The following is a 54,084-nucleotide window of genomic DNA, read 5'->3' on the forward strand; positions in this document are numbered from 1 at the left end:
TTCCTCTACAACGGCGTGCGGCCGCGCAACGTCATGCCGGTGCACGGCACCTGGCGGATGCTGCGCGCCAACGCCAAGCTGGCGGCCAGCACCGGGGTGCCGGAGGAGTCGATCCTGTTGGCCGAGAACGGCGTCAGCGTCGACCTGGTCGCCGGCACGGCGTCGATCGCCGGGGCGGTGCCGGTCGGCAAGATGTTCGTCGACGGGCTGATCAGCGGCGACGTCGGCGACATAACGCTGGGGGAGCGGCTCATCCTGTCGTCGGGCTTCGTCGCGGTGACCGTCGTCGTCCAGCGCGGCACCGGGCGCCCCGTGGCCGCGCCGCACTTGCATTCGCGCGGCTTCTCCGAAGACCCCAAGGCCCTGGAGCCCGCCGGGCGCCGGGTCGAGGCGGAGCTGGAACTGCTTGCCGCGGATAACATCACCGATCCGGGCCGCATCGCCCAGGCCGTGCGCCGCACCGTTGGCAAGTGGGTGGGCGAGGTGTACCGCCGGCAGCCGATGATCGTGCCGACGGTCATCGAGGTCTGAGACACCGGTCTAGAGCTTCTCCGCGTAGGCCGACCATTCCAGTTGCGACGCCTTCAATTTGCGACCCGTGGGTTCCACGTAACGCTCGAGGAGTTCGTCGGGGCCGGCCTGCTCCAGCAAACGCCAACCGTATTCCGCGACGAACTCGCCGACCGCCTCGGGCTGTAAGCCGAAGTGCCACAACTGCCTCCGCTGGCGGACGCTGCGATAGAGCGTGCGAGTACCGTACAGATTCGTGCCGTCGATGAAATCCCGCCGGACGTAGGTGAACACCAAACGGCTGCCCGGCGCGGCCGCGCGCAAACCCTCCAGCGTCCGGCGGACGGTGGCTTCGGTCAGGTATTGGGTGACCCCCTCGCAGATGAAGAAGGCCCGGTAATCGGTGCGATAGCCGTGCTCGGCCAGGGCGGTCAGCAAGTCGTCGCGCTCCAGATCCAACGCCACCTGCCGCACCGACATCGGCGGCCCACCGAGCACCCGCCGAACCGTCTTCACCTTCCTGGCGACGTTGACCGGCAGGTCGACCTCGAAGACGGGGATGCGGACTTGGCGCGTCAGCAGGTATGCGCGGGTGTCCAATCCGGCGCCGAGGATGACGACCGCGTCGACGCCCTCGAGCGCCTCGGCCAGCTTGTCGCCGATGAAACGCTTGCGGCAGGCCAGGTTCGCCCACAGGCCGCGGCCGGTCCACTCCGATCCGCGGATCATCAAGCGCCGCACCGGGGCCGCCCGGGTGGCCGCGACAAGCCAGCGCAGTGGCGCCGGCAGAAAGAGTTCCGCGAGGTCGTCGTCCACCAGGCGGCGACCCGGTGGCTCGTTCTGTTCGACGGCGGCCAACACCATCGGGCCGAAAGCGGTCTGCGCGGCGGGATTTCGTGCCATTCGACTACTTGTTCAGGAAGCCCGCATCGACCGGCAACGTCACGCCGGTGATGTAGCGGGCCTGGTCGCTCACCAGCCACGCCACCGCGTTGGCGACGTCCTCGACGTCCAGCACCTCCACCGGCATGGCATTGCCCATGGCGCCCGGTGTGTCGGTCGCGGCGGCCATCTTGGCCAGCCATTCCCGGGTGAATTCGTTGTTGATCATCGGGGTCTCCACACCGGACGGGTGGATCGAGTTGACCCGAATGTACTGTGTGGCAAGCAGATTCGCATATACCCGCATCAGCCCCACCACGCCGTGCTTGGCGGCGGCATAGCCGACGGAACCGGCGTCCGGGCTGCCCACGCCGGCCAGTCCGGCGCTCGAGCTGATCAGCACGATCGAGCCCCCGGTGCCCTGCTTGACCATGGTCGGGATGGACACCTTGATGGTGTTGTAGACGCCGGTGAGGTTGACGTCGATGACGTCGCGCCAGCCGTCGTCGCCGGACTGCATCGGTGCGATTCCGGCGTTGGCCACGACAATGTCGAGCCGGCCGAACTCGTCCAGGCCCGCCTGCAGCGCGGCCGACAGCGAGGCCCTGTCGCGGACGTCGCCACGGGCGGCCACGATCCGGGCGCCGGTGTCCTCGACCAGCTTGACGGTTTGCGCCAGGTCGTCCTCGGTGGCCAGGGGATAGGGCACGCTGGCGATCTGGTCGCACAGGTCGACCGCGATGATGCTCGCGCCGTCGGCGGCGAGCCGCACCGCGTGCGCGCGTCCCTGGCCGCGCGCCGCGCCGGTGATGAAGGCGATCTTGCCTTCGAGGGGCCGCGTCATCAGGCCCGGAGCTGACCCTTGTCCGGGTCGCCGGCGGGAACCGGCTGCAGCATCTTGATGTCCGGCGCCCCGGCGAGGTGGTCGCCGGCCGCGGTGAACATCTTGGTGACGGCGGGAGCGGTGCTGTGGGCCTTGAGCGCCTCGGGATCGGCCCACTGCTCGACGAAGACAAAGGTCTCGCCCGATTGGTGAAGCGAGTACAACTGGCAGCCGGGTTCGTTGTGCACTTCCTCCACAGCCTGCGTGAGGATGTCGCGGACCGCGTCGACCGATTCGGGTTTGACGGTCATGGTGGCAACGACGACGACGGGCATGCTGGGGCCTCCTGGGGCTACGGGGTGGGTGACGCGCATGACTTCTGTTATCTAAATCACCGGTTGTCACCCTACTCACGCGGCCTGGTGGCCAACCCGTCAGATGGCTCACATGACCAAACCGTTACCAGTGTGGCGGGTGGTGCAGATGATGGCGGTGCGACTACCCTTGCCGACATGGCTAACAAGACCGCCGCCCGCTCCAAAGCCAGAACGAGCAGGTCAAAGGCCCCTTCGCGAAGTGGGTCGGGTCGCGCGCGGCCGGCGGCGCCCCGTAAGCGGCCGAGCAGGCCCGCCAAACGTCGCAACCACTCGCTGCTGGTGACAGCCGGGCTGACCGGCGGCCGCGCCCTGCGCGCCACCTGGCTGATGGCGGCACGCAGCACCGGCGGCGCGGCCCGGTCGATCGGCCGGGCCCGCGACATCGACCCGGGGCACCGCCGCGACGGGATCGCGCTGATGCTGCTCGGCCTTTCCGTCGTGGTCGCCGCGAGCTCGTGGTTCAACGCCGCCCGGCCGGTGGGCGCGTGGGTCGACACGCTGTTGCGCACCTTCATCGGGGCGGGCGTCCTGGCGCTTCCGGTCGTCACCGCGGCGGTGGCGGTGGCGCTGATGCGCACCCAGCCCAACCCCGATGCGCGACCCAGGCTGATCCTGGGCGCCACCCTGATCGCGCTTTCCGTGCTCGGGCTGCGGCACCTGTGGTCCGGCTCGCCGGAAGACCCGGAAGCGCGGCGCCGCGCGGCGGGTTTCATCGGCTTCGCCATCGGCGGTCCGCTGTCCGACGGGCTGACCGCGTGGATCGCGGCGCCGCTGTTGTTCATCGGCTTCATGTTCGGCCTGCTGTTGCTGACCGGGACCACCATCCGGGAGGTGCCCGACGCCGTCCGCGCCATGTTCGGCGCCCGGCTGCTCGGCGATGACGAGTACTACGACGACTATGACGACGACGCGGATTCCGGTGCGGTCCAAGACTTTTCCGACGACTTCTACGACGAGGGTTCGCTCGAACCCGAAGACGGGCCGCCGGCCTGGGCGACTGCGGCCCCGGCCCTGCGCGACAACGAGGACGACATTCCCACCACGCCGGAGCCGGCCATCGGGAAGAGCCGCCGCCGCGACAAGAAGAAGACCGAGGTGCTCGACCGCGTCGTCGAGGGGCCCTACACCCTGCCGTCGATGAGCCTGCTGGTGGCGGGTGACCCGCCGAAGAAGCGCAGCGCCGCCAACAACGTCATGGCCGACGCCATCGGCGAGGTGCTCACCCAGTTCAAGGTCGACGCGGCCGTCACCGGCTGCACCCGCGGACCGACCGTCACCCGCTACGAAGTCGAGCTCGGGCCGGGCGTGAAGGTGGAGAAGATCACCGCGCTGCAGAAGAACATCGCCTACGCGGTGGCCACCGAGAGCGTCCGCATGCTGGCCCCGATCCCCGGCAAGTCCGCCGTGGGCATCGAGGTGCCCAACACCGACCGCGAAATGGTGCGGCTGGCCGACGTGCTGACCGCGCCGTCGACCCGTCGCGACCACCACCCGCTGGTGATCGCCCTCGGCAAGGACATCGAGGGCGACTTCATCTCGGCCAACCTGGCCAAGATGCCGCACCTGCTGGTCGCGGGCTCCACCGGCTCCGGTAAGTCCAGCTTCGTCAACTCCATGCTGGTGTCGCTGCTGACCCGGGCCACGCCCGAAGAGGTCAGGATGATCCTGATCGATCCGAAGATGGTGGAGCTGACCCCGTACGAGGGAATTCCGCACCTGATCACCCCGATCATCACCCAGCCCAAGAAGGCCGCCGCCGCGCTGGCGTGGCTGGTCGAGGAGATGGAGCAGCGCTACCAGGACATGCAGGCGTCGCGGGTGCGCCACATCGACGACTTCAACGAAAAGGTGCGGTTGGGGGCCATCACCGCGCCGCTGGGCAGCCAGCGCGAATACCGGCCGTACCCGTACGTCGTGGCGATCGTCGACGAGCTGGCGGACCTGATGATGACCGCGCCGCGCGACGTCGAGGACGCGATCGTGCGGATCACCCAGAAAGCCCGGGCCGCCGGCATCCATCTGGTGCTGGCCACCCAGCGCCCGTCGGTCGACGTGGTCACCGGGCTGATCAAGACCAACGTGCCGTCGCGGCTGGCGTTCGCCACGTCGTCGCTCACCGACAGCCGGGTGATCCTCGACCAGGCCGGTGCCGAGAAGCTGATCGGCATGGGCGACGGTCTGTTCCTGCCGATGGGCGCGAGCAAGCCGCTGCGGTTGCAGGGCGCCTACATCACCGACGAGGAGATCCACGCCGTCGTCAACGCGTGCAAGGACCAGGCCGAGCCCGAATACACCGAGGGCGTCACCACGGCCAAGCCGACGGGCGAGCGCACCGACGTCGACCCCGACATCGGCGACGACATGGACGTGTTCCTGCAGGCGGTCGAGCTGGTGGTCTCCAGCCAGTTCGGCTCCACCTCGATGCTGCAGCGCAAGCTGCGCGTCGGCTTCGCCAAGGCCGGCCGGCTGATGGACCTGATGGAGACCCGCGGCATCGTCGGGCCCAGCGAGGGATCCAAGGCGCGCGAGGTACTGGTCAAGCCCGACGAGCTGGCCGGAACGCTGGCGTTGATCCGGGGCGGCAGCGACGCCGACGGCGGCGGCCCCGACGCCGACTGAGCGTCGGGTCGCGGGGCTAGAGCACCAGCAGCATCCGGGAGTTGCCCAGGATGTTGGGCTTGACGTAGCTCAGGTCCAGGAACTCGGCGACACCGATGTCGTAGGAGCGGCACATCTCCTCGAAGACCTCGGCGGTGACCGGCGTGCCCTCGATCTCGGTGAAGCCGTGCTTGCCGAAGAACTCGGTCTCGAACGTCAGCACGAACAGCCGCTTCAGCTGCAGCTCGCGCGCGACCTCCAGCAACCGGTCGACGATCGCGTGGCCGATGCCGTGACCCGTCATCGCCGGGTCGACGGCGACGGTGCGGATCTCACCCAGGTCGGACCACATCACGTGCAGCGCGCCGCAACCGACCACGTCATCGCCGCATTCGGCCACCCAGAACTCCTGGACGGCCTCGTACAGCGTCACCAGGTTCTTCTCCAGCAGGATCTTCCCCGCGTAGGTGTCGACGAGTTGTTTGATCGCGGGGACGTCGGACGTTCGCGCGCGGCGAACCACCGCTCGGCAGTCCTGCGGACTTTCAGTCACGGCTAACAGTATCGGCATCGGGGACGGGTGCGCTGGTCAACAGTTATTCTGTTGCCGTGTCGGGGCAGCCGCAAACGGGACCGTTGATGGGACCGCCGGGCCGCGCCCATATCGCAAACCTCGCCAACACGCTGACGCTGTTGCGGCTGGTGTTGGTTCCGATCTTCCTGCTCGCGCTGTTCGCCAAGGACGGTCACGAGATCGCTTTCCGGATCGTGGCTTTCGTGATTTTCGCGGTTGCCGCGATCACGGATCGGCTGGACGGCCTGCTGGCCCGCAACTACGGCATGGCGACCGAATTCGGGGCGTTCGTCGATCCGATCGCGGACAAGACGCTGGTCGGGTCGGCGCTGATCGGTCTGTCGATGCTCGGGGAGCTCCCGTGGTGGGTCACGGTCGTGATCCTGGTCCGCGAGTTCGGGGTCACGGTGCTGCGGCTGGCGGTCATTCGCCGTGGGGTCATCCCGGCCAGTTGGGGCGGCAAGGTCAAGACCGTGGTCCAGGCGGTGGCGATCGGGCTGTTCATCCTGCCGCTGGCCGGGCCGTTCCGGGTGACGGCGGCGGTGGTGATGGGTGTGGCCATCGTGCTGACGATCGTCACCGGCATCGACTACGTGGTGTCGACCGTTCGGGAAGTGCGCCGGACGACCGACTGATTTTCCTCCTCGCCGAACGGGAACCAAGACCCCCCCGCCCGCGTTTCACGTAGTGAGCATCTGCCGGACGCGGTCGATTTCGTGCCGAGCGGGGCTGACTGGACGAAGGAGGGCAGGAATGCCGTCATTAGTGCGCGAGGTCATCGGCGACGTGCTGCGCGAGGCCCGGGTGACGCAGGGCCGGACGCTGCGCGAGGTGTCCGATTCGGCGCGGGTGAGCCTCGGGTATCTGTCCGAGGTGGAGCGCGGGCGCAAGGAGCCCTCCAGCGAGCTGCTCAACGCGATCTGCGAGGCGTTGCGGGTCCCGCTGTCGTCGGTGCTCACCGACGCCGGCGAGCGGATGGCCGGCCAGGAACGGGCGGCCCGCAGTGCGCCCGTGGACGGGGCGCGCGGTCCCAGCATCGACGCCGGCACGAAGGTCGTCATCCCGCCGGTGGCGTCCCTGGCGATCGCCTGAGCCCAGTCCGGCGCGGCGATCCAGCGCCAGGGGTAGGGCGATCGGCCCCGACCCACTAAATTGAGCGACAAGCGACGGCCCATCCAGGGACCATCCGGCCAAAAAGCGAAGGTGGAGCTCACTCATGGCCAATCCGTTCGTCAAAGCGTGGAAGTACCTGATGGCGCTGTTCAACGCGAAGATCGACGAGCACGCCGACCCCAAGGTGCAGATCCAGCAGGCCATCGAGGAAGCGCAACGCACGCATCAGGCGCTGACGCAGCAGGCGGCGCAGGTGATCGGCAACCAGCGCCAGCTGGAGATGCGGCTGAACCGGCAACTCGCCGACATTGAAAAGCTGCAAGTCAACGTGCGTCAGGCCCTGACGCTCGCCGACCAGGCCACCGCGGCCGGTGACGCCGCCAAGGCCGCCGAGTACAACAACGCCGCCGAGGCGTTCGCGGCCCAGCTGGTCACCGCCGAGCAGAGCGTCGAGGACCTCAAGACGCTGCACGATCAGGCGCTGAGCGCGGCCTCGCAGGCCAAGAAGGCGGTCGAGCAGAACGCGATGGTGCTGCAACAGAAGATCGCCGAGCGCACCAAGCTGCTCAGCCAGCTCGAGCAGGCCAAGATGCAGGAACAGGTGAGCGCCTCGCTGCGGTCGATGAGCGAGATCGCCGCCCCGGGCAACGTGCCGAGCCTCGACGAGGTGCGCGACAAGATCGAACGTCGCTACGCCAACGCGATCGGCTCCGCCGAGCTCGCACAGGGTTCGGTGCAGGGCCGCATGCTCGAGGTCGAGCAGGCCGGGGTGCAGATGGCCGGTCACTCCCGGCTGGAGCAGATCCGCGCGTCGATGCGCGGCGAAGCGCTGCCGACCGGCGGGACACCCGCCGCCGGGGCCACCCCGGAGGCGAAGCCCGCGTCCGCCGAGACTGGCGCGGTCACCGAGAAGCCGTTTGGCCAGTAACGCGGGTGTCGTGGCGGTGAGCGAGACGCGGCGCGGGTTCTGGCGCACGTTGCTGGGGCACGGGTTGGCCACCGCCGCCGACCTTTCCGATCTGGTGGCCCAGAAGATCAGCGCCGCAGCGGATCCGCGTGCGCGGCTGCTGCGGCGGCAGCGTCGCGCGCTGCGGTGGGGCCTGATCTTCGCCGCCGGCTGCGTGTTCTGGGCGTTGGTGACGATGCTGCTGGCGGCCTGGGGATGGTTCGCGTTGCTACTGGAGATCACCGGCGCCGTCGCGGTCATCATGGCCATCCCGGCGACGCTGTTGTTGTTCCGCTACCGGTGGCTGCGCTCCGAGCCGCTGCCCACGCCCCGCCCGGCGAACGCGCGCCGGCTGCCGCCACCCGGGTCGGCGGCGCGGCCCGCCATGTACGCGCTGGGCGCCTCCGAACGCGGATTCCTCTCGCTGCTGAACGTGATCGAACGCGGCGCGATGTTGCCGACCGCCGAGATCCGTGACCTGACGGCGGCGGCCAACAAAACCTCGGCGGCCATGGCGGCCACCGCCGCGGAGGTGGTGTCGATGGAGCGGGCGGCGCAGTCCAGCGAATCATCGCGGGCATATCTGGTGCCCACCATCAACGCGTTCACCGCGCAGTTGAGCGCCGGCGTCCGTCAATACAACGAGATGGTCACCGCCGCAGCACAATTGGTGTCTTCGGCCAACGGCGATCAGTTGGCCGCCTCGCAGCGCTACCGCGCCGAGCTCGCCGGGGCAACCGACCGGCTGGTCGGCTGGGCGCAGGCGTTCGACGAACTCGGCGGCTTGCGCGGCGCCAGCTAGCGGGCTAGAACGTCGCTTTCAGCGACGGCAGCACCACGGCGGCCAGGCCGCGAAGGGTGGCCTTGAACATGTCGAAGAAGTCAAAGTAGTCGCGCCACAACGTGATTCGCCCGTCGTGGACTTCGAACACGCCGCACACCCAGAACTGAAGCCGCAACGGGCCGAAGATCAGGGCGTCGGTGCGCTCGGTGAGCACCGCCCCGCCGTCGGCGGCGATGCGGTGGATCTTCACCTCGAAGGCGGCGCGGCCGTCCATCCGGCGAAACAGCTTCATCGCCGTGGCGCGGCCGTGAATCGTCGGCAGCCCGACATTTTCGTAGACGAGGTTGTCGTCCAATGCCGCGTCGGCGGCCTCGTAATCCGCATCCTGCAGGGCGTTCAGAAAGCTCTCGACCGTGCGGGTGTTCGCAACGGTTGTCCCAGTCAGCTCGGTCATGGGTGCCAGCGTAGGCGAGCGTTTCGGTGGCGCGCTGTGGCAGGGTAAGCCCGATGCGCGTCGCCGTGGTCGCCGGGCCGGATCCCGGGCACTCGTTTCCCGCGATTGCGCTGTGCCAACGCTTCGCCCACGCCGGCGACGAGCCCACGCTGTTCACCGGCGCCGAGTGGGTGGACACGGCCCGCGCCGCGGGCATCGACGCCGCCCCGCTGGACGGGCTGGCCGCCACCGACGACGACACCGACGCCGGGGCCCGAATCCATCGGCGCGCGGCGCGGATGGCCGTCCTCAACGTGCCGGCGCTGCGCGACCTGGCGCCCGACCTGGTGGTGTCCGACGTCATCACCGCCGGGGGCGGCATGGCCGCCGAGCTGTTGGGCATCCCGTGGATCGAGCTCAACCCGCATCCGCTCTACCTGCCGTCGAAGGGACTGCCGCCGATAGGGAGCGGCCTGGCGCCGGGCACCGGCCTTGGCGGCCGGCTCCGCGACGCCACGATGCGGGCGCTCACCGCGCGGTCCTGGCGCGCGGGCCTGCGGCAGCGCGCGACCGTGCGGGTCGAGATCGGACTGCCGGCCCGCGATCCCGGGCCGCTGCGGCGGCTGATCGCCACCCTGCCCGCCCTCGAGGTGCCTCGGCCGGACTGGCCGACGGAAGCCGTGCTGGTGGGGCCGCTGCACTTCGAACCGACCGACCGGGTGCTGGAAATCCCGGCGGGCTCCGGACCCGTGCTGGTGGTCGCGCCGTCGACCGCGATGACCGGCACCCAGGGGGTGGCGGAGGTCGCGCTGGCTCACCTGCGGCCGGGGGAGACGCTGCCGGCCGGGTCGCGGCTGGTGGTCTCGCGGCTGGGGGGAGCGGATCTGCAGGTGCCGCCGTGGGCGGTGGTCGGGCTCGGCAGCCAGGCCGAGTTGTTGCGCCACGCCGACCTGGTGATCTGCGGCGGTGGCCACGGCATGGTGGCCAAAACGCTGCTGGCGGGGGTGCCGCTGGTCGCGGTGCCCGGCGGCGGGGATCAGTGGGAGATGGCGAACCGGGTGGTCCGGCAGGGCAGCGGGCGGCTGATCCGGCCGTTGACCGCCGAGGCGCTGGTTGCTGCGGTGAACGAGGTGCTGTCGTCGCCCCGTTATCGGGAGGCCGCCCGAGCCGCGGCCGCTAGCATCGTCGGCGTGGCCGATCCGGTCCGGGTGTGCCACGAAGCGCTCGCTCCGACGGGATGATCGGGCGGGTTCGCGAAGGGAGGGCGCCGGCAATGAGGACGATCGCCGCGGGCGGCCTGCTGCTTGCCTTGATCTTCGGCTCGGGCGTCGCGCGTGCCGACAGCGGCGACGAGCAGCAGGCATGCCAGTTGATGGACGACCCGGCGGCCGCTGAGCAGGGCTATGCGCCGGCCGAATACGCCTTCATGCAGTTGCGCTCCCGAATGTCGGCGCAGCGGGCGCGGACGACCATGTCCGAGGCCGTCCAGGACTTCTGCCCCAACCACCTGATCGACCTGCCGGCCAGTTGGCGGTAATGCGGCCGGTGTCCGATCGCTGCCCGGTGGGTATCTTGCTGGCGTGCGGCTAACGGAATTCAACGAGCGCGTCGTCCTGCGATTCGGTGCGGCATACGGCTCTTCGGTGCTGGCGGACCATGTGCTGAGCGGTTTCGACGGCCGTACCGCCGCGCAGGCGATCGAGGACGGGGCCGAGCCCCGCGACGTGTGGCGGGCCCTGTGCGTCGACTTCGACGTGCCGCGCGACCAGTGGTGACGGGGAGCTTATTCGTAGGGCGGGTATTCGTTCTGCCGCAGTAGAGCCGCGCGGCTAACTTCGCTTCGACGGTGGCGCCTCGAACACGCAATCGCCGCAGACGGACCCACCGGGGAGGCGATAAAAGAGGCAGCAACTGCGACGCTTGAACCCCAGGCGTGGGCCGGTGACGCCCGATCCGGCCAGCGCGCCGGTGCCCAGCAGCGCATGGGTCATCTCGGCGATCCGCGGGCCGAGGTCGGGCCGCGCCGCGAGCAGGGCCGGGGCGGCGCCGGTCAGCGCGGAGGCGACGTTGCCCGCCAGCAGGGCGGGCGCCAGTTTGACCCGCAGCCCCGCGGCGAGCGGCTCCATGTGCTCTTGCACCACCACCCGGTACAGCACGTCCGGTGAGTCGGCGGGGATCCCGACGGGCGCGGGCAGCCGCAGTTGGGCCCCGTCGTCGGCGCGTTGCAAGTCGCGCCCAGGTCGGGGACGACACCGTGAGCCAGCGCGCATGCGAGCACGGGCGACCACAGGCGGGTGGCATGGCCCAGGTGAACCAGCGAGGCGGCGACGCGCAGGTCCGTCGTGTGATACCGCCTGGCGGTGGCGTCGATCAGGTCGGTGAAGCCGTCGGCGTAGGACCGCCCGACCGGGTGCCATCCCGCAGCATCACCCACGGGCAACGCGAAAAACCCCTTGTAGCAGGATATTTCGGCCAGCTCAGCAGAGATGTCCATGTATGTGCGACCAGCCTCTTATGGGGAGATCCGCCCCGGTTGTGGTGAGGAAGCGCCGACGGTGACTCGCGGGTGGGGACATCCCCTCCCGGTCACAGTGGCGGGACCGCGCCGGATTCGCACCGGTTTCCTCAGGCTCATGCCCCGTCAGCGCCTTTCGGTAGCAGATGTTGCCATACGCGCGGTGGGCTCGGCGTGTCCACTTGAATCGAACAGGTGTTCGGCTACTGTGGGGAACGTTCGATGAGTCAACTTGTCGGTGGCCTTCTCTAGTGTCACGGCCAACCGACCGACACCGGTCACCGAACACACCGAACCATAGGAGAGGCACCATGACGCAAGCCCCCGACCGCGAGAAGGCTCTCGAACTGGCGATGGCCCAGATCGAAAAGAGCTATGGCAAAGGCTCGGTGATGCGTCTCGGCGACGAGATGCGTCAGCCGATCTCGGTCATCCCGACCGGATCCATCGCACTGGACGTGGCCCTGGGCATCGGCGGCCTGCCCCGCGGCCGGGTCGTGGAGATCTACGGCCCGGAGTCCTCGGGTAAGACCACCGTCGCCCTGCACGCCGTGGCCAACGCCCAGGCCGCCGGCGGCGTCGCGGCGTTCATCGACGCCGAGCACGCCCTGGACCCGGACTACGCCAAGAAGCTGGGCGTGGACACCGATTCCCTGCTGGTCAGCCAGCCCGACACGGGGGAGCAGGCCCTCGAGATCGCCGACATGCTGATCCGCTCCGGCGCGCTGGACATCCTGGTCATCGACTCGGTGGCGGCGCTGGTGCCGCGCGCGGAGCTCGAGGGCGAGATGGGGGACAGCCACGTCGGTCTGCAGGCCCGGCTGATGAGCCAGGCGCTGCGGAAAATGACTGGCGCGCTGAACAATTCGGGAACCACCGCGATCTTCATCAACCAGCTGCGGGAAAAGATCGGGGTGATGTTCGGCAGCCCGGAAACCACCACGGGCGGTAAGGCTTTGAAGTTCTACGCGTCGGTGCGCATGGACGTGCGCCGGATCGAGACGCTCAAGGACGGCACCAACGCGGTCGGTAACCGCACCCGGGTCAAGGTCGTCAAGAACAAGGTGTCGCCCCCGTTCAAGCAGGCGGAATTCGACATCCTCTACGGCAGGGGAATCAGCCGCGAGGGTTCGCTGATCGATATGGGCGTGGAGCAGGGCTTCATCCGCAAGTCCGGTTCCTGGTTCACCTACGAGGGTGAGCAGCTCGGTCAGGGCAAGGAGAATGCCCGCACCTTCCTGATGGAAAACGGCGAGGTGGCCAACGAGATCGAGAAGAAGATCAAGGAGAAGCTCGGCATTGGCGCGGTCGTGACCGATGACGACGTCCTGCCCGCCCCCGTCGATTTCTGAGCCCTCTCGCGAGGAGCAGGCGCGGACGCTGTGCCTGCGCCTGCTCACCGCGAGGGCGCGCACCCGGGCCGAGCTGCACGGCCAGCTGGCGAAACGCGGATACCCCGAGGACATCAGCGCTGCCGTGCTCGACCGGCTCGCCGCCGTCGGCCTGGTCGACGACAGCGACTTCGCCGAGCAGTGGGTGCAGTCCCGCCGGGCGAAGAGCAGGCGGGCCCTGGCCGTGGAACTGCGCACCAAGGGTGTCGACAGGGACGTGATCGCCACCGCGCTGTCCGGGATCGACGCCGGTGCCGAGCGGGACCGGGCCGAGCAGCTGGTGCGGGCCAAGCTGCGTCGGGAAACGCTGGACGGCGATGACGCGCGAGTGACCCGCCGGCTGGTCGGCATGTTGGCGCGCCGTGGCTACAGCCAGAACCTGGCGTGCGAGGTCGTCCTCGCCGAACTGGCCGCCGAACGGGAGCGCCGCCGGGTCTAGGCCGGTGACGTGCGGTTTCTCGCCCGCCGACCGGTCGCCGTACCATGGCCCCGTGACTTCGATGGTGGCCCGAGATGTTTCGGGGGCGCGTACCTACCAGGTGCGCACCTACGGCTGCCAGATGAACGTCCACGATTCCGAGCGGTTGGCGGGTCTGCTGGAAGCGGCCGGCTACGAGCGCGCGGTCGAGGGTGCCGACGCCGACGTGGTCGTCTTCAACACCTGCGCGGTCCGCGAGAACGCCGACAACAAGCTGTACGGCAACCTCAGCCACCTGGCGCCGCGCAAGCGCGGCAACCCCGAGATGCAGATCGCGGTCGGGGGTTGCCTGGCCCAAAAAGACCGGGATGCGTTGCTGCGCAAGGCGCCCTGGGTCGACGTCGTCTTCGGCACGCACAACCTCGGATCGCTGCCCACGCTGCTGGAACGGGCGCGGCACAACAAGGTCGCCCAGGTGGAGATCGCCGAGTCGCTGCAGGAGTTTCCGTCGTCGCTGCCGAGTGCGCGCGAATCTGCTTACGCCGCTTGGGTTTCCGTTTCCGTCGGGTGTAACAACAGCTGCACCTTCTGCATCGTGCCCTCGCTGCGGGGTAAGGAGGTCGACCGCAGCCCGGCCGACATCCTGGCCGAGGTCAGGGCACTGGTGGACGACGGGGTGCTCGAAGTCACGCTGCTGGGCCAGAACGTCAACGCCTATGGGGTGTCGTTCGCCGACCCGGCGCTGCCCCGCGATCGCGGCGCCTTCGCGCGCCTCCTGCGGGCCTGCGGGGACATCGACGGTCTGGAGCGGGTGCGGTTCACCTCCCCGCATCCGGCCGAATTCACCGACGACGTCATCGACGCCATGGCGGAAACGCCCAATGTCTGCCCCGCCCTGCACATGCCGCTGCAGTCGGGCTCCGACCGGGTGCTGCGCGCGATGCGGCGCTCGTACCGTGCCGAGCGCTACCTCGGCATCATCGACCGCGTGCGGGCGGCCATGCCGCACGCCGCCATCACCACCGACCTGATCGTCGGGTTTCCCGGTGAGACCGAAGAGGACTTCGCGGCCACCCTGGACGTGGTGCGGCAGGCCCGGTTCGCGGCCGCGTTCACCTTCCAGTACTCCAAGCGGCCCGGCACCCCGGCCGCCGAGCTCGCCGGGCAGCTTCCGAAAGCCGTTGTGCAGGAACGCTATGAGCGTCTGGTCGAGCTGCAGGAGCAGATCTCGCTGGAGGGCAATCGCGCGCTGGTCGGCCAGACCGTCGAGCTGCTGGTCGCCGCCGGCGAGGGACGCAAGGACAACCGCACGGCGCGGATGACCGGCCGCGCCCGCGACGGCCGCCTGGTGCACTTCAGCGCCGACGACGGAATCCGACCGGGGGATTTCGTCACCGCGGTGGTCACCCAGGCCGCGCCGCACCACCTCATCGCCGACGCCGGCGTCCTCAGCCATCGCCGCACCCGCGCTGGGGACGCGCACGCCGCCGGGCAGCGCCCGGATGGCATCGGGCTCGGCATGCCCGCCGTCGGACCGCCCGCCGGCCCAATCGAACCCCTTGGATGTGCCCGATGAACGAAGAACACCCCGACCTCGACGCCCTGCGCACCGAAATCGAGGCCGCCGAGCGCCGCGTGGCGCGCGGATTCGACCCGGGCCCACGAGGTTTCGTCGTGGCCATCCTGGTCTTCGTGCTGCTGGGATCGTTCATCCTGCCGCACACCGGCGCGGTGCGCGGCTGGGACGTGTTGTTCAGCAGCCACGGGGCCGGCGCGGCCGCGGTGTCGCTGCCGTCGCGGGTGTTCGCCTGGCTGACGCTGGTGTTCGGCGTCGGCTTCTCGATGCTGGCGTTGGTCACGCGGCGCTGGGCGCTGGCCTGGATCGCGCTGGCGGGTTCGGCGCTCGCCGGCGCGGCGGGAATGTTGGCCATCTGGTCGCGCCAGACGGTGGCCGCGGGGCATCCGGGCCCGGGGGTGGGGCTGATCGCTGCCTGGATCGTCGTCCTCACGCTGACCTACCAGTGGGCCCGGGTGGTGTGGTCGCGCACCATCGTGCAACTCGCGGCCGAGGAGCAGCGGCGCCGCGTCGCGGCGCAGCAGCAGTCGATGACGCTGCTCGACAGCCTCGACGACGGGCCCGACGCCCCGAACCGCCGGGGCGGGCCGAACGGCGCGGCCCCAAAGGATCCCGAAACCTAGGCCTTGCGGGTCAGCGCCTCGGCGGCCGCCTGCGCCCACTGCCGCCACTGCTCGGCGTTGGCCCTGGCCTCTTCGGCCTCTTTGGTGCGGCCCGCCGCCGCGGCCTTCTGGGCCTGCTGCTCGTATTGTTCGGCGCGGGTGCGGAACTGCTCGGCGCGGGCCTGCGCCTGCGGATCCGACCAATCGGCCTCGCCCGCATCGCGCACCTTCTTCTCGATCGCACGCAGTCGGCGCTCCAATTCGGCGGACCGCTCCCGCGGCACCTTGCCGATCGCGTCCCACTTCTCGGCGATCGCCCGCAGCGCGGCCCTGGCCGTGTCGTGGTTGCTCGTGTCGATCTTCTCCGCCTCGGCCAGCAGCGCCTCCTTGGCGGTGGCGTTGGCCCGCAGCTCCGCGTCCTTCTCCGCCGTCGCCGCGTTGCGGGCCGCGAAGAAGATGTCCTGGGCCGCCTTGAACCGCCGCCACAGGGCGTCGTCGACGTCGCGGGCCGCTCGGCCCGCCGCCTTCCACTCCGTGAGCAGTTTGCGGAACTCCGCGCTGGTGGCGGTCCAGTCCGTCGAATCGGACAACTCCTCGGCCCGCTCGCACAGCCGTTCCTTGGCCTGCCGGACTCCCACTCGTTCCCGGTCCAGCTCGGCGAAATGCGATCCCCGCCGCCGGTTGAAGGCCTCCCGGGCCGCCGAATAGCGCTTCCACAGCGCGTCGTCGACCTTGCGGTCCAGGCCGTTGATGGTCTTCCACTCGTCGAGGATGGCGCGCAGCCGGTCGCCGGCCGCCTTCCACTGGGTCGAGTTGGCGCCCAACTCCTCGGCCTCGGCGGCCAGCGCCTCCTTGCGCGCGGTCTGAGCGGCGCGATGCTCGTCGCGGCGGGAGCGCTCCTCGGCGACGGTGCTCTCGACCTGGTCGATGAGGCTGGTCAGCCGGCGGGCGAGCGCGTCGATGTCGCCCAGCACGGACGCCGTCGGCAACGTTTCGGCCAGTTCGGTGGCGTGGGCTTTGATCTTGCGCGGGTCACCGGTTCCGGCCGCCAGCCGCTCCTCCATGAGGGTGATCTCGGTGCTCAGGTCGTCGAAGCGGCGGCCGAAGTGGGCGAAGGCGGCTTCTCGGTCGCCGGCCTGCCAGGAGCCGACGATGCGCTCGCCGGCGGCGGTGATCAGCCAGACGGTGCCGTCATCGTCGACCCGCCCGAACTGATGCGGATCGCTGCGCGGGGGCGCCGGTATGGGTATGGGATGGGTGGTGGGCCGCGGCCCCGGACTGAGCGGCCGGGGCCCGGGACGTGGTCCCGGACGTGGCACCGGGCGCGAAACCGGTTGGGCCACCAGGTCAGCCGGGTCTCCGCCGTGTGGTTCGTCGGCCGTCATGCGCTCGTCACCTACCCTTCGCGCGGTCGGTATTCCGCGCACCTGCCGCGCGTAGCGGCACCATCTACTGCAGCCGCGGGCCGGCCGTCTCGGCTCTCCCAACAGCTGCTTAACAGTATTCAAGCAGCTTGGCGGCCCATGCGCCGCCACCCTGATCTTCTCGTTCGAGATGCATCCGCCCGGACCCAGCGGTATGACAGTTGTCCGTACCCCGACTCGGACGGAGAACCCATGGCCAAGGCGGACATCGCCGCGTTGCTCGCGTTGGCGTCCGCGCTCTGCGTGGCGATCGGCGACGTACTGCAGCAGCGCGCGACGCACCGGATCACCGACACGTCGGTCGGACAGCTCGAACTCTTCCGCAGGCTACTGGGCAACCGGCGCTGGCGGTGGGGCGCCCTGATGCTGGTGGTCAGCATCGTGCTGCAGGCGGCCGCGCTTGGCCAGGGCTCGGTATTGCTGGTGCAGGCGTTGCTGGTCCTGTCCCTGCTGTTCGCGTTGCCCATCAGCGCCAGGCTGGCCAACCGCACCGTCACCGCGCGCGAGTGGGCCTGGGCCGTCGTGCTCACCGCCGCGGTGACCGTGATCGTCACGGTCGGCAACCCGCAGGCGGGCCGGTCGACCGCGTCGCTGCGGACCTGGGCCATCGTGGCGGCGGTGCTGGTTCCGTTGCTGGTCGGATGCGTGGTGGCCGCTCGGATTTGGGGCGGCGCCCTGGCCGCGGCGCTGCTCGCATTCGTCTCCGGTTCGCTCTGGGCCTTCTTCGCGGTGCTCGCCAAAGGCGTCGTCCATCGGGTCGGCGACGGCGGGTGGGCGGTGGTCCGGACGCCCGAGCTGTACGCCTGGCTGCTGGTTGCCCTGGCGGGATTCGCCTGGGAGCAATCGGCCTTTCGGGCCGGCTCGCTGACCGCGTCCATGCCGACGCTGGAAGTGTCCCAACCGGTCGTGTCGGCCGTGCTGGGCGTCGTCGTCCTCGGCGAGACCCTCGGCACCGGCCGCGCCGGAATGCTGGCGCTGGCGGTGGCGGCGCTGGTGATGACGGCGGCCACCGTCGAGCTCGCTCGCGTCGACGCCTCCACGACGCGCGACCGGGTAGCGGCGCGGCTCGCGGGCGCAGCCGCGCAACCGGCGTTGTAACCGAATCGCGGCGGTACCCACAGCACCTACTTATGTTGATGACGTATCAACAGTGGATGAACGGGTCAGAGAGCAGTGACGTGCTCTACGTCATACAGTCGTTGCTGAACTGATCGCGAATTTTTGGTGTATTTCCCCGCACCCCAGGGAAAGCTGGTCGGGGCAAGTCGTGAGGTGAGGGGTCGCTCATGTCGAAGGTTGATGTCGCCGCGCTGATAGCGCTGTGTGCGGCGTTGGCGTCCGCGGTCGGCGATGTGATCCGTCAGCGCTCGGCGCAGGAGATCACGGACAAGCAGGTCGGCCATCTCGAGCTGTTCCGCATGTCGCTGCGGGACACCCGGTGGTGGTTGGGCGGCCTGGCCGCGATCGTCAACTACAGCCTGCAGGCCGGGGCCCTGGCGTGGGGTTCGGTGGTGTTGGTGACCGCGCTGCAGGTGACCGCGTTGCTTTTCGCCCTGCCGATCTACGCCCGGCTGACCAAACGCCGGGTGACCCGCTGGGAGTGGGTGTGGGCGGTGACATTGGCCGGCGCCCTGGCGGTGGTCATCATCATCGGTGACCCGGCCTCCGGCCATCAGCGCGCGTCGGTTCAGACGTGGGCAATCGTCGCCGCGGTGATGGTGCCGCTGCTGATCGGGTGCGTGGTGGCGGCGCGGGTCTGGTCGGGCAGCCCGATGGCGGCCGCGCTGCTCGCGGTGGTGGCGGGGTCGGCCCTGGCGTTGTTCGCAGTGCTCACCAAGGGCATCGTCGAGGTGGGCGAGGACGGCCCGTTGGCCGTGCTGACAGCCCCCGAGTTCGTCCCCTGGCTACTGCTGGCGCTGACCGGGATGATCTTCCAGCAGTCGGCGTTCCGCGCCGGCGCGCTGACGGCCTCGATGCCGACGATGACCGTCGCGAAGCCCGTCGTGGCCGGGTTGCTCGGCATCTTCGTGCTCGGCGAAACACTGCACGCCGACGGGCCCAAGGCCTTCGTGCTGATCGCGGCGGTGGCGGTGGTGATCGTGGCAACGGTCGCGCTGGCCCGCGGCGAGGCCGCGACGATGGTCGCGGAGGTTGGGCACGACGACGGAAGCCTCACGCCGGGCGCGTGGTCATCCGAGGACGGCGACGCCGGCCCTTTTAACACCGGCCCCGTAGTCGCGGCGGCCGAGGCCTGAACACACGCTCCGGCGAACCGTTAGTTTGGTGGCGTGCTCAGCGGCATTGCCATCGTTCCCTCGGCTCCGCTGTTGGTGCCCGAGCTCGCCGGAGCGGCCGCCGCGGAGGTGGCCGAGCTGACGGCCGCGGTGCTGGCGGCGGCCGCCTTATTGCCCGCGCGCTGGACCGTCATCGGGACCGCCGGGTGTGACGAGGTTTTCGGCCCCGACACGGCCGGCTCCTTCGCGGGTTTCGGCGCCGACGTGCGGGTCGGGCTTTCCCCGCAAGCCCCCTCCGCGGCGCCCGCCGACCTGCCCGTGTGCGTGTTGCTGGCCGGCTGGGTCCGGGGCCAGGTCCGGCCCGACGCGACCGCGCAGGCCCGCGTCTACTCCGCCGACCACGACGCCGGGACCGCCCTGGCCCAGGGGCGCCGCTTGCGCGCCGACATCGACCGATCACCGGAGCCGATCGGCGTGCTGGTCGTGGCCGACGGCGCGAACACCCTGACACCGGCCGCGCCCGGCGGATGCGACCCGGGCAACGCCGGCTCGCAGGCCGCCCTCGACGACGCGCTGGCAACCGGCGACGTCGCCGCCCTGACGCGGCTGCCGCGGCAGATCCTGGGCCGGGTCGCCTTTCAGGTGCTGGCCGGCCTGTCCGAACCCGGGCCGCGATCGGCCAAGGAGCTGTACCGGGGTGCGCCCTACGGCGTGGGCTACTTCGCCGGCGCCTGGCAGCTCTGAGGTGGCCGTGCGACCACTGGCGATCATCGGCCCCACCGGAACCGGCAAGTCGCAGCTGGCGCTCGACCTCGCAGAACGGGTCCAACGGCTCGAGGGCGCCGCCGAAATCGTGAACGCCGACGCGATGCAGCTCTATCGCGGAATGGACATCGGGACGGCCAAGCTTCCCGTCGACCAACGCCGCGGCATCCCGCACCACCAGCTCGACGTCCTGGACGTCACCGAGACCGCGACCGTCGCCCGCTACCAGCGCGCGGCCGCGGCCGACGTCGAGGCGATCGCCGCCCGCGGCGCCGTGCCCATCATCGTGGGCGGCTCGATGCTCTACATCCAGTCCCTGCTCGACGACTGGTCGTTCCCGGCGACCGATCCCGCCGTGCGGGCGCGCTGGGAACAGCGGCTTGCCGAGGTCGGGGTCGGCGGGCTGCACGCCGAGCTGGCCCGTCGCGACCCCGCCGCCGCCGCGGCCATCCTGCCCACCGACGCGCGGCGCACCGTGCGGGCGCTCGAAGTGGTCGAGCTGACCGGCCGGCCGTACGCCGCGTCCGCACCCCGCATCGGCCCGCCGAGGTGGGACACCGCCATCGTCGGACTGGATTGCGAGACAACGATTCTGGACGAGCGGTTGGCCCGCCGCACCGACGCCATGTTCGACCAGGGCCTGGTCGGCGAGGTGGGCGCGCTGCTCGGCGCGGGCCTGCGCGACGGGGTCACCGCGTCGCGCGCCCTGGGCTACGCCCAGGTGATCGAGGCGCTCGACGCCGGGGGCGGCGCGGATCGACTGCGCGACGCGCGGGAACAGACCTACGTGGGCACCCGACGCTATGTGCGACGGCAGCGGTCATGGTTCCGCCGCGACCACCGGGTCCACTGGCTGGACGCCGCGGATAGCGCGCGACTCGTCGACGAAGCCCTGCGAGCCTGGCGCCACGTATCCTGAGCAGGTGAATCGCGCGGCGCCCATGATCTTCGCCAAGGGCCACGGCACGGAGAACGACTTCGTGTTGTTGCCCGATGTCGACGCGGCGCTCACACTCACCGCGGCCCGGGTGGCCGCCCTGTGCGACCGGCGGCGCGGGCTGGGCGCCGACGGGGTGCTGCGGGTGACCACCGCCGGTGCCGCCCACTCGGCCGGCGTGCTCGACCGGCTGCCCGACGGCGTGGACTCGGCCGACTGGTACATGGACTACCGCAACGCCGACGGCTCCGTCGCCCAGATGTGCGGCAACGGCGTCCGGGTGTTCGCGCACTACCTGCGGGCCAGCGGGATGGAGTCCCGGGACGAGTTCGTGATCGGGTCGCTGGCCGGCCCGCGGCCGGTCACCGTGCACCGCGTCGATGCGACCTATGCCGACGTCACCGTCGACATGGGCAAGGCCAACACGCTGGGCCCGGGCGAGGCGACGGTCGGCGGGCGCCGGTTTTCCGGTGTGGCGGTCGACGTGGGCAATCCCCACCTGGCGTGTGTGGATCCCGACCTGACCGCCGAGGAGCTGACCAGGCTGGACGTCGCGGCGCCGGTCAGCTACGACCACGCCCAGTTCCCGGAGGGGGTCAACATCGAAGTTCTCACGGCACCGGCCGGCGGCGCGGTGCGGATGCGGGTGCACGAGCGGGGCGTGGGTGAGACCCGCTCGTGCGGCACCGGCACGGTCGCGGCCACGGTGGCCGCACTGGCCGCCGGCGGGGCGGATACCGGCACCCTCACGGTGCGGGTGCCGGGCGGCGACGTCGTCGTCACCATCACCGATGCCACCAGCTACTTGAGAGGGCCCTCGGTACTGGTGGCGCAGGGGCAGCTGAGCGGGGAATGGTGGAACGCGCAGCAGCGTTAATTCGGGTGCACGACGCCGATTCGCCGTGCATCATGTTGTATTGCCTATGACACATCCTGAATCTCCCAATTACGCTCCCGCAGTTGCGGAGCCAAGCACCGGCGAACTCGCCCTGGAAGAACGGTCGGCGCTGCGCCGCGTCGCCGGACTATCCACCGAACTCGCCGACGTATCCGAAGTCGAGTACCGCCAGCTCCGGCTGGAACGCGTCGTCCTGGTCGGCGTGTGGACCGACGGCACCGCCGCCGACAGCGAGGCCAGCATGGCCGAGTTGGCCGCCCTGGCCGAGACCGCCGGTTCCCAGGTGCTCGAAGGGCTCATCCAGCGCCGCGACAAGCCCGACCCGTCGACCTACATCGGCTCGGGCAAGGCCCAGGAGCTACGCGAAGTGGTGCTGGCCACCGGCGCCGACACGGTGATCTGCGACGGCGAACTGTCCCCGGCGCAGCTGACCGCGCTGGAGAAGGCGGTGAAGGTCAAGGTCATCGACCGCACCGCGCTGATTTTGGACATCTTCGCCCAGCACGCCACCAGCCGGGAGGGCAAGGCGCAGGTCTCGCTGGCCCAGATGGAGTACATGCTGCCGCGGCTGCGCGGCTGGGGTGAATCGATGTCCCGGCAGGCCGGTGGCCGCGCCGGCGGCAGCGGGGGAGGCGTGGGCCTGCGCGGTCCCGGTGAAACCAAGATCGAGACCGACCGCCGCCGCATCCGTGAACGAATGGCCAAGCTGCGCCGCGAGATCAAGGACATGAAACAGGTCCGCGACACCCAGCGCAGCCGCCGCCTGCACAGCGACATGCCATCGATCGCCATCGTCGGCTACACCAACGCCGGCAAGTCCAGCCTGCTCAACGCGCTGACCGGCGCGGGGGTGCTGGTGCAGGACGCGTTGTTCGCCACGCTGGAACCCACCACGCGGCGCGCCGAGTTCGGCCCCGATTCCAAGGGGGCCCGCGCTTACACGATCACCGACACCGTCGGGTTCGTCCGGCACCTGCCCACCCAACTGGTCGAGGCGTTCCGTTCCACGCTGGAGGAGGTCGTCGACGCCGACCTGTTGCTGCATGTGGTCGACGGCTCCGACGCCAACCCGCTGGCCCAGATCAACGCGGTTCGCGCGGTGATCTCCGACGTCGTCGCCGACCATAACGGCGACCCACCCCCGGAGCTGTTGGTGGTCAACAAGGTCGATGCCGCGAGTGGCCTGACCCTGGCCAAGCTTCGTCACGCGCTGCCCGGCGCGGTCTTCGTCTCGGCCAGGACCGGCGAGGGCATCGACGCGCTCCGGCGCCGGATGGGCGAGCTGGCGGTTCCTGCCGATACCGCAGTGGACGTGGTGATTCCCTACCACCGCGGTGACCTGGTGGCCCGGCTGCACGCCGACGGTCGCGTGCAGCAGGAGGAGCACAACTCCGACGGCACCCGGATCAAGGCCCGCGTACCGGTGGCGCTTGCCGGCCGCCTACAGGAGTTCTCGACACGCTGATCTGCCCGGCGACCGGACCCCGCCGGCCGCCTACCAACCGTCTGGTTGGTATATGTTGGGCGACAGAGTTTCCAGTCGCCGGAGGTCATCCACATGGGCAGTGCCGTCAAGTACCAGCGCTCTCTTTTCGAGGCGGAGCACGACCTGTTCCGCGAGTCCTACCGGGCCTTCCTCGATCGCCACGTCGCGCCCCATCACGACGAATGGGAGAAGGCGAAGATCGTCGACCGCGGCGTGTGGCTCGAGGCCGGCAAGCAGGGCTTCCTCGGCATGGCGGTGCCCGAGGAGTACGGCGGCGGGGGCAACCCCGACTTCCGGTACAACACGATCATCACCGAGGAGACCACCGCCGGTCGCTACAGCGGGATCGGCTTCGGCCTGCACAACGACATCGTGGCGCCGTACCTGCTGGCCCTGGCCACCGAAGAGCAGAAGCAACGCTGGCTGCCGAAGTTCTGCACCGGCGAGATCATCACGGCGATCGCGATGACCGAGCCGGGAACCGGCAGCGACCTGCAGGGCATCAAGACCCGCGCGGTCAAGCAGGGTGACCACTACGTGCTCAACGGCGCAAAGACGTTCATCACCAACGGAATCAACGCCGACCTGGTGATCGTGGTCGCGCAGACCGATCCCGACAAAGGGGCGCAGGGCTTTTCGTTGCTCGTCGTCGAACGCGGCATGGAGGGTTTCGAACGCGGCCGGCACTTGAACAAGATCGGGCTGGACGCGCAGGACACCGCCGAGTTGTCGTTCACCGATGTCAAGGTGCCCGCCGAAAACCTGCTGGGGCAGGAGGGCATGGGATTCATCTACCTGATGCAGAACCTGCCGCAGGAACGGATTTCGATCGCCATCATGGCGGCCGCGGCAATGGAGCAGGTGCTGGAAGAAACCCTGCAATACACCAAGGAACGCAAGGCGTTTAACAAGCCGATCGGCAGCTTCCAGAACAGCCGCTTCGTGCTCGCCGAGCTGGCGACCGAGGCGACGGTGGTGCGCATGATGGTCGACGAGTTCATCCGGCTGCACCTGGACAAGAAGCTGACGGCGGAGCAGGCGGCGATGGCCAAGTGGTACTCCACCGAAAAGCAGGTGCACCTGATCGACCGTTGCCTGCAGTTGCACGGCGGCTACGGCTACATGCGCGAATACCCGGTCGCCCGTGCCTATTTGGACGCGCGGGTGCAGACCATCTACGGCGGAACGACCGAGATCATGAAAGAGATCATCGGGCGCAGCCTCGGGGTCTAGCGCTAACACGTTGGTCGACAACGCCATCGGGCCGGCGAATTCGCACACTGACGGCAAACCTCGTCAATGCCCGGCGCGCGGGGCGATTTTTCGGGTAGATCGCTGAAGAGTTAATGGCTTCACGTACCGTCGGCGCATGTGTCCGGGGTGCGTCGCCCGCGTAATGGCTCGAGCCGAAAAGCGCGACGCCGCTGACGACCCCGGTAGGCCCGGCAACATCCGCGACCGCGGAATCGCTGCGCGCGACGGCAGCCGTGCGCTATTGCGCAAGCGGGCGTCGGGTTCGGGGTGGGGCTCGAATATCCATAGGCCGCGCGACCGTTGCCGCGGCCCGTCGCGATTTGAGCGTGCCTATGCATCATTTCGACATCAGCGTGGTATCCGTTTTTGTAATATTCGTGATTTGACTTCGCATTTTTCGTTCGCGGGAGCAAAGTTATGCGCGCCCGGCGATAATGCGGATCGGAACGGGGTCGTTTCCCCGCGGTCGGACTACGGCCCGCCTGCCGGCTGTGCAGGCACGGGCCTAGCCACTGACAGGGGCATGGCCGTCGGCTGGGAGGCTTGGTGAACGGGCAGAGAGGTCACATGCGCAGGCTGGTCGGGAGCGCGCTGGTCACCTTGACCGCCACGGCGATAGCCGTCGCCTTGCTGGCGCCGCCGGCAGCGGCGTCTCCCATCGGCGACGCCGAGGCCGCCATGATGGCGGCCTGGGAGAAGGCCGGCGGCGACGGTTCACCCCTGGGCGCCCGGAAGGGCGATGTGTATCCCGCCGGGGATGGTTTCGCGCTGGACTTCGATGGCGGCAAGATGTTCTTCACCCCGGCGACCGGCGCCAAGTTCGTCTACGGGCCGATCCTGGACAAATACGAGATGCTGGGCGGGCCCGCGGGCAGCGATCTGGGCTTTCCCGCCATCAACGAAGTGCCCGGCCTCGCGGGCCCCGACAGCCGGGTGGCCACCTTCTCGGCCAGCGACAAGCCGGTGATCTTCTGGACGCCCGACCACGGCGCGTTCGTGGTGCGCGGCGCGATCAACGCCGCCTGGGACAAACTGGGCAGTTCGGGCGGCGTCCTCGGCGTCCCGGTCGGCGACGAAACCTACAACGGCGAGGTGTCCGCCCAGAAGTTCAGCGGCGGCCAGGTCTCGTGGAACAGGCAGACGAAACAGTTCTCCACCGAGCCGCCCGCACTGGCCGACCAGTTGAAGGGCCTGCAGGTGGCGATCGATCCCACCGCGGCCATCAACATGGCCTGGCGCGCGGCCGGTGGGCCCAATGGGCCGTTGGGGGTGAAGAAGGGGACGCAATATCCGATCGGCGGCGACGGAATCGTCCAGGACTTCGCCAACGGCAAGGTCTATTTCAGCCCCGCCACCGGCGCGAACGCCGTCGAGACCAACATCCTGGCCAAGTACGAGTCGCTTGGCGGACCCGCCGGCAGCGACCTGGGTTTCCCCACCGCCAACGAATCCGACGGCGGCATCCCGTCCAGCCGCATGGTCACGTTCTCCGGTGCCGACAAACCGGTGATCTTCTGGACGTCGGAGCGCGGCGCGTTCGTGGTGCGCGGCGCCATGAAGGCGGCGTGGGACAAGCTCCGCGGACCGAGCGGCAAGCTGGGCGCGCCCGTCGGCGACCAGTCCGTCGACGGCGACGTCGTCTCCCAGCAGTTCGCCGGCGGCAAGATCTCGTGGAACCGGGCGAAGAACACGTTCAGCACGGATCCCGCCAACCTTGCGCCGCTGCTGTCCGGCCTGCAGGTGTCGGGCCAGAACCAGCCGAGCAACTCGGCGATGCCCGCCCACGCCAAGAAGTTCACGTGGCAGTGGTGGTGGCTGCTGGCCGCCATCCCGGTGCTGGTGCTGATCGTCTTGGCGGGGTTGCTCGCGATCGGTTGGCGTCGGCGTCGCGTCATACGCGAGGACGCCGGCTACGAGCCTGCCCGCGACCTCGATGCCGGTTACGACGCCGGCACCGAGCGGCAGTGGGAACGCGACGACGTCACCACCGAGCATTTCGCGCGTCAGCCGGAAGCGCCGGAGGCGGCCGGCCGGGTCAGCTGGCGGCGCGGCGGCGACGAAGAGGATTCATTCGAGCAGGACCCCGACGCGGTGGACACCGACTCCTTCTCCGCGGTCTCGCCGGCGGCGCTGTCGGAGGCCGGCTACCCCGAGACGGAGACTGAATACGCCGAATCCGATTACGCCGACGGGGATTACGCCGACGGGGATTACGCGGACGAGGATTACGCCGAGGTCGAGTACGCCGACGACGAGCGGGAGTCCGCCTACGCGGACGCCGCCCGCGCGGACGATGACTATGTGGAGGCCGAATACCTCGACGTCGCCGAAGCGCCAACGCCCCCGGCCCCCGAGTTCGGCACCGGTGGCCCCGACGTCGCCGCTCCCGAGGGCGAGTATCCGGATGTTGCGGTCCCGCACGTCCCGGCGGACGTCGCCGAACCCCCCGCGCCAGAAGTTGCCGCCCCGGAAGCCGTCGCGGCGGCGGCGGCCGCCGCCGCATCCGAGCAGCGCAGCGGGCGGCACGCGGCCACGGATGACGAGGACACCGCCGTAGGGGCCGGCCCGGCCGGGCGCCCGACGATCCACCTACCGCTCGACGATCCCTATCAGGTGCCCGACGGATACCCGATCAAGGCGAGCGCCCGCTTCGGGCTGTACTACACACCGGGCAGCGAGCTTTACCACGACACCCTCGCCGAAATCTGGTTGTCCAGCGAAGAAGTGGCGCAGGCCAACGGCTTCGTCAAGGCGGACTGAGCCGGCCGGAAGTCCGCGACGGGCTAGACCTTGCGGATCACCGTGACGACCTTGCCGAGCACGGTCGCGTCATTGCCGGGAATGGGATCGAACGCGGGGTTGTGCGGCATCAGCCATACCTGACCGCCGGCGCGCTTGAACGTCTTCACGGTGGCCTCCCCGTCGAGCATGGCCGCGACGATGTCGCCGTTGTCGGCGACGTTCTGCTGGCGCACCACCACCCAGTCGCCGTCGCAGATCGCCGCCTCGATCATGGAGTCGCCGACGACCTTGAGCAGGAAGAGCGTGCCCTCGCCGACCAGCTCGCGCGGCAGCGGGAAGACATCCTCGACCGCCTCCTCGGCGAGGATGGGGCCACCGGCCGCGATGCGCCCCAGAACCGGAACGAACGTCGGCTCCGGCAGGGCGTCCGAGCCGGCGACGTCGGTGGTGCGGGCCGCCACCTCGTCATCGGCGCCGCGGACGTCGACCGCCCGCGGGCGGTTCGGGTCGCGACGCAGGTATCCCTTGCGCTCCAGGGTGCGCAGCTGATGAGCCACCGACGAGGTCGACGTCAGGCCGACGGCGTCGCCGATCTCCCGGATGCTCGGCGGGTAACCGCGACTGGTGACCGACGCGCGAATGACGTTCAGAATCGTGCGTTGCCGTTCGGTCAGCGATGAATCCACGGCGTGCAGCCGACCGTCCGCGCGGGCCGATGAAGTGTCGTTGCTGTCGCTCATGGCACTGAATGTAACCCCACCGCGGCCGAGAATCAAACATGTGTTCGACTAGCGTGTCGCGGGTCGTCGCATCGGCATAAATCACCCGCCGAAGTCGTTAATCACAAAGGTGTAACTCTTCGGCAGATCGGGTATTTCAGCCGCATGTCAGCTCTGGCGACCACGGACTTGTCGGTGGCGTGGTCTAGCGTTCGACTCGTGCGACACGCTTCGCTCACATGTTCGGATTTCGAACACACGAGCGATACAGTCGAACAGCTGAGCGAATCAAGTTGACCGGAGGAACGCAGATGACAACCATCCACACGCTGGCGCCGCGTACCAGCAGCCCTCGGCGTCCGGTCAACGGACCGCTCCAGGGGCTTCGTTACGGCCGGGACGGGCTGGCCCGTTCCCGCCGGCCCGGTCCGTCGAGGCCGGCGGGCGCGCCGACGCGTTATTACGGCACCGGCGTCGCGATGTCCGCCGCGCCGCATCGCAAGCGTCCCGTCACGGTGGCGACCACAGTCTGGTTGGCGTTGGCGGCCGGGGCGATCACGCTGTGGCTGGGTCTCGTCGGGAACGTCGGTCAGGTGCTCAACGGCGACGCCGGGAGTTCGGCTGCTCACGTACCCGACCGATTGGCCGTGGTCCGCGTCGAGGCGGGGGAGTCGCTGCAAGACGTCGCTCACCGGGTGGCGCCCGACGCGCCGGCGCGCCAGGTTGCCGACCGGATCCGCGAACTCAACGACATGAACTCACCGACGCTGGTGGCGGGCCAAACGCTGATCGCCCCGGTCGGCTGATCACCGCCCTCGCGGCGGCCGGCTGCATTCGCCGCGCAGGTGAGCGCACGGGTACGCTCGTGCTGCGGTACCTGGTGTTTGTCGGCGCGGCGAAGGAGCGGCCATGCATTGCCCGTTCTGCCGGCATCCCGATTCCCGGGTGATCGACTCGAGGGAAACCGATGAAGGGCAGGCCATCCGGCGCCGCCGATCCTGCCCCGAGTGCGGGCGGCGTTTCACGACAGTCGAGACCGCGGTTCTCGCGGTGGTCAAGCGCAGCGGGGTCACCGAACCTTTCAGCAGGGAGAAGGTGATCAGCGGTGTCCGCCGGGCCTGCCAGGGCCGCCAGGTGGACGACGACGCGCTGAACCTGCTGGCTCAGCAGGTCGAGGACACCGTGCGCGCCGCGGGTTCCCCGGAGGTCGCGAGCCACGAGGTCGGGCTGGCCATCCTCGGCCCGCTGCGCGACCTCGACGAAGTGGCGTACCTGCGGTTCGCGTCGGTATATCGCTCGTTTGAGTCCGCGGACGATTTCGAACGCGAGATCCAGGCGCTGCGCGAACACCGCCAGGTGACAACACCGAGCTGACGGACCGGCCCGAGCCGCCCGGGCCTAGGCTCGGTTTCATGCCCACCGACTTGCATCCCGATCTCGAGGCACTGGCACCACTCCTGGGAACCTGGGCTGGCCAGGGCGCGGGCGAGTACCCGACGATCCAGCCCTTCGACTACCTCGAAGAAGTGGTCTTCTCCCACGTCGGTAAGCCATTTCTGGCCTACGCGCAAAAGACCAAGGCGCCCGACGGCAAGCCGTTGCACGCCGAGACCGGATACCTGCGCGTGCCGCGGCCCGGTCACGTCGAGCTGGTGCTGGCGCACCCGAGCGGCATCACCGAAATCGAGGTCGGCACGTATTCGGCCGCCGGCGGCCAGATCGAAATCGCGCTGTCCACAACGGACGTCGGGCTGACCCCGACCGCCAAAGAGGTGACCGCGCTCGGCCGTTCCTTCCACATCGACGGCGACGAGCTGTCGTATTCGGTGCAGATGGGCGCCGTCGGGCAGCCCTTACAGCACCACCTCGCCGCGGTGCTGCACCGGCAGCGCTGAGCCAATCGTCAGTTCAGGTGCGTCACACCGTCATTGACGACGCGCCCGGCCACCCCCACCCAGCCCTCGGCGTTCCACGTCGTCTCGATGACCGATCCCTTGCCCTGGGTGATGTGTAGGTCGCGGCTGAGGTAGTCGGTGATTCGCATCGCTGCCGAGCCGGTCGCCTCGTCTTCCGGCACACCGAGGTTGGCGGCAAACACGCGGGCGCGTACCGATCCGGCGGCCCTGTCGGTCCACGCCCACAGGTAATGCGCCGTGTCGTCGGAAAAATCTCCCGGGTCGGCGGCGAGAAGGTCGTCGGCTGAATCGAATTCGTGCAGGGCGACCTCGGGAGCCCAGTCCGAACGTGCGCTGATGCCCGCGCTTTCCGCCCCATAGCTCACCTGCACGATGCCGGCCGTCACCTGCAGGGTGTTGATCGGCGTTCCGTTCTCACGCAGCCACCACGCCGCGCCGACGGTCGGGTGTCCGGCGAACGCAATCTGGATCAGCGGGGTGTAAATGGTGGCGTGCGCCGTCGTTGATCCGGCAGCCGGAACGTCGACGAAAACCGTTTCGCTATAGCCCAATTGAGTTGCGAGCCGTTGCCGAGCGGCGGGCTCGACCTGGGCGGCATCCACGACACCGAGCGGATTGCCGAAATTCCCCTCCGGATCGCTGAACACCCGCAGCACGGTGACGTCGATACCCATGGCCCGACTGTACGGCCCCGGGCGCGGCCGCGGGGGTCAGGTGGCGCTGCGTTCGTCGGATCCCATGGCGTTCAGCACGGCGACGCGGGTGGGGGCGGGGCCGGTCACGGCCTTCTCGCCGCCGCCGCTGCGGAGCAGCTCACGCAGGGCGGCCTGATCGTATTCAGCCGGCGCGGTGGTGTCGACGAAGCGTTCGACCACGTCGATGAAGCGAGCGGGGTCGTCGTGGAAGGGGAAGTGACCGGAGCCCTGGAAGATCTCCAGGCGGGAGCCGGGCATCGCGGCGTGCGCCATCCACGCATGACGAACCGGGACGACCACATCCTTGGTGCCCCAGACGATCTGCACCGGGATGGCTTCGGTCAAATAGCACCGATCGAGCATGGTGACGATCTGCCCGCGCCAGTCCACCACCGCCCGCAGGGTCCGGCTGAACGCCGCCGACGCCGTCGGCTCCGGCAGGTCGTCGAGGATCCGCAGGACGTTGGGCAGGTCGCGGCCCAGGCCGGTCGATCCGATCGCCAGACCCGCGATCCGTCCCGCCAGCTGCACCGCCGGCAACACCAGGGGAAGCCGGAGCAAGGCCAGGGCCTCGCTGCCCATCGGCAACGAGGCCAACCGGAAGGCGACATTGACGTCCTTGGTGACGCCGCCGGCCGCGACCAGGATCAGCCGGTCGACCAAATGCGGGAACTGGTAGGCGAATTGCATGGCCACGCCGCCGCCCAGCGAATGGCCGACAACCGTGACCCGCTCGATGTCGAGCACGCTGAGCAGGTCGCGCATCCCGTTGGCGTAGGCGGCGACCGAATAATCGGCGCGTGGCTTGTCGGATCGCCCGTGGCCCAACAGGTCCGGCGCGATGACGGTGAACCGCTGGGCGAGCTTGGCCTGCACCGTGTTCCAGGTGGTGGAGTTGTCGCCGATGCCGTGGACCAGCAGGATCGCCGGCCCGTCACCGGCGATCCGGTAGGCCCGCTTGTAGCCGTGGATGGTGCGGAACTCCAGCCGGGGCTCGCTGACCTCCCGCACCGGGCGGAGAGTGCTCTTGCGCTTCCGCTCGGTCATGTCGCCACCTTGGTGTCGGGCCGGGAAGGCCGGGCGGAAAGGTCAGGCCTGGTCGTCGTCGCCGCGCTTCTTCTCCGCCTCCTGGGCGAGGAATCGCTCAAACTCTGCGCCAAGCTCGTCGCCGCTAGGCAGGTCCTCGTCCCGAGTTAGTAACGACCTGTTCTCCTGAGCGTCGATGAAGGCATCGTACTGGCGCTCGAGCGCGGTCACCACTTGAGCAACCTCCGCGCTCGCCTCGACCTGCTCGTCGATCTTGGTCCGGATCACCGCTGCCGCTTCGGTCAACGCCGTCAACGGAAGCTCCAGCGACGCGATCTTGGCCACCTGCTCGAGCAACGCCTCGGCGGCCGCCGGGTAGTCGGTCTGCGTCAGGTAGTGCGGCACATGCACCGTGTAGCCGACGACCTCGTGGCCGTGCTGGGCCATCCGATATTCCAGCAGGTTCGACGCGCTGCCGGGGACCTGGATCTCCGAGATCCACGGCGTGAACTCGGCGATCAACTCGGGGTTGTTCGAATGCGCGGTCATCGTGATCGGCCGCGTGTGCGGAACCGCCATCGGCACGGTGCCCAGGCCGATGGTCTGGCGAACGTTGAGGCGCTCCGCCAGTAGGCGGACCGCGGTGATGAAGCGCTCCCACTTCAGGTCCGGTTCCATCCCGGCGAGGAGCAGAAACGGGGTGCCGATGGTGTCGCGCAGCGCGTACAGGCTCAGCTCGGGGTCGTCGTAGTTCGTGAAGTGATCGGTCTTGAAGGTCATCAGCGGCCGCCGCGACCGGTAATCCAGCAATTCGTCGATGGCGAAGGACGCCACCAGCTCGGAGTCCAACGCCGCTTTCAGATGCGACGAGGCCAGCCGGATCGCGTGACCGGCATCCGAGAAGCCTTCCAACGCGTGCACCAGCACCGGGCCTCGCCCGTCCGACGTCGACAGCTGGGGCGCGGGCAGCTCGAGCTCGTACATGCCGGCCTGTCCCGGCTGGTACTGCTGCTCCTGCGGGTCCTGATCGTGAGCCATCGGAATCGCCTCCTCTCGGGGGTTTCTCCAGCGTGCCCTACCAGTGTCCCCCGAATCGGTGGGCACCAATATCAAACAGCGATGTGAAGTTCGGGTTTAATCCACGAGTGAACATGTCGGGGGGTCGGTCGTGAGTCTTGCCGGCGAGCCGGTCGGCACGCGACGCGTCGAAATCTGCTCTCTGTGCAGGTGTCAGGCATGATGAAACCGATGCGCGTACCGACCCTGTTGCTGTGTTTGGTGGTCGCCGTGACGACGTCGGTGACGTCGTGCAAGCGGCCGCCGAACGATCGTGCATCGGCCCCGCCGGCGCCGGCCGTGCGCAGCAGTGCGCCGGTGCAGCGGCTCGGCACGCCCCAGCAAAAGGCGGTGGCGGGCCCGGTGGACCCGGACAAGCGCGTCGGCGCCATCTTCATCGACGGCGGTCCGCTGCACGTATGCACTGGCTCGGTGGTGCATTCCGCGGGCGGCAACCTGATGATGACCGCGGCGCACTGCCTGGCCGGGGCCTCCAAGATCACCTTCGTGCCGGGGTTCGTCGGCGACGCGGCCCCCGCGCCGGCCGATGTGTGGAAGGCCGACGCCGTTTACCTCGATCCCCGCTGGACCGCGAGCAAGGATCCCAACGCCGACTACGCGATCGCACGGCTGAGTAACGACGCCGGGGGTTCGGTGGAGTCGCACGCCGGCCTGGCGCTGACGCTGGGCACGACGCCGCCGCCCGGTAGCCACGTCACCGTGATGGGTTATCCGGCCGGTGTCGGTGGCGCTCCCATCGGGTGTCAGGCGAGCACGTCGTTGACCGAGGCCGGATTTCCCTCGTTTCCGTGCGAGGGGCTGGTGGACGGCACCAGCGGCGCGCCCTGGGTCAGCGGTACCACGCTGACCGGGGTGATCGGGGGTTTCGAGCGCGGTGGGTGCGCCGCGAACGTGTCGTATTCGGCCCCGTTCGACGTGCAGACCGCGCGACTGTTGGCCCGTGCCGATGCGGGCGGCCCCGGCGACCCGGTTCCCGGGGAGCTCGACGACAGCTGCTAGGCGCGGAACTGGTTGAGCGCGCGCACCTTGTTCATCACGTCGAGCGCGGCCACCTTGTAGGCCTCGGAGAACGTGGGGTAGTTGAAGACGGCGTCCACCAGGTATTCGACGGTGCCGCCGCAGCCCATGACGGCCTGCCCGATGTGCACCATCTCGGTGGCGCTGGTGCCGAAGATGTGCACGCCCAGCAGCTTGAGATCGTCGGTGGACACCAGCAGCTTGAGCATGCCGTAGGAGTCGCCGGCGATCTGGCCGCGGGCCAGTTCGCGGTATCTGGCCACGCCGACCTCGTACGGGATCGCGTTTTTCGTCAGCTCGACCTCGGTGGCGCCCACGTAGGACACCTCGGGGATGGAGTAGATGCCGATCGGCTGCAGTTCGGTGATCCCGTCGGTCGGCTCCCCGAAGGCGTGGTAGGCGGCCAGCCGGCCCTGTTCCATCGAGGTCGCGGCCAGCGCGGGGAAGCCGATCACGTCACCGACGGCGTAGATGTGCGGCACCTTGGTCTGGAAGAAGTCGTCGACGAAGATCCGGCCGCGGTTGTCGGCCTCCAGCTCGGCGTTGTGCAGGTCGAGGTGGTCGGTCTGGCCCTGCCGCCCGGCGGAATACATCACGGTCTCGGCGGGGATCTGCTTGCCGCTGGCCAGGGTGGTGACGGTGCCGGCCGAGCCGACGTCGACGGCGGTCACCTCCTCACCGAACCGGAACGTCACCGCCAGGTCGCGTAGGTGGAACTTCAGCGCCTCCACCACCTCGGGGTCGCAGAAGTCCAGCATGTCGCTGCGCTTCTCCACGACGGTGACCTTGGTGCCCAGCGCGGCGAACATCGAGGCGTATTCGATGCCGATGACACCGGCACCCACCACCACCATCGAGGTGGGCAGCGATTTCAGGTCGAGGATCCCGTCGGAGTCGAGCACCCGCTCCTCGTCGAACTCGACGCCGGACGGCCGTGCGGGCCGGGTGCCGGTGGCGATGACGATGTATTTGCCGCTGACGGTTAACTTTTCGCGACGGGACGGGTCTTCGACCTCGATGGTGTGCGGGTCGACGAACCGGCCATGGCCCAGCAGCAGGTCGATGCGGTTGCGCATCAGCTGGTTGCGCACCACGTCGACCTCCTTGCCGATCACGTGCTGGGTGCGGGCCAGCAGGTCGGCCGGGGTGATCTTCTCCTTGACGCGATAGCTCGCGCCGTACAGTTCCCGTTGGCTCATCCCGGTCAGGTAAAGGACGGCCTCGCGCAACGTCTTTGACGGGATGGTGCCGGTCTGGACGCACACCCCACCGAGCATCTGGCCGCGTTCGACGACCGCGACGGTCTTGCCGAGCTTGGCCGAGGCGATGGCGGCCTTCTGCCCGCCGGGCCCCGAGCCGATGACCACCATGTCGTACTCTTGCGCCGAACTCATGGGGTAACAGTAGAGCAGCGGAACTCACAGTGCTGGGTTCATTCACAGGCCCGGGATTCCATCCGTTCTCCCGAGCACCGGCTGACGGTGCGGCCCGTCAGCGTGGTGCCCATGACGACGCATCGACCTGACTTCAAACTGAACCGGCCCGGCGCACTCATCGCCGCGCTGCCCGCCGTCCTCGGCTTCGTTCCCGAAAATTCATTGGTACTGGTGTCTTTGGATGGTGGCGACCTCGGAGCGGTGATGCGGGTCGACCTGTCCGACGAGCTCGCGGCGCGGGTCGGACACCTCGCGGAGGTCGCCGCCGCGGCCCGGCCCGACGCCGCCATCGCGGTGATCGTCGACGCGGAGGGGGCGCACTGCCCCTGCTGTAACGACGATCACCGCCTGGTGTGCGATGCGCTCGCAAAGTCGTTGTCCGAGCACGACATCGAGCTGTGGGCCGCACACGTGGTAGACCGGGTCGCCCTCGGTGGGCGCTGGCACTGCGTGGACGGTTGCGGCTCGAGCGGCCTCGTCGACGATCCTTCGGCGTCGCCGCTGGCGGCCGCGGCGGTGCTCGACGGCAGGCGGCTGTACGCGCGCCGCGCCGACCTGCAGGCCGTCATCGCGATCGAGGACACGGCGCGCAGCGCCAAACTGACCGCCGTGATCGACCGGCACGAGACCAGGCGCCGGTCTGCGCACCGCGCGGATCCGGCCCGGTGCGCCCGCGCCGACGTGAAGCACGCGATGGCGGCCGCGTCCCGTGTCGCCGCCGGCGAGGCGCTGACCGCAGGCCAGCTGGCGAAGCTGGGCTGCGCACTCGTCGACGCGCAGGTGCGCGACATCCTCTACGCCCTGGCGGTCGGTGAGAATGCCGATGAGGCGGAGTCCCTGTGGGCGCTGCTCGCTCGCACCCTGCCCCCGCCCTGGCGGGTGGAGGCGCTGGTGCTGCTCGCGTTCACCGCCTACGTCCGCGGTGACGGGCCGCTGGCCGGGATATCGCTGGAGGCCGCGCTGCGCTGCGAGCCCGGGCATCGGATGGCGGGCATGCTGGACACGGCGTTGCAGTCGGGCCTGCGGCCCGAGGACATCCGGGAACTGGCGCTCACCGGCTACCGGCTGGCCAAAGAGCTCGGAGTGCGGTTGCCGCCGCGACGGCCATTCGGGCGCCGGGCGTGCTAGCCCCGTCGCGATCGCGAGCGCGGCGGAGCCGGGCGAAGTCCCCCGCAAGCGGGAGGTGCCCCCAGATCGCCACCATCGGCAGTAGGGTCAGACTTTCTCGACCTTGACCGCGTGTGCCATCTCGTGCGGAAGGGTGACGTTTTCGTGGCCCGGGATGACGATGGTGACCCCGGCGGGCCCGGTCTCGACGGTCACCCGGGCGTTGGGGACGACGCCGGCGTCCTTCAGGCGGGTGATCAGGTCGATGTCACCTTGCACATGTTCGGTCAGTTGGCGGACGACCACGGCCACCGGCGATCCGGGCGGCAACTCGGTCAGCCGGACCAGGTTGGCGTCGTCGGCGCCCGACTCGGGGCCGACGCCCAGGTCCAACAGCCCCGGGATCGGGTTACCGAAGGGGGAGGTGGTCGGGTGGTTGAGCACCTTCACCAGCCGCCGCTCGACGTCCTCGCTCATCACGTGCTCCCACCGGCATGCCTCGGCGTGCACTTCCTCCCAGGGCACCCCGATGACGTCGACGAGCAATCGCTCGGCGAGGCGGTGCTTGCGCATGACGGAAATGGCCAGCGCCCGGCCCTTGTCGGTGAGCTCCAGGTGGCGGTCGCCGGCGACGTGGAGCAGCCCGTCGCGCTCCATGCGGGATACGGTCTGGCTGACTGTCGGCCCGCTCTGGTCGAGGCGTTCTGCGATGCGCGCACGCAGCGGGGTCACGCCCTCTTCTTCGAGGTCGTAGATGGTCCGCAAGTACATCTCGGTGGTGTCAACCAGGTCGTTCATTCAGCACCTTCCATCGACGCCGAGTCTACTTGGCCAGCTGCGCGAATGGGTGTAACGCTGCCCCGACAAGCAGTATGCCCGCCGCGTGCGCGGCGGGCATACCGTCTGCTACCTAGCTGGGGGGTCTTAGCTTGCGTACGACCGTAGCCGGTCGGCGCGCTCGCCGTGGCGGAGTTTGGACATTACGTCCCGCTCGATCTGCCGGACCCGCTCGCGCGAGAGGCCGAACAGCTTGCCGATCTGATCGAGGGTGCGCGGCTGGCCGTCGTCCAGGCCGAAGCGCAGCCGGATCACCTGGTGCTCGCGCTCGTCGAGAGTGGCCAGCACGCTGCGGATGTCGGTGTGCAGCAGCTCGGCGATCACCGCGTTCTCGGCGGACATCGCCTCGGCGTCCTCGATGAAATCGCCCAGCGGGGCCTCTTCTTCGGAGCCGACCGGCATGTCCAGGCTTACCGGGTCGCGGCTGTGCTCGAGCAGGTCGTTGATCTTCTCGACCGGGATGCCGGACTCGGCCGCGAGTTCCTCGTCGGTGGCCTCGCGTCCCAGGTTCTGGTGCATCTCCCGCTTGATTCGCGCCAGCTTGTTGACCTGCTCAACCAGGTGCACGGGCAGCCGGATGGTGCGGCTCTGGTCGGCCATGCCACGGGTGATGGCCTGGCGGATCCACCAAGTGGCATAGGTGGAGAACTTGAATCCCTTTGTGTAGTCGAACTTCTCCATCGCGCGGATCAAGCCCAGGTTGCCCTCCTGGATGAGGTCCAGCAGCGGCATGCCGCGACCCGTGTAGCGCTTGGCCAGCGACACCACCAGACGCAGGTTGGCTTCCAGCAGGTGACGGCGCGCGGCCTGTCCATCGCGCGCGACGGCCTCGAGGTCACGTCGGCGGTTCTCGCCGAGACGCTTCCGAGTTTCGAGCAGGTGCTCGGCGTAGAGCCCGGCCTCGATGCGCTTGGCTAGTTCAACCTCGCCCGCCGCGTTCAGCAGCGCCGTCTTACCGATGCCATTGAGATATACGCGCACGAGGTCCGCGGCGGGGCTTTGAGCATCCAGATCGCCGTCAAATCTGCTCGTGCTGGCGTTCGCCATAGCGACCTCCCGTTCGGCTTGTACTGTCATGGAGTTCAACGACAGATCAGCCCTGAGAGTTCCCAGCCCTTTGTGATCTCACACGTCTTGACGTGCGGGAATGTGCCGTCGACCTGAGAATGTCCTGAGAAGTGGTGACTATTCCCAGCCCTGCGATCCGGTAGGCCGGCTCGAGTGGGGATGCCGGGGCGGTTCGATCGCCGGCCGCTCGGCGCTCGGGAACAGCGGCGTGCGCCGCCGGGCATCGTCGAACCGCCGCGGCTCGTCGGGGCTGCGCGGTGGCCGGTCGTTGGCGATCAGGACCGCCATCCACGGCAACGGGATCGACACGGCCACGATCGCCAGTGAGATCAGACCGTTGTGCCACGCGCCGTACGCCAGCGCGGCCAGGATGAGCGCCGGGATCCGGAACCCCATCAGGGTCAAGTATTTCCGGACCCGCGCGCGGTGCTGCTCTTCGTAGGAGGGTGCTGCGGCGGTGATGAGCACCGGCCGGCCCTCATCGTCGAACCCCAGATCGGATTCGCGCTTCATTCCTCCACTCTTCCACACCCGACAGATTCCGGCAGGAGCGAGTTACGGGGCACAATGTCAGGTATGGAGACCCAGACGATCGAACGCACCGAGACCGACGAACGCGTCGACGACGGGACGGGCAGCGATACGCCGAAGTACTTCCACTACGTCAAGAAGGACAAGATCGCCGAGAGCGCGGTCATGGGTAGCCACGTGGTGGCGTTGTGCGGGGAGGTCTTTCCCGTCACCAAGGCGGCCAAGCCGGGTTCGCCGGTCTGCCCGGATTGCAAGCAGATCTACGACCGGATGAAGAAGGACTAGGTCGGCTGCGACGGCTCGGCCGCCAGCGTCGCGTTGTCGGCCGGCACCGGCTCGGGTGACGAAGCCGCCGGACGCTTGAGCGCCGTCACGCGGTGTTCCAGCCACTTGCGCAGCCGATGGGCGTGCGTCTTCGGCGCCGGGAACTCCTCCTGGATCGCCGCGTTGAGTTCGGCGCCGAGCATGACCGCGAAACCGCCGAAGAACGCGAACAGTAGGAACGCGATCGGTGTGGCCAGCGCACCGTAGGTGTAGCCGGTGCTGGTGATCCACCGCAGGTAGATCCGTAGGCCCAGCGTCGCGATCAGGAAGACCGCCGTGGCGAGCACGGCACCGAAGATCAGCCGGTGCGTCGGCAGGGGTTCGGGCAGCGCCACCCGGTACAGGATGACCACCCCGACCAGCAGTCCGAGGATCAGCGCCGGGTAATACCCGTAGCGCAGGACGTTGGCCAAGTCGTACGGGATGTGTTCGCTCACCTTGCGCGGGCCCACCACCAGTACCGGCGCGGCACACACCACGAACACCAGCATCACGATGTAGAGAAACAGGGCGAAGAGCCGCTGCCGCACGGGGTGCCGCAGCGGGGTCTGGTCGTGCGCCTCCACCACGGCATCGACGTAGGCCGAAATGGCCGACGAGCCCGCCCACATCGAGATCAGGAAGCCGACCGACACCACCTCGCCGCGGGCGTTGGCGGTGACGTCGCGGATGGTCGGCTCGATGATCTCGTTGACGACGCTGGGCGAGAAGAAGCTGCGAATCGCGGAGATGATGCTCTTCTCGATCGCCGTCAACGTGTCGGGCCCGAACAGCGGCGCCACGTAGGCCATGCTTCCCAGCATCCCCAGGAGCAGCGGCGGGAGCGACAGCGCCGACCAGAAGCCCGCCTGCGCGGACTCGGAAAAGATGGAATCATCCCAGCTTTTCGAGAGAGTCCTCAGACTGAGTCGCCAGATGTGATGGCGGGACGGTCTTGCGACTTGATCGCTCATACCCGTCCAGCATTACCGAAGACTTGCCCCGTCGCCCACATGGCCGACGGGTGAGTCCGGCGGACTAGCTTGCGCTGACCTCCAGGACGGCGGAAAGCTCGGTCAGTTTCGCCTCGTGCTCATTGGCGTGATGCTGGCAGAAGAGAAGCTCAGCTCCGGAAGGCAGCTTGGCGCGGACTCGAGCAGCGGCACCGCAGCGATCGCAGCGGTCCGCACGGGTTAGCTCGGGACTGGTCAGAGTTGCATTCATGGCTTCTCCGTTCTTGCTTTTATTCACTCTCTCAGACGTATGGGGTTTTCGCGTTGTTCCCTGATCGTTATCGGGTGTGTCGTTTCTCACGGCCTGTAAACGTTTCGTTTCCGACGCATCTCTAAGGTGTTCATCCATGACTTCCGCTCCTGACCTGCTGGTACATCTGTGTGGGGTCGACGAGTGGTCCCGTGCCCGCGCCTCCGGTGAGATCCGGGCGTCCGGCGGCCAGTTCATCCATCTCTCGACGCCAGGGCAGGTTCACCTGCCGGCGAATCGGCTCTATCGGGGCCGCGATGACTTGGTGCTACTGCACATCGATCCGGCGCGGCTGCACTCCGAAGTGCGTTGGGAGCCAGGCGTTGCAACGGATCCGGAGTCGATGCTGTTCCCGCACCTGTACGGTCCGCTGCCCACGGATGCTGTGATCAGAGTCACGGCCTACCGCCCGGCCCCCGACGGAACCTTCCCGCCGGCCGGGGAGTCCACGTAGGCGTCGGCCTCGATCTCGACCAACAGCTCGGGTGCTATCAGCGCGGACACCTCCACCATGGTGGCCGCGGGACGGATGGCGCCGAAGACCTGCGCGTGTATCGCCGCGACCTCGCGCCAGCGGGAGATGTCGGTGACATAGATCCGGGTGCGGACCACGTCGGTGAGCGCCGCTCCCGCCTGCCGGAGCGCAACCTCGATGCGGCGCAAGGCATCTCGGGCCTGGGCCGCGATGTCGCCGGCCGGTCCGACACCGGTCGTTCCGGCCACCGATACGTGCGGGCCGACGCGGACGGCGCGAGAGTAACCGACGGCCGATTCGAACTCGGAGCCGGATGACACCACTGTGCGGTTGGCTGGCATGGGAGTCACCGTACGACGGCCCCGCCGGCAGCGCGACGCATTTTTCGTGGAGCGCTGAGGGTCCTTGCGCCGCAACGGCTCTGGCGAGGACGCTCGGTGGTTACTAGTCGAGGTAGTCGCGCAGGACCTGGGAACGGCTGGGGTGGCGCAGCTTTGACATCGTCTTGGACTCGATCTGCCGGATGCGCTCACGGGTGACGCCGTAGACCTGGCCGATCTCGTCGAGGGTGCGCGGCTGGCCGTCGGTGAGGCCGAAGCGCAGCCGTACTACGCCGGCTTCGCGCTCCGACAGCGTCTCCAGCACCGACTGCAACTGGTCTTGCAGCAGGGTGAACGACACCGCGTCGACGGCCACCACGGCCTCGCTGTCCTCGATGAAGTCACCCAGCTGGCTGTCGCCCTCGTCGCCGATGGTCTGGTCCAGCGAGATCGGCTCACGGGCGTATTGCTGGATCTCCAGCACCTTTTCGGGCGTGATGTCCATTTCCTTGGCGAGCTCTTCAGGCGTGGGCTCGCGGCCGAGGTCCTGCAGCAGCTCACGCTGGATGCGGCCCAGCTTGTTGATCACCTCGACCATGTGCACCGGGATGCGGATGGTGCGGGCCTGGTCGGCCATGGCGCGGGTGATGGCCTGCCGGATCCACCACGTCGCGTAGGTGGAGAATTTGTAGCCCTTGGTGTAGTCGAACTTCTCGACCGCACGGATCAGGCCCAGGTTGCCTTCCTGAATGAGGTCCAGGAACGCCATCCCGCGGCCGGTGTACCGCTTGGCCAGCGACACCACGAGGCGCAGGTTGGCTTCCAGCAGATGGTTTTTCGCGCGGTCGCCGTCGCGGCAGATCCACATCATGTCGCGGCGCTGAGCGGCGGGCAGCTTGTCGCCGCGCTCGGCCATCTCGGCCATCAGCTGCGTGGCGTACAGGCCGGCTTCGATCCGCTTTGCCAGCTCGACCTCTTCCTCGGCGTTGAGCAGCGCCACCTTGCCGATCTGCTTGAGGTACGCGCGAACCGAGTCCGCGGATGCGGTGAGTTCGGCGTCTTTGCGCGCCTGCCGCAGCGCCTCGGACTCGTCTTCGTCCCAGACGAAATCGCCGGAGGCTTTGTCCTTTTCGGAGGGCTCGGCGATTTCCTCGTCGTCCTCGACGGGAGCCGCGGCGGCCACGGCGGCCGGTGCGGTTGCCTCTTCCTCGCTGTCGTCGGGGTCGGGCGGGTCGACCTCGGCGTCGTCGGCTTCGGCCGCGACGTCGTCTTCCTCCAGGTCGTCCAGGCTCAGGTCGGCGGCGTCGATCTCGAGGTCTTCGCCGGGCTCGGCGTCGAGCTCCGCGTCGTCGAGATCTTCGACGGCCTCCAGGTCGACGTCGGCATCCGCCGGCGCGCCCTTGGCCGCTTTGGTCCCGCGGCCCGATGGTGCCTTGGCGGCGCGGTTCTTCTTGGTGTCGGCGGCGGCGCCGGCCTCGGCCGCGCGTGCCGGCGCCTTGGCGGCGCGTTTCGCGGGGGCGGAGCCATGAGCGGCCTTGGCCGCCGATCGCTTAGCGGGGGAGGACGGAGACTTCGTGGCGGTCCGTTTCACCGGCGCTTCGGTTGCCGGGCTTGCCTTGGTCGCTGCCACTTACACCCCTTCGTTTGGGCTCACCTTCGGTGGGTATTGGGCATGGTTAACCGAAAGTGTCTGCTATGTCGATGTCGGCGTTGGATCAGCGTGGGTGCTTGCACGCTATCGTTCGGGCGGTCGCCGATGACCATTGTAACGACAGTGAGCGGTGCAACCGCTCTGCCGGGCGAAAATCAGTGCGTCACGTCGGAGGTGGAGGCCATGGCCGCGCCGACGATCCCGGCGGTGTTGAGCAGGGCCGCCGCCACCACCGGGGTGCGATTTTCGAGCAGCGGTAGCCACTTGTCGGCCTTGCGGCTGATGCCGCCCCCCGCGATGAACAGGTCCGGCCACACCGCGTTCTCGATGGCCACCAGCACCCGGGTGACCTGCTTGGCCCACTTTTCGAAGCTCCAGCCGTTCTTCTCTTTGACCGACGACGCGGCGCGCTGTTCGGCTTCTTTGCCGCCGACCTCGAGATGCCCGAACTCGGTGTTGGGTATCAAGACGCCGTTGTGGATGACCGCGGAGCCGATTCCGGTGCCGAACGTCAGCAACACGACCAGACCGGACTGATTTCTGCCGGCGCCGTAGTGCTCCTCGGCGAGCCCCGCGGCGTCCGCATCGTTGAGCACCGTGACGTCCTGGCCGTCCAACTCCGCGCTGATGATCTCGCGCGCGTTGCTGCCGATCCACGATTTGTCGACGTTGGCAGCCGTCTGGACGACACCGTGGGTGACGACCCCGGGATAGGTCACCCCGAGTGGACCGGTCCAGCCGAACGCGTTGACCACCTCGGCGATGGTCTTGGCAACCGCCGGCGGCGTTGCCGGCTGCGGGGTCAGCAGCTTGATCCGCTCGCCGATCAGCTGCCCGGTGTCCATGTCGACGATGCCGCCCTTGATGCCGCTGCCGCCGACGTCGATGCCGAATCCCCGACGCTGTGGGGCGCCGACGGCGGCGCCGGTGCCTGGCGTATCCGTGGTCGAGTCGGTGCTGGTCATCGAAGCTCCTGGACGTGGCTGAGGCTGTCCGCCCACCTTAGCCCGGCGCTGCTGCGCCGACGGGGTATCTGCGGGGCCGTGCCGCCTGTGATGCGATAGACCGGTGACCCGAGGAGATGACGAGCCCGCCCGTTTGCGCACGGTGGCCGAATCGCTGGCCACGGAGGCCGCCGCGTTCGTGCGGCGTCGCCGCGCCGAGGTCTTCGGCCAGGCCGCGGCGAGCTCGCAACTTCCTGGCAACGGCGCGGTGCGGTCGAAGAGCACTCCGACCGATCCGGTCACCGTCGTCGACACGGAAACCGAACGCCTGCTGCGGGACCGGCTGGCCGAATTACGGCCCGGTGACCCGATTCTCGGCGAGGAGGGCGGTGGCCCGGCCGACCCGGCCGGAACCCCCGCCGGCGCCGTCACGTGGGTGCTCGATCCCATCGACGGCACGGTGAACTTCGTCTACGGCATCCCGGCGTACGCGGTGTCGGTCGGCGCGCAGGTCGACGGCGTGTCGGTGGCGGGGGCCGTCGCCGACGTCGTCGCCGGCCGGGTGTACTCGGCCGGGACCGGCCTGGGCGCGCATGTCATCGACGACCAGGGGGTGCGGCCGCTGCGGTGCGCCACGGTCGACGATTTGTCGATGGCGCTGCTGGGCACGGGTTTCGGGTACTCGCGGCAGCGGCGGGCGACGCAGGCGGCGCTGTTGGCGCGGCTGCTGCCGGTGGTCCGCGACGTCCGCCGGATCGGTTCGGCGGCGCTGGATCTGTGCATGGTCGCGGCGGGCCGGCTCGACGCGTTCTACGAGCACGGCCTGCAGCCGTGGGATTGCGCGGCCGGCGCGCTGATCGCCGCCGAGGCGGGCGCGCGGGTTTCCTTGCCCGCGAACGACATTGACGGCGCCGGGCTGGTGCTGGCCGCCGCGCCGGGAATCGCCGACGAGCTGCTGGCCGCCCTGGACGAGATCGACGGCCTCGACCCGATCCTCGATTGACGCCGCTGTCAGCAGCTGCTGGCGTGAATCTTCGTGAGCAGCGCGGGGTCTGACGGCTCGGTGGCCCCGGGGCGCAGCGTGGCCAGCACGGCATCGATGTCGTCGTTGTGGGCCAGCGCGGTGAAGTCCGTACCCAACGCCAGGTCGACTGAGTCGTCGGCGCGGCTGTCGTTGAACAGCTCCATGCACGGCGCCACCAACCAGACCGCTGCCGCGGTGGCTTGCCCCGCAGTACCGAACCGGATCTGGCCCTGGCAGGTCAGCCGCGTGCCGGCATAGAGGGGATCGTTAGCGGCCGTCGGCTGGGCGAACCCGAGATCTTTGAGAGCACCGGAGACGTCACCCGCCTGGCCGCCACGGCCGCTGGCGTTGAGCACGCGGACCTTGGTGTCGCTGAGTTTGGCGGGTGTGACGTCCATCATCGCGCTTCGCGACACCTGCTCACCGAGCTGAGCGGGCGCCCCGGATCCGGCCCCTTTCGGCGGCGGGTTGCACACCGCGACCTCGTGCACCTTCGCCGGCCGGGTCAGCGCGATCGTCCACACCACGGCCGTCACCACCACGAGGAAAACGACGACGACGATGGCGGGGCGGGGATTGCGCCGCCGGAAGGGCCGGCCGTGCTTGTCGAAGGCGGTACCCTCGGTGATTTGTGCGACCACAGGTGCACTCTAGTCACACCCTAAACGCACTGTTCAAAGGCGAACGCAAGGGCGAAGATGGGTGTGTGACGTAAATCACACATAACCGGGGCGCGATCCGGGCACGAATCATTTGGTGGATGCGTTCGACGCTGGTACAAAGCGATGCCTGAGACACGAGGCATGAAGAGGCAATAGGGCAGGGGAAACGAATATGCCTACCGACTACGACGCTCCACGGCGCACCGAGACCGACGACGTCTCGGAAGACTCGCTGGAGGAGCTCAAAGCGCGGCGCAACGAGGCGGCTTCGGCCGTGGTGGACGTCGACGAATCCGAAACCGCTGAGTCTTTCGAGCTGCCCGGCGCCGATCTGTCCGGGGAAGAACTGTCAGTTCGCGTCATTCCGAAGCAGGCCGACGAATTCACCTGCTCGAGCTGTTTCCTGGTGCAACACCGCAGCCGGCTGGCCAGCGAGAAGAACGGCCTGATGATCTGTACCGACTGCGCGGCCTGACCGAGTCTCGGGATCAGCTTCGCAATGCCGACAGCACCCGCTCGGGGTGGCGGCAACTCACCAGCCAGTACGGCGTCGGGTCGTCCGGGTCATCGAGGACGACCAGGATCATCGGGCCGATCCATGCCCGATGCAACACGTAAGCCGCCGGGTCGAGTTGGCGGCCCAGGGCCGCGGACTTGGCCGACGGGGCGACCGCGGCGGACCGGGCGATCACGGTGACCGGCAGGTGCGCCTCACCGGCCCACAGTNCGACCCCACCCGGGACGTTCGGGTCGGCGGTCACCCGGATCTCGACGCGGCCCAGCCACAGCAGGGCGCCGGCCGCCACCGCGAAAAGCGTTGCGTACGGCAACCAGGAAGGCCGGGGGGCGACACCCATGTTGACTTCGAAGGCGATCAGCCCCGCCAGCCCGAAGGCCAGCGGCCACCACCACCATGGCACCCACAGTCGTTCGCGATATCGCACACTGTGCGGCGCGACGTGCGTACCGGACACGCAGTCAAGGGTAATCTGTGGCCCCGTGTCGACCAGTCTCGCCATCGTCCGTCTTGATCCCGAGCTTCCACTGCCCACGCGCGCTCACCAAGGCGACGCCGGGGTGGACCTCTACAGCGCGGAAGACCTCAAGCTGGAACCGGGGCGACGCGCCCTGGTCCGCACGGGCGTGGCCGTCGCGATCCCGTTCGGGATGGTCGGGTTGGTGCACCCGCGTTCGGGATTGGCGTCGCGCGTGGGGCTTTCGATCGTCAACAGCCCGGGAACCATCGACGCGGGCTATCGCGGCGAGATCAAGGTCGCGCTGATCAACCTCGATCCCACCGAGCCCATCGTGGTGCACCGCGGCGACCGCATCGCCCAGCTGCTCGTGCAGCGGGTCGAACTGGTCGAGCTGGTCGAGGTGTCGTCGTTCGACGAGGCCGGCCTGGCCGACACATCCCGTGGCGACGGTGGCCACGGTTCCTCCGGCGGACATGCGAGTTTGTGATGGCACTCAATAGACGTTCAAGCAACGACGACAGCGACGAGTCGGTGGACGCAGTCGCTGACCCGATCGACGACGAGTTCGACGAAGAACTCGAGGGCCCGTTTGATATCGACGATTTCGAGGACCCGTCGGTCGCGGAGCTGGCGCGCCTGGACCTGGGCTCGGTGCTCATTCCGATGCCGGAGGCGGGCCAGCTGCAGGTCGAACTGACCGAGACCGGCGTTCCGAGCGCCGTGTGGGTCGTCACGCCCAACGGCCGCTTCACCATCGCGGCCTACGCGGCACCGAAGACGGGCGGCCTGTGGCGGGAAGTGGCCAGTGAACTCGCCGATTCGCTGCGCAACGACTCGGCCAAAGTCAGCATCAAGGACGGCCCCTGGGGCCGCGAGGTGGTCGGCTCCGCCTCCGGCGCGGTGCGCTTCATCGGGGTGGACGGCTACCGCTGGATGATCCGCTGCGTCATCAACGGCCCCCACGAGACCATGGAAGCCCTCGAACAGGAGGCGCGAGGGGCGTTGGCGGACACCGTGGTTCGCCGCGGTGACACACCGCTTCCGGTGCGCACGCCGTTGACCGTGCAGCTGCCTGAGCCGATGGCGCAGCAATTGCGGGAGGCCGCGGCCGCCCAGCAGGCCGAGGCGCAACAGGCCCAGCAACAAGGCGTGGAGCAGGAAGGGCCCAACCAGCCGGCGGCGCGCCGCAGCGTCGACGGTTCGGCCATGCAGCAGCTGCGCACCACCACCGGGGGCTGAACCAATCCCGCTAGCTCAGCTCGGCGAGGGCGGCCAGGCACGCCGCGCCCAGCGCGGCGGGGTCCGCGCCGATCTGGTCGAGCGTCACCGTCCGCAGCGTCGCCCGCGGCGCGGCGGCAACCCACTGCACACCGACCTGGAGGGGGTGGATGGGATCGTCGACGGCGGACGCCACAGCCAGTGGCACGGCCAGCCGCGCCAGCTCGGCGTGGTTGGGCGCCACGTGGCCGGCGGCTTCGTCCATGGCGTCGGGCAGTTGTGGCCACTGGGCGCGCCACGACCGCGCCAGCTCGTCGGCCAGCCACGGCGGGCTGGACGCCCGCATCTGGTTGGTCGTCGCCTCCAGTCCGTCAGCACGGAGCTGCGATGCCGTATGCCGCGCCGCGAGTGCCGCGGGCGCCGTTTCGGGTTCCCCGGCCCACGCCGGCAGCGCGGCCAGGACGGCGACCGTCTTGTCCGGGTGGGCCAGTGCCCAGGCGACCGCCACCGCCGCGCCGATCGAGACGCCGCCGACGGCGATCGGGCCCGTGCGCGCGGCGGCATCCAACGCGGAAACGTAGCCGTCGATCAACCGATCCGGGTTGGGCGGCGGGGTCACCAACACGGCGCCGGCCTCGCGCAAGGGGCCCGAAAAAGCCCGGCGAACGTAGTCGTCGTCGGACCCCGTGCCGGGCAGCAAGACGATCGTGACACCCCGCAGATCGACAGTCATCCCCTGATATTGCCCCGGCGTTCATTTGTGCCCAACAGCGGTGTTTGAGTCGGTTGGCGCGCGGGAACCAACAGGTCTACGGTGTCCGTTGGCATAAATGGAAGCGCCAAGGCTTATCGGCATTGTCAGGAGGGGCCATGGGGGCCCAAGGATATCTGCGCAAGCTCACCCGCCGCTTGACGGAGGCTCCGGAGCAACGCGACTCGGAGGAGTTGTCCGACGAGGTCGCACTCACCGGCGCGCAGCGAGTCATCGATTGCGAGCGTGGCCAAGAGGTCACCATGGTCGGCACGCTGCGCAGCGTGGAATGTAACGGCAAGGCCTGTGCCGGCGGTGTCCGCGCCGAGCTGTTCGACGGCAGCGACACCGTCACTTTGGTCTGGTTGGGCCAGCGCCGGATACCCGGCATCGACTCGGGCCGCAAGCTGCGGGTGCGGGGCCGGCTAGGCAAGCTCGAGAACGGCACCAAGGCCATCTACAACCCGCACTACGAAATTCAGCGGTGACTCGACCCGCCGATTGGGGGTCGAGTCCGGGACCGCACGAGTCGGGCTCGCCCGAACCCGCGACCGCCAGCCGCATCACACCTGAACGTCTGCTCGGGCAGGTGGGCGGCGTCAGCGGTGTCATCTATTCTTCGCTGCCCGTTGTGATCTTCGTCATTGCTTCGAGCGTGTCCGGCTTGCTCGTGGCGATCGGGTCCGCGCTGGCGGTCGCTGCGCTGGTGTTGGTATGGCGGTTGATCCGCCGCGAATCCCCGCAACCGGCATTCTCCGGGTTCTTCGGCGTCGCCATCTGCGCGCTCATCGCCTACCTGGTGGGGGAGTCGAAGGGCTACTTCCTGCTGGGCATCTGGATGTCGTTGGTGTGGGCGGTGGTGTTCGCCGTGTCGGTCGTCGTCCGACGGCCTCTGGTCGGCTACGCGTGGAGCTGGGCCAGCGGGCGTGGTCGCGGATGGCGCGACGTGCCCCGGGCCGTCTACGCGTTCGACATCGCCTCGGTCTGCTGGGTGCTGGTGTTCGCCGCCCGGTTCGTCGTCCAGGGCCTGCTCTATGACGCCGACCAGACCGGTTGGCTGGCGGTCGCGCGGATCGCGATGGGGTGGCCACTGACCTTGGCCGCCGCGCTGGCGACATACGCGGCGATCAAAGCCGTGCAGCGTGCCCTGCCCGCGGTCGGTGACACCGGCGTCCAGATCGACGCCGACCCCGTCCGCGACTAGCTGTCGAGCGGCGGGCCGTCCGGCAGCAGGAGCTTGCGCAGGTCCTCTTCGACCTCCGCGACCGCGACGAAGAGCAGCTCGTCGCCGCCCTCCAGCGGCTCGTCCGCCTCGGGCACGATCACCCGCGGGCCGCGCAGGATCGTCACCAGCGAGGCGTCCCGGGGCAGTTGCAGGCGGCGCACCGGCTTGCCGCCCCAGGGCGTGTCGTCGGGCAGGGTGATCTCGACGAGGTTGGCCTGGCCGCGACGGAATTCCATGAGCCGCACCAGATCACCGACGGCGACGGCCTCTTCGATGAGCGACGCGAGCATGCGCGGCGTGGACACCGCCACATCCACGCCCCAGGCGTCGGTGAACAACCACTCGTTGCGGGGATCGTTGACCCGGGCCACCACCCGCGGCACCGCGAATTCGGTCTTGGCCAGCAAGCTGAGCACGACGTTGGCCTTGTCGTCGCCGGTCGCGGCCACCACCACGTCGAAGTCCTGCAGATGCACCGATTCCAGCAGGCTCAGCTCGCAGGCATCGCCGAGACGCCAGTGGGCGGCGGGGATGGCGTCGACGTCGACGTGATCGGGATTGCGCTCGATGAGCGTCACGTCGTGGCCGTTGCCGATGAGTTCGCGACTGACCGAGCGGCCGACCGCGCCGGCCCCGGCGACAGCTACCTTCATGTTCGCCGCTCCTCAAACCCGGCTGCGCCGGCTTCTTCGTCGTCGGCGGTCTTCATGTTCGCCGTCTCCTTAAACCCGGTTGCGCCGGCTTCTTCGTCGTCGGCGGTCTTCATGTTCGCCGTCTCCTTAACCGAGGTCTTCACTGGGTGGCATGGCCGCGATGGCGATGGCCTCGGCGGCGCGGCCGGAGATCGCGGCGACGTAGACCTGATCGCCGGCCTGGATGACCGTTTTGGGTTCCGGCAAGACGCCGGCACCGAACCGGATCAGGAACGCGACGCGGGCCCCGGTGGCCTGCTCGAGATCGGTGACCCGCTGCCCGATCCACTCCTCGTGCAGGACGACCTCGGCGACGACCACCGTGCCGGTCGGGTCGCGCCACTTGGCGGTCTCGGTGTCGCGGAGCAGCGCGTTGAGCAGGCGGTCGGTGGTCCAGGGCACGGTGGCGATGGTCGGGATGCCGAGGCGTTCGTAGACCTCGGCGCGCTTGGCGTCGTAGATCCGGGCGACGACGCGCTTGACGCCGAAGGTCTCCCGGGCCAGCCGCGCCGAGATGATGTTCGAGTTATCCCCGGATGACACGGCGGCGAACGCGTCGGCCTCCTCGATGCCGGCCCGCAGCAGCACGTCCCGGTCAAACCCCTGCCCCAAGACCCGCTCCCCGGCGTACTCCGGGCTGAGCCTGTTGAAGGCGGTGCTGTCGCGGTCGATGACCGCGACGTCGTGGCCGATCCGCGATAACCCGTCGGCCACCGAGGAACCGACGCGGCCGCAGCCCATCACCACTACTCGCACTTTCCGATCCTCTCGGCTGCGTCCTGCGCCCCCCGATCGGCAACCCACGTCGGCCAGCCGATTTCGGGTCGGCAAACATTCTCGAGTACGAAGCTACCGCCAAACCCTTGTGGGCTTACTCTTGGCTCTCGTGTCCAAACTTTCAACCGCAGCGCGTCGGTTGCTAATTGGCCGGCCGTTTCGCAGCGACCGGCTGAGTCACACCCTGCTGCCCAAGCGGATCGCCTTGCCGGTGTTCGCCTCCGACGCGTTGTCGTCGGTGGCGTACGCACCCGAAGAGGTCTTCCTGATGCTCTCGGTGGCCGGCCTGTCCGCGTACGCGTTGACGCCCTGGATCGGGCTCGCCGTGGCCGCGGTGATGCTGGTCGTGGTGGCCAGCTACCGGCAGAACGTGCACGCCTACCCGTCGGGCGGGGGCGACTTCGAGGTGGTCACCACCAATCTCGGTGACACCGCCGGCCTGGTGGTCGCCAGCGCCCTGATGGTGGATTACGTTCTCACCGTTGCCGTTTCGACGGCGTCGGCGATGTCCAACATCGGTTCCGCCATCCCCGTGGTGGCCCAGCACAAGGTGTGGTTCTGCGTGGCGGCCATCCTGCTGGTGATGGCGTTGAATCTGCGCGGAATCCGGGAGTCCGGGCTGGCGTTCGCCATTCCGACCTATGCGTTCATCGTCGGCGTCTTCATCATGATCGGCTGGGGTCTGTTCCGGATCTTCGTGCTGGGCAACCCGCTGCGCGCGGAGTCGGCCGGTTTTCAGATGCACGCCGAGCACGGCCAGGTCGTCGGCTTCGCGCTGGCATTCCTGGTGGCGCGGTCTTTCTCCTCGGGCTGCGCGGCGCTCACCGGTGTGGAGGCCATCAGCAACGGCGTTCCGGCTTTCGAGAAGCCCAAGTCGCGCAACGCGGCGACGACACTGCTGATGCTGGGGGCGATCGCGGTGGCGCTGCTGATGGGCATCATCGTGTTGGCCCAGCAGATCCGCGTTCAGCTGGTCGAGGATCCCGCCACGCAACTGGCCGGCGCCCCGCCGGGCTACTACCAGAAGACCCTGGTCACCCAGCTCGCGGAAACGGTGTTCGGCAGCTTCCACATCGGCTTCCTGCTGATCGCCACGGTGACCGCGCTCATCCTGGTGCTGGCGGCCAACACCGCGTTCAACGGGTTCCCGGTGCTCGGCTCGGTGCTGGCGCAGCACAGTTACCTGCCGCGCCAGCTGCACACCCGCGGGGACCGGTTGGCGTTCTCGAACGGGATCCTGTTCCTGTCCGGTGCGGCGCTGCTGGCCATCATCGCGTTCCGCGCCGAGGTCACCGCCCTGATCCAGCTGTACATCGTCGGGGTTTTCATTTCGTTCACCCTGAGCCAGATCGGCATGGTGCGGCACTGGACCCGATTGCTGCGTACCGAGACCGACCCGCGTGCGCGGCGCAAGATGATGCGCTCCCGGGTCGTCAATACAGTCGGATTGCTCTCCACCGGCGCGGTTTTGTTGGTCGTCCTGGTGACGAAGTTCGTCGCCGGTGCATGGATCGCGCTTTTCGCCATGGGTTTGCTGTTCGGAATGATGAAAATGATCCACCGGCACTACGGCACCGTCACCCGGGAATTGGAGGAGCAGGCCGCCGCCCAGCACGACGTGGTGTTGCCCAGCCGCAATCACGCGCTGGTGTTGGTGTCCAAACTGCATCTGCCCACGCTGCGCGCGCTGGCCTACGCCCGGGCGACCCGCCCCGATGCGCTCGAGGCGCTCACCGTAAGCGTGGACGACGGGGAAACCCGCGAGCTGGTGCACCAGTGGGAGGAAAGCGACATCAGCGTGCCGCTGAAGGTCATCGCCTCGCCGTACCGTGAAATCACCCGCCCCATACTGGATTACGTCAAACGGGTCAGCAAGGAATCGCCGCGCACCGTCGTCACCGTGTTCATTCCCGAGTATGTGGTGGGCCATTGGTGGGAGCAGGTGCTGCACAACCAAAGCGCGCTGCGGCTCAAGGGCCGGCTGTTGTTCATGCCCAACGTGATGGTGACTTCTGTTCCGTGGCAACTTAATTCGTCGGAGCGGCTGCAGACGCTGCAGCACCACGTGGCCCCTGGGGACACTCGTCGGGGAATCTTCGATTGACCCGCGAATCCCCCCGCGCACCCGCGGCGGTGCTGCCCCTGTACCAGGAGCTCACGTTGGTCACCGGCGCCCCGGCCAACGGCGGCAGCTGCGTGGCGCACCACGAGGGGCGCGTGGTGTTCGTCCGCTACGCGTTGCCGGGTGAGCGGGTGCGGGTCCGCGTCACCGCCGACCGTGGATCTTATTGGCACGCCGAGGTTGTCGAGGTGCTCGAGCCGTCGGCCGACCGCGTCGAGTCGCTGTGCCCCATCGCCGGGGTGGACGGCGCCGGATGCTGCGACTTGGCGTTCGCCGCCCCGGAGGCGGCCCGCGCGATCAAGGCGCAAGTGGTGGCCAATCAGCTGGAGCGCCTCGGCGGACACCGCTGGAATGGCGAGGCCGAACCGCTGTCGGACTCCGGGCCGACGGGTTGGCGCACCCGGGTCCGGCTCGACGTGGGCGCCGACCGCCGCGCTGGGTTTCACCGGTATCACAGCGACGAACTGGTGACCGACCTGCGCTGCGCGCAGTTGCCGGCCGGCATGCTCGACGGGATCGCCGAATCCGACTGGCCGCCGACCGCCCAGCTGCACGTCGCCGTCGACGACGACGGTGCGCGCCACGTGGTGCGCACGCTGCGGCAGGGCAGGAAGACCGCGACCAAGGTCGTCGAGGGCAGCTACGAGGCGGTGCAGCGGGTCGACAGCCGCAGCTGGAAGATCCCGGTGACGGCATTCTGGCAGGCGCACCGCGGCGCGGCGACGGTGTACAGCCGCCTGGTCGCCGACTGGGCGCAGGCAGCCACCGGCGCGACCGCGTGGGACCTCTACGGCGGCGCCGGCCTTTTCGCCGCGGCGCTCGGCGCCGCGGTCGGGGAGTCCGGTCGGGTGCTGAGCGTCGACACCTCGCGCGCGGCCACGCGCGCCGCCCGCGCCGCGCTGGATGACATGCCGCAGGTGCAGGTCGTCACCGACTCGGTGCGGCGGGTGCTCAACGCGCAACGACCCG

60 protein-coding genes and 1 pseudogene (2 of these 61 only partly in view) are annotated in these 54,084 nt (G+C 68.9%); 36 read left to right on the forward strand and 25 right to left on the reverse strand.

Annotated elements, in window-relative coordinates; all coding sequences use genetic code 11:
- Positions 1-531, forward strand: the 3' end of a protein-coding gene (locus H7J89_RS22860; RefSeq protein ID WP_264047011.1) for a ribonuclease J. It extends 1,146 nt beyond the left edge of the window; 531 of the gene's 1,677 nt are visible here — the last part of the coding sequence; the start codon falls outside the window, past its left edge; its stop codon occupies positions 529-531.
- Between the two features lie 9 nt (positions 532-540).
- Here the strand turns inward: H7J89_RS22860 and H7J89_RS22865 are convergent, their stop codons facing one another.
- The 3 genes from H7J89_RS22865 to H7J89_RS22875 are packed head-to-tail and all read right to left on the reverse strand — an operon-like array spanning position 541 to position 2,550.
- Positions 541-1,413 carry an SAM-dependent methyltransferase gene (locus tag H7J89_RS22865; RefSeq protein WP_264047014.1) on the reverse strand — a complete coding sequence of 291 codons (873 nt, stop codon included), beginning with the start codon at positions 1,411-1,413 and terminating at the stop codon, positions 541-543.
- Positions 1,414-1,417: 4 nt separating this feature from the next.
- Positions 1,418-2,239: a mycofactocin-coupled SDR family oxidoreductase gene (locus tag H7J89_RS22870; RefSeq protein ID WP_066950641.1), complete on the reverse strand. Its 822-nt coding sequence runs from the start codon at positions 2,237-2,239 to the stop codon at positions 1,418-1,420.
- Entirely contained in the window at positions 2,236-2,550 is a 315-nt protein-coding gene (locus H7J89_RS22875) for a putative quinol monooxygenase (RefSeq protein ID WP_264047016.1), read from the reverse strand. The genes H7J89_RS22870 and H7J89_RS22875 overlap by 4 nt, the downstream gene beginning before the upstream one ends.
- Positions 2,551-2,727: 177 nt before the next feature.
- Between H7J89_RS22875 and H7J89_RS22880 the strand changes: the two genes are divergently transcribed.
- A complete protein-coding gene (locus tag H7J89_RS22880) occupies positions 2,728-5,211 on the forward strand; it encodes an FtsK/SpoIIIE family DNA translocase (protein WP_264047018.1) in 2,484 nt (827 codons plus the stop codon).
- Between the two features lie 16 nt (positions 5,212-5,227).
- On the opposite strand, the gene H7J89_RS22885 is transcribed toward H7J89_RS22880, so the two are convergent.
- The gene (locus H7J89_RS22885) at positions 5,228-5,743 is read right to left on the reverse strand and encodes an amino-acid N-acetyltransferase (protein WP_197505395.1); all 516 of its coding nucleotides are present in this window, start codon (positions 5,741-5,743) and stop codon (positions 5,228-5,230) included.
- 56 nt (positions 5,744-5,799) lie between these two features.
- On the opposite strand from H7J89_RS22885, the gene pgsA reads away from it, so the two are divergent.
- The 4 genes from pgsA to pspM all read left to right on the forward strand — a co-directional run bounded on the left by pgsA (position 5,800) and on the right by pspM (position 8,625).
- Entirely contained in the window at positions 5,800-6,399 is a 600-nt protein-coding gene (gene pgsA / locus H7J89_RS22890) for a CDP-diacylglycerol--glycerol-3-phosphate 3-phosphatidyltransferase (protein WP_082939154.1), read from the forward strand.
- 118 nt (positions 6,400-6,517) lie between these two features.
- Complete coding sequence (gene clgR, locus H7J89_RS22895; protein ID WP_264047024.1) at positions 6,518-6,856, forward strand: transcriptional regulator ClgR; 339 nt, start codon at positions 6,518-6,520, stop codon at positions 6,854-6,856.
- A gap of 124 nt (positions 6,857-6,980) precedes the next feature.
- Positions 6,981-7,805 carry a phage shock protein PspA gene (gene pspA, locus H7J89_RS22900; protein WP_264047026.1) on the forward strand — a complete coding sequence of 275 codons (825 nt, stop codon included), beginning with the start codon at positions 6,981-6,983 and terminating at the stop codon, positions 7,803-7,805.
- A 10-nt stretch (positions 7,806-7,815) separates the two neighbouring features.
- Positions 7,816-8,625: a phage shock envelope stress response protein PspM gene (pspM, locus tag H7J89_RS22905; RefSeq protein WP_264047028.1), complete on the forward strand. Its 810-nt coding sequence runs from the start codon at positions 7,816-7,818 to the stop codon at positions 8,623-8,625.
- 4 nt (positions 8,626-8,629) lie between these two features.
- Here pspM and H7J89_RS22910 read toward each other — a convergent pair whose 3' ends face one another.
- Positions 8,630-9,061: a limonene-1,2-epoxide hydrolase family protein gene (locus H7J89_RS22910; RefSeq protein ID WP_264047030.1), complete on the reverse strand. Its 432-nt coding sequence runs from the start codon at positions 9,059-9,061 to the stop codon at positions 8,630-8,632.
- Between the two features lie 53 nt (positions 9,062-9,114).
- Here H7J89_RS22910 and H7J89_RS22915 point away from each other — a divergent pair, with 53 nt between their 5' ends.
- Genes H7J89_RS22915 through H7J89_RS22925 form a run of 3 tightly spaced genes read left to right on the forward strand, consistent with a single transcriptional unit; the run spans position 9,115 to position 10,815 of the window.
- Complete coding sequence (locus H7J89_RS22915; RefSeq protein WP_264047033.1) at positions 9,115-10,281, forward strand: glycosyltransferase; 1,167 nt, start codon at positions 9,115-9,117, stop codon at positions 10,279-10,281.
- Positions 10,282-10,313: 32 nt separating this feature from the next.
- Positions 10,314-10,577: a hypothetical protein gene (locus tag H7J89_RS22920; protein ID WP_264047035.1), complete on the forward strand. Its 264-nt coding sequence runs from the start codon at positions 10,314-10,316 to the stop codon at positions 10,575-10,577.
- A 43-nt stretch (positions 10,578-10,620) separates the two neighbouring features.
- Positions 10,621-10,815, forward strand: coding sequence for a DUF3046 domain-containing protein (locus H7J89_RS22925; RefSeq protein WP_067199382.1), 195 nt, complete (start codon positions 10,621-10,623; stop codon positions 10,813-10,815).
- Positions 10,816-10,869: 54 nt separating this feature from the next.
- Here H7J89_RS22925 and H7J89_RS22930 read toward each other — a convergent pair.
- Positions 10,870-11,534, reverse strand: a pseudogene (locus H7J89_RS22930) ((2Fe-2S)-binding protein).
- Between the two features lie 332 nt (positions 11,535-11,866).
- Between H7J89_RS22930 and recA the strand changes: the two are divergent.
- The 4 genes from recA (at position 11,867) to H7J89_RS22950 (ending at position 15,563) form a co-directional block, all read left to right on the forward strand.
- Positions 11,867-12,907 carry a recombinase RecA gene (gene recA, locus H7J89_RS22935; protein ID WP_068046950.1) on the forward strand — a complete coding sequence of 347 codons (1,041 nt, stop codon included), beginning with the start codon at positions 11,867-11,869 and terminating at the stop codon, positions 12,905-12,907.
- A complete protein-coding gene (gene recX, locus H7J89_RS22940) occupies positions 12,873-13,385 on the forward strand; it encodes a recombination regulator RecX (RefSeq protein ID WP_264047037.1) in 513 nt (170 codons plus the stop codon). The genes recA and recX overlap by 35 nt, the downstream gene beginning before the upstream one ends.
- 61 nt (positions 13,386-13,446) lie before the next feature.
- Positions 13,447-14,940: a tRNA (N6-isopentenyl adenosine(37)-C2)-methylthiotransferase MiaB gene (gene miaB, locus H7J89_RS22945; RefSeq protein ID WP_264047136.1), complete on the forward strand. Its 1,494-nt coding sequence runs from the start codon at positions 13,447-13,449 to the stop codon at positions 14,938-14,940.
- Positions 14,937-15,563 carry an Rv2732c family membrane protein gene (locus tag H7J89_RS22950; protein WP_264047038.1) on the forward strand — a complete coding sequence of 209 codons (627 nt, stop codon included), beginning with the start codon at positions 14,937-14,939 and terminating at the stop codon, positions 15,561-15,563. The genes miaB and H7J89_RS22950 overlap by 4 nt, the downstream gene beginning before the upstream one ends.
- Here H7J89_RS22950 and H7J89_RS22955 read toward each other — a convergent pair.
- On the reverse strand, positions 15,560-16,927 hold the full coding sequence (locus H7J89_RS22955; protein ID WP_264047040.1) for a DUF349 domain-containing protein: 1,368 nt from the start codon (positions 16,925-16,927) through the stop codon (positions 15,560-15,562). The two genes, H7J89_RS22950 and H7J89_RS22955, sit on opposite strands and share 4 nt — an antisense overlap.
- Positions 16,928-17,158: 231 nt before the next feature.
- On the opposite strand from H7J89_RS22955, the gene H7J89_RS22960 reads away from it, so the two are divergent.
- From H7J89_RS22960 to H7J89_RS22995, 8 genes are all read left to right on the forward strand, one after another.
- Positions 17,159-18,064, forward strand: coding sequence for a DMT family transporter (locus H7J89_RS22960; protein ID WP_264047042.1), 906 nt, complete (start codon positions 17,159-17,161; stop codon positions 18,062-18,064).
- Positions 18,065-18,252: 188 nt separating this feature from the next.
- The gene (locus H7J89_RS22965) at positions 18,253-19,221 is read left to right on the forward strand and encodes a DMT family transporter (protein ID WP_264047044.1); all 969 of its coding nucleotides are present in this window, start codon (positions 18,253-18,255) and stop codon (positions 19,219-19,221) included.
- A gap of 33 nt (positions 19,222-19,254) precedes the next feature.
- On the forward strand, positions 19,255-19,944 hold the full coding sequence (locus H7J89_RS22970; protein ID WP_264047046.1) for a class III extradiol ring-cleavage dioxygenase family protein: 690 nt from the start codon (positions 19,255-19,257) through the stop codon (positions 19,942-19,944).
- A 7-nt stretch (positions 19,945-19,951) separates the two neighbouring features.
- Positions 19,952-20,884, forward strand: coding sequence for a tRNA (adenosine(37)-N6)-dimethylallyltransferase MiaA (gene miaA / locus H7J89_RS22975; RefSeq protein WP_264047137.1), 933 nt, complete (start codon positions 19,952-19,954; stop codon positions 20,882-20,884).
- 22 nt (positions 20,885-20,906) lie between these two features.
- Positions 20,907-21,779 carry a diaminopimelate epimerase gene (gene dapF, locus H7J89_RS22980; protein ID WP_264047138.1) on the forward strand — a complete coding sequence of 291 codons (873 nt, stop codon included), beginning with the start codon at positions 20,907-20,909 and terminating at the stop codon, positions 21,777-21,779.
- Between the two features lie 46 nt (positions 21,780-21,825).
- A complete protein-coding gene (gene hflX / locus H7J89_RS22985; RefSeq protein ID WP_264047048.1) occupies positions 21,826-23,265 on the forward strand; it encodes a GTPase HflX in 1,440 nt (479 codons plus the stop codon).
- Between the two features lie 93 nt (positions 23,266-23,358).
- Positions 23,359-24,519, forward strand: a complete 1,161-nt coding sequence (locus H7J89_RS22990; RefSeq protein ID WP_067199338.1) for an acyl-CoA dehydrogenase family protein — start codon at positions 23,359-23,361, stop codon at positions 24,517-24,519.
- Positions 24,520-25,086: 567 nt separating this feature from the next.
- Positions 25,087-27,300: an LGFP repeat-containing protein gene (locus H7J89_RS22995; RefSeq protein ID WP_443677614.1), complete on the forward strand. Its 2,214-nt coding sequence runs from the start codon at positions 25,087-25,089 to the stop codon at positions 27,298-27,300.
- A 23-nt stretch (positions 27,301-27,323) separates the two neighbouring features.
- Here H7J89_RS22995 and lexA read toward each other — a convergent pair whose 3' ends face one another.
- Positions 27,324-28,022, reverse strand: a complete 699-nt coding sequence (gene lexA, locus H7J89_RS23000; protein ID WP_264047054.1) for a transcriptional repressor LexA — start codon at positions 28,020-28,022, stop codon at positions 27,324-27,326.
- Positions 28,023-28,312: 290 nt separating this feature from the next.
- On the opposite strand from lexA, the gene H7J89_RS23005 reads away from it, so the two are divergent.
- The 3 genes from H7J89_RS23005 (at position 28,313) to H7J89_RS23015 (ending at position 29,896) form a co-directional block, all read left to right on the forward strand.
- Entirely contained in the window at positions 28,313-28,807 is a 495-nt protein-coding gene (locus H7J89_RS23005; protein ID WP_264047055.1) for a LysM peptidoglycan-binding domain-containing protein, read from the forward strand.
- Between the two features lie 103 nt (positions 28,808-28,910).
- Positions 28,911-29,375, forward strand: a complete 465-nt coding sequence (nrdR, locus tag H7J89_RS23010; protein ID WP_046184812.1) for a transcriptional regulator NrdR — start codon at positions 28,911-28,913, stop codon at positions 29,373-29,375.
- Positions 29,376-29,413: 38 nt separating this feature from the next.
- Entirely contained in the window at positions 29,414-29,896 is a 483-nt protein-coding gene (locus tag H7J89_RS23015) for a peroxynitrite isomerase (protein WP_264047059.1), read from the forward strand.
- 8 nt (positions 29,897-29,904) lie between these two features.
- Here the strand turns inward: H7J89_RS23015 and H7J89_RS23020 are convergent, their stop codons facing one another.
- The 3 genes from H7J89_RS23020 to H7J89_RS23030 are packed head-to-tail and all read right to left on the reverse strand — an operon-like array spanning position 29,905 to position 32,676.
- The gene (locus H7J89_RS23020; RefSeq protein ID WP_264047061.1) at positions 29,905-30,591 is read right to left on the reverse strand and encodes a PhzF family phenazine biosynthesis protein; all 687 of its coding nucleotides are present in this window, start codon (positions 30,589-30,591) and stop codon (positions 29,905-29,907) included.
- A 36-nt stretch (positions 30,592-30,627) separates the two neighbouring features.
- Positions 30,628-31,659 carry an alpha/beta fold hydrolase gene (locus tag H7J89_RS23025; protein WP_264047063.1) on the reverse strand — a complete coding sequence of 344 codons (1,032 nt, stop codon included), beginning with the start codon at positions 31,657-31,659 and terminating at the stop codon, positions 30,628-30,630.
- 42 nt (positions 31,660-31,701) lie between these two features.
- On the reverse strand, positions 31,702-32,676 hold the full coding sequence (locus H7J89_RS23030; RefSeq protein ID WP_264047066.1) for a proteasome assembly chaperone family protein: 975 nt from the start codon (positions 32,674-32,676) through the stop codon (positions 31,702-31,704).
- A gap of 198 nt (positions 32,677-32,874) precedes the next feature.
- Here H7J89_RS23030 and H7J89_RS23035 point away from each other — a divergent pair, with 198 nt between their 5' ends.
- Positions 32,875-33,714: a trypsin-like serine peptidase gene (locus H7J89_RS23035; protein ID WP_264047068.1), complete on the forward strand. Its 840-nt coding sequence runs from the start codon at positions 32,875-32,877 to the stop codon at positions 33,712-33,714.
- Here the strand turns inward: H7J89_RS23035 and sthA are convergent.
- Positions 33,711-35,126 (reverse strand): Si-specific NAD(P)(+) transhydrogenase, encoded by a 1,416-nt coding sequence (gene sthA / locus H7J89_RS23040; protein ID WP_264047070.1) that lies wholly within the window; start codon positions 35,124-35,126, stop codon positions 33,711-33,713. The two genes, H7J89_RS23035 and sthA, sit on opposite strands and share 4 nt — an antisense overlap.
- A 111-nt stretch (positions 35,127-35,237) precedes the next feature.
- Here sthA and H7J89_RS23045 point away from each other — a divergent pair, with 111 nt between their 5' ends.
- The gene (locus H7J89_RS23045) at positions 35,238-36,296 is read left to right on the forward strand and encodes a DUF4192 domain-containing protein (protein ID WP_264047072.1); all 1,059 of its coding nucleotides are present in this window, start codon (positions 35,238-35,240) and stop codon (positions 36,294-36,296) included.
- Positions 36,297-36,383: 87 nt separating this feature from the next.
- Here the strand turns inward: H7J89_RS23045 and ideR are convergent, their stop codons facing one another.
- The 3 genes from ideR to H7J89_RS23060 all read right to left on the reverse strand — a co-directional run bounded on the left by ideR (position 36,384) and on the right by H7J89_RS23060 (position 38,711).
- Positions 36,384-37,073, reverse strand: coding sequence for an iron-dependent transcriptional regulator IdeR (gene ideR / locus H7J89_RS23050; protein WP_066950336.1), 690 nt, complete (start codon positions 37,071-37,073; stop codon positions 36,384-36,386).
- A 126-nt stretch (positions 37,074-37,199) separates the two neighbouring features.
- Positions 37,200-38,189 (reverse strand): sigma-70 family RNA polymerase sigma factor SigB, encoded by a 990-nt coding sequence (gene sigB / locus H7J89_RS23055; protein WP_082948083.1) that lies wholly within the window; start codon positions 38,187-38,189, stop codon positions 37,200-37,202.
- A 108-nt stretch (positions 38,190-38,297) separates the two neighbouring features.
- Positions 38,298-38,711, reverse strand: a complete 414-nt coding sequence (locus tag H7J89_RS23060) for a DUF3099 domain-containing protein (RefSeq protein WP_372513823.1) — start codon at positions 38,709-38,711, stop codon at positions 38,298-38,300.
- A gap of 45 nt (positions 38,712-38,756) precedes the next feature.
- Here H7J89_RS23060 and H7J89_RS23065 point away from each other — a divergent pair, with 45 nt between their 5' ends.
- Positions 38,757-38,996: a DUF3039 domain-containing protein gene (locus tag H7J89_RS23065; protein ID WP_264047077.1), complete on the forward strand. Its 240-nt coding sequence runs from the start codon at positions 38,757-38,759 to the stop codon at positions 38,994-38,996.
- Here the strand turns inward: H7J89_RS23065 and H7J89_RS23070 are convergent.
- Both H7J89_RS23070 and H7J89_RS23075 read right to left on the reverse strand, forming a co-directional pair.
- A complete protein-coding gene (locus tag H7J89_RS23070; protein ID WP_264047079.1) occupies positions 38,993-39,988 on the reverse strand; it encodes a YihY/virulence factor BrkB family protein in 996 nt (331 codons plus the stop codon). The genes H7J89_RS23065 and H7J89_RS23070 overlap by 4 nt on opposite strands.
- 64 nt (positions 39,989-40,052) lie before the next feature.
- Complete coding sequence (locus H7J89_RS23075) at positions 40,053-40,238, reverse strand: DUF7455 domain-containing protein (RefSeq protein ID WP_082962899.1); 186 nt, start codon at positions 40,236-40,238, stop codon at positions 40,053-40,055.
- Between the two features lie 136 nt (positions 40,239-40,374).
- Between H7J89_RS23075 and H7J89_RS23080 the strand changes: the two genes are divergently transcribed.
- Entirely contained in the window at positions 40,375-40,731 is a 357-nt protein-coding gene (locus H7J89_RS23080; RefSeq protein ID WP_264047081.1) for a DUF952 domain-containing protein, read from the forward strand.
- Here the strand turns inward: H7J89_RS23080 and H7J89_RS23085 are convergent.
- The 3 genes from H7J89_RS23085 to ppgK form a co-directional block, all read right to left on the reverse strand.
- Complete coding sequence (locus H7J89_RS23085) at positions 40,680-41,093, reverse strand: RidA family protein (RefSeq protein ID WP_264047082.1); 414 nt, start codon at positions 41,091-41,093, stop codon at positions 40,680-40,682. The genes H7J89_RS23080 and H7J89_RS23085 overlap by 52 nt on opposite strands.
- Positions 41,094-41,196: 103 nt before the next feature.
- Positions 41,197-42,702: an RNA polymerase sigma factor gene (locus H7J89_RS23090; protein WP_264047083.1), complete on the reverse strand. Its 1,506-nt coding sequence runs from the start codon at positions 42,700-42,702 to the stop codon at positions 41,197-41,199.
- A gap of 176 nt (positions 42,703-42,878) precedes the next feature.
- Positions 42,879-43,688 carry a polyphosphate--glucose phosphotransferase gene (ppgK, locus tag H7J89_RS23095; protein WP_264047084.1) on the reverse strand — a complete coding sequence of 270 codons (810 nt, stop codon included), beginning with the start codon at positions 43,686-43,688 and terminating at the stop codon, positions 42,879-42,881.
- A 103-nt stretch (positions 43,689-43,791) separates the two neighbouring features.
- Here ppgK and H7J89_RS23100 point away from each other — a divergent pair, with 103 nt between their 5' ends.
- Positions 43,792-44,670 carry an inositol monophosphatase family protein gene (locus tag H7J89_RS23100; protein ID WP_264047085.1) on the forward strand — a complete coding sequence of 293 codons (879 nt, stop codon included), beginning with the start codon at positions 43,792-43,794 and terminating at the stop codon, positions 44,668-44,670.
- Positions 44,671-44,678: 8 nt separating this feature from the next.
- On the opposite strand, the gene cei is transcribed toward H7J89_RS23100, so the two are convergent.
- On the reverse strand, positions 44,679-45,332 hold the full coding sequence (gene cei / locus H7J89_RS23105; RefSeq protein WP_066950310.1) for an envelope integrity protein Cei: 654 nt from the start codon (positions 45,330-45,332) through the stop codon (positions 44,679-44,681).
- Positions 45,333-45,525: 193 nt separating this feature from the next.
- Between cei and H7J89_RS23110 the strand changes: the two genes are divergently transcribed.
- Complete coding sequence (locus tag H7J89_RS23110; protein ID WP_007171590.1) at positions 45,526-45,828, forward strand: DUF4193 domain-containing protein; 303 nt, start codon at positions 45,526-45,528, stop codon at positions 45,826-45,828.
- A gap of 13 nt (positions 45,829-45,841) precedes the next feature.
- On the opposite strand, the gene H7J89_RS23115 is transcribed toward H7J89_RS23110, so the two are convergent.
- Complete coding sequence (locus H7J89_RS23115) at positions 45,842-46,327, reverse strand: DUF3093 domain-containing protein (protein WP_264047089.1); 486 nt, start codon at positions 46,325-46,327, stop codon at positions 45,842-45,844.
- Positions 46,328-46,352: 25 nt separating this feature from the next.
- Here H7J89_RS23115 and dut point away from each other — a divergent pair, with 25 nt between their 5' ends.
- The gene (gene dut / locus H7J89_RS23120; RefSeq protein ID WP_066950303.1) at positions 46,353-46,817 is read left to right on the forward strand and encodes a dUTP diphosphatase; all 465 of its coding nucleotides are present in this window, start codon (positions 46,353-46,355) and stop codon (positions 46,815-46,817) included.
- The gene (locus tag H7J89_RS23125; protein WP_264047091.1) at positions 46,814-47,569 is read left to right on the forward strand and encodes a DUF3710 domain-containing protein; all 756 of its coding nucleotides are present in this window, start codon (positions 46,814-46,816) and stop codon (positions 47,567-47,569) included. Before dut ends, H7J89_RS23125 begins: the two co-directional genes overlap by 4 nt.
- A 10-nt stretch (positions 47,570-47,579) precedes the next feature.
- On the opposite strand, the gene H7J89_RS23130 is transcribed toward H7J89_RS23125, so the two are convergent.
- Positions 47,580-48,281, reverse strand: coding sequence for an alpha/beta fold hydrolase (locus H7J89_RS23130; protein ID WP_264047092.1), 702 nt, complete (start codon positions 48,279-48,281; stop codon positions 47,580-47,582).
- 137 nt (positions 48,282-48,418) lie between these two features.
- Here H7J89_RS23130 and H7J89_RS23135 point away from each other — a divergent pair, with 137 nt between their 5' ends.
- Both H7J89_RS23135 and H7J89_RS23140 read left to right on the forward strand, forming a co-directional pair.
- Entirely contained in the window at positions 48,419-48,787 is a 369-nt protein-coding gene (locus H7J89_RS23135; RefSeq protein ID WP_264047094.1) for an OB-fold nucleic acid binding domain-containing protein, read from the forward strand.
- Positions 48,788-48,861: 74 nt separating this feature from the next.
- A complete protein-coding gene (locus H7J89_RS23140; protein WP_264047139.1) occupies positions 48,862-49,503 on the forward strand; it encodes a DUF3159 domain-containing protein in 642 nt (213 codons plus the stop codon).
- Here H7J89_RS23140 and H7J89_RS23145 read toward each other — a convergent pair.
- Together H7J89_RS23145 and H7J89_RS23150 are read right to left on the reverse strand one after the other, a co-directional pair.
- On the reverse strand, positions 49,500-50,177 hold the full coding sequence (locus tag H7J89_RS23145) for a potassium channel family protein (protein ID WP_067199263.1): 678 nt from the start codon (positions 50,175-50,177) through the stop codon (positions 49,500-49,502). The genes H7J89_RS23140 and H7J89_RS23145 overlap by 4 nt on opposite strands.
- A gap of 126 nt (positions 50,178-50,303) precedes the next feature.
- Positions 50,304-50,972 (reverse strand): potassium channel family protein, encoded by a 669-nt coding sequence (locus H7J89_RS23150; protein ID WP_264047095.1) that lies wholly within the window; start codon positions 50,970-50,972, stop codon positions 50,304-50,306.
- 130 nt (positions 50,973-51,102) lie between these two features.
- Here H7J89_RS23150 and H7J89_RS23155 point away from each other — a divergent pair, with 130 nt between their 5' ends.
- Both H7J89_RS23155 and H7J89_RS23160 read left to right on the forward strand, forming a co-directional pair.
- On the forward strand, positions 51,103-53,097 hold the full coding sequence (locus H7J89_RS23155; RefSeq protein WP_264047096.1) for an APC family permease: 1,995 nt from the start codon (positions 51,103-51,105) through the stop codon (positions 53,095-53,097).
- A 29-nt stretch (positions 53,098-53,126) separates the two neighbouring features.
- Positions 53,127-54,084: the 5' portion of a class I SAM-dependent RNA methyltransferase gene (locus H7J89_RS23160; protein ID WP_264047140.1), read on the forward strand. 236 nt of this gene lie beyond the right edge of the window; only the first 958 of its 1,194 coding nucleotides appear in the window; its start codon is at positions 53,127-53,129; its stop codon lies beyond the right edge, outside the window.

This window comes from Mycobacterium paraffinicum (genome assembly GCF_025822865.1).
In the GTDB taxonomy this organism is placed as follows: domain Bacteria; phylum Actinomycetota; class Actinomycetes; order Mycobacteriales; family Mycobacteriaceae; genus Mycobacterium; species Mycobacterium paraffinicum.

Excerpts from the sequence above, each read along its gene's own strand:
- ideR (WP_066950336.1), bottom strand. The coding sequence starts at position 37,073 with ATGAACGACCTGGTTGACACCACCGAGATGTACTTGCGGACCATCTAC.
- hflX (WP_264047048.1), top strand. The coding sequence starts at position 21,826 with ATGACACATCCTGAATCTCCCAATTACGCTCCCGCAGTTGCGGAGCCA.
- H7J89_RS22915 (WP_264047033.1), top strand. The coding sequence starts at position 9,115 with ATGCGCGTCGCCGTGGTCGCCGGGCCGGATCCCGGGCACTCGTTTCCC.
- H7J89_RS23065 (WP_264047077.1), top strand. The coding sequence starts at position 38,757 with ATGGAGACCCAGACGATCGAACGCACCGAGACCGACGAACGCGTCGAC.
- recA (WP_068046950.1), top strand. The coding sequence starts at position 11,867 with ATGACGCAAGCCCCCGACCGCGAGAAGGCTCTCGAACTGGCGATGGCC.
- clgR (WP_264047024.1), top strand. The coding sequence starts at position 6,518 with ATGCCGTCATTAGTGCGCGAGGTCATCGGCGACGTGCTGCGCGAGGCC.
- pspA (WP_264047026.1), top strand. The coding sequence starts at position 6,981 with ATGGCCAATCCGTTCGTCAAAGCGTGGAAGTACCTGATGGCGCTGTTC.
- H7J89_RS22880 (WP_264047018.1), top strand. The coding sequence starts at position 2,728 with ATGGCTAACAAGACCGCCGCCCGCTCCAAAGCCAGAACGAGCAGGTCA.
- H7J89_RS23130 (WP_264047092.1), bottom strand. The coding sequence starts at position 48,281 with ATGACTGTCGATCTGCGGGGTGTCACGATCGTCTTGCTGCCCGGCACG.
- lexA (WP_264047054.1), bottom strand. The coding sequence starts at position 28,022 with ATGAGCGACAGCAACGACACTTCATCGGCCCGCGCGGACGGTCGGCTG.
- H7J89_RS23080 (WP_264047081.1), top strand. The coding sequence starts at position 40,375 with ATGACTTCCGCTCCTGACCTGCTGGTACATCTGTGTGGGGTCGACGAG.
- ppgK (WP_264047084.1), bottom strand. The coding sequence starts at position 43,688 with ATGACCAGCACCGACTCGACCACGGATACGCCAGGCACCGGCGCCGCC.
- H7J89_RS23025 (WP_264047063.1), bottom strand. The coding sequence starts at position 31,659 with ATGACCGAGCGGAAGCGCAAGAGCACTCTCCGCCCGGTGCGGGAGGTC.
- dapF (WP_264047138.1), top strand. The coding sequence starts at position 20,907 with ATGATCTTCGCCAAGGGCCACGGCACGGAGAACGACTTCGTGTTGTTG.
- H7J89_RS22990 (WP_067199338.1), top strand. The coding sequence starts at position 23,359 with ATGGGCAGTGCCGTCAAGTACCAGCGCTCTCTTTTCGAGGCGGAGCAC.
- H7J89_RS23075 (WP_082962899.1), bottom strand. The coding sequence starts at position 40,238 with ATGAATGCAACTCTGACCAGTCCCGAGCTAACCCGTGCGGACCGCTGC.
- sthA (WP_264047070.1), bottom strand. The coding sequence starts at position 35,126 with ATGAGTTCGGCGCAAGAGTACGACATGGTGGTCATCGGCTCGGGGCCC.
- miaB (WP_264047136.1), top strand. The coding sequence starts at position 13,447 with ATGGTGGCCCGAGATGTTTCGGGGGCGCGTACCTACCAGGTGCGCACC.
- H7J89_RS23030 (WP_264047066.1), bottom strand. The coding sequence starts at position 32,676 with ATGGCTCACGATCAGGACCCGCAGGAGCAGCAGTACCAGCCGGGACAG.
- H7J89_RS22950 (WP_264047038.1), top strand. The coding sequence starts at position 14,937 with ATGAACGAAGAACACCCCGACCTCGACGCCCTGCGCACCGAAATCGAG.
- H7J89_RS22955 (WP_264047040.1), bottom strand. The coding sequence starts at position 16,927 with ATGACGGCCGACGAACCACACGGCGGAGACCCGGCTGACCTGGTGGCC.
- H7J89_RS23045 (WP_264047072.1), top strand. The coding sequence starts at position 35,238 with ATGACGACGCATCGACCTGACTTCAAACTGAACCGGCCCGGCGCACTC.
- H7J89_RS23110 (WP_007171590.1), top strand. The coding sequence starts at position 45,526 with ATGCCTACCGACTACGACGCTCCACGGCGCACCGAGACCGACGACGTC.
- H7J89_RS23005 (WP_264047055.1), top strand. The coding sequence starts at position 28,313 with ATGACAACCATCCACACGCTGGCGCCGCGTACCAGCAGCCCTCGGCGT.
- H7J89_RS22920 (WP_264047035.1), top strand. The coding sequence starts at position 10,314 with ATGAGGACGATCGCCGCGGGCGGCCTGCTGCTTGCCTTGATCTTCGGC.
- H7J89_RS22865 (WP_264047014.1), bottom strand. The coding sequence starts at position 1,413 with ATGGCACGAAATCCCGCCGCGCAGACCGCTTTCGGCCCGATGGTGTTG.
- H7J89_RS23135 (WP_264047094.1), top strand. The coding sequence starts at position 48,419 with ATGGGGGCCCAAGGATATCTGCGCAAGCTCACCCGCCGCTTGACGGAG.
- H7J89_RS23085 (WP_264047082.1), bottom strand. The coding sequence starts at position 41,093 with ATGCCAGCCAACCGCACAGTGGTGTCATCCGGCTCCGAGTTCGAATCG.
- H7J89_RS23070 (WP_264047079.1), bottom strand. The coding sequence starts at position 39,988 with ATGAGCGATCAAGTCGCAAGACCGTCCCGCCATCACATCTGGCGACTC.
- H7J89_RS23035 (WP_264047068.1), top strand. The coding sequence starts at position 32,875 with ATGATGAAACCGATGCGCGTACCGACCCTGTTGCTGTGTTTGGTGGTC.
- H7J89_RS22875 (WP_264047016.1), bottom strand. The coding sequence starts at position 2,550 with ATGCCCGTCGTCGTCGTTGCCACCATGACCGTCAAACCCGAATCGGTC.
- nrdR (WP_046184812.1), top strand. The coding sequence starts at position 28,911 with ATGCATTGCCCGTTCTGCCGGCATCCCGATTCCCGGGTGATCGACTCG.
- H7J89_RS22910 (WP_264047030.1), bottom strand. The coding sequence starts at position 9,061 with ATGACCGAGCTGACTGGGACAACCGTTGCGAACACCCGCACGGTCGAG.
- H7J89_RS23020 (WP_264047061.1), bottom strand. The coding sequence starts at position 30,591 with ATGGGTATCGACGTCACCGTGCTGCGGGTGTTCAGCGATCCGGAGGGG.
- sigB (WP_082948083.1), bottom strand. The coding sequence starts at position 38,189 with ATGACAGTACAAGCCGAACGGGAGGTCGCTATGGCGAACGCCAGCACG.
- H7J89_RS23015 (WP_264047059.1), top strand. The coding sequence starts at position 29,414 with ATGCCCACCGACTTGCATCCCGATCTCGAGGCACTGGCACCACTCCTG.
- H7J89_RS22960 (WP_264047042.1), top strand. The coding sequence starts at position 17,159 with ATGGCCAAGGCGGACATCGCCGCGTTGCTCGCGTTGGCGTCCGCGCTC.
- H7J89_RS23145 (WP_067199263.1), bottom strand. The coding sequence starts at position 50,177 with ATGAAGGTAGCTGTCGCCGGGGCCGGCGCGGTCGGCCGCTCGGTCAGT.
- recX (WP_264047037.1), top strand. The coding sequence starts at position 12,873 with ATGACGACGTCCTGCCCGCCCCCGTCGATTTCTGAGCCCTCTCGCGAG.
- H7J89_RS22965 (WP_264047044.1), top strand. The coding sequence starts at position 18,253 with ATGTCGAAGGTTGATGTCGCCGCGCTGATAGCGCTGTGTGCGGCGTTG.